Annotated in this window: 55 protein-coding genes and 1 pseudogene (2 of these 56 cut by a window edge); 19 read left to right on the top strand and 37 right to left on the bottom strand. The window is 61.2% G+C overall.

Features of this window, described 5'->3' with window-relative positions:
• The 7 genes from Tal182_RS30685 to Tal182_RS30655 all read right to left on the bottom strand — a co-directional run.
• A protein-coding gene (locus tag Tal182_RS30685) for an aldehyde dehydrogenase family protein (protein ID WP_085861973.1) crosses the window boundary here: on the bottom strand, nucleotides 1–292 show its 5' portion. The gene continues 1136 nt to the left of window position 1, outside the view; 292 of the gene's 1428 nt are visible here — the first part of the coding sequence; its start codon is at nucleotides 290–292; its stop codon lies beyond the left edge, outside the window.
• A gap of 144 nt (nucleotides 293–436) precedes the next feature.
• Nucleotides 437–1405: a threonine/serine dehydratase gene (locus Tal182_RS30680; protein WP_085861972.1), complete on the bottom strand. Its 969-nt coding sequence runs from the start codon at nucleotides 1403–1405 to the stop codon at nucleotides 437–439.
• A complete protein-coding gene (locus tag Tal182_RS30675) occupies nucleotides 1402–2397 on the bottom strand; it encodes an ornithine cyclodeaminase family protein (RefSeq protein WP_085861971.1) in 996 nt (331 codons plus the stop codon). Before Tal182_RS30675 ends, Tal182_RS30680 begins: the two co-directional genes overlap by 4 nt.
• A gap of 198 nt (nucleotides 2398–2595) precedes the next feature.
• Complete coding sequence (locus tag Tal182_RS30670; RefSeq protein WP_206426551.1) at nucleotides 2596–4077, bottom strand: NAD(P)/FAD-dependent oxidoreductase; 1482 nt, start codon at nucleotides 4075–4077, stop codon at nucleotides 2596–2598.
• A complete protein-coding gene (locus Tal182_RS30665; protein WP_094299134.1) occupies nucleotides 4074–4376 on the bottom strand; it encodes a (2Fe-2S)-binding protein in 303 nt (100 codons plus the stop codon). The genes Tal182_RS30670 and Tal182_RS30665 overlap by 4 nt, the downstream gene beginning before the upstream one ends.
• A complete protein-coding gene (locus Tal182_RS30660) occupies nucleotides 4357–5484 on the bottom strand; it encodes an FAD-dependent oxidoreductase (RefSeq protein WP_085861970.1) in 1128 nt (375 codons plus the stop codon). The genes Tal182_RS30665 and Tal182_RS30660 overlap by 20 nt, the downstream gene beginning before the upstream one ends.
• Nucleotides 5485–5541: 57 nt before the next feature.
• Nucleotides 5542–6864: an FAD-binding oxidoreductase gene (locus Tal182_RS30655; RefSeq protein WP_085861969.1), complete on the bottom strand. Its 1323-nt coding sequence runs from the start codon at nucleotides 6862–6864 to the stop codon at nucleotides 5542–5544.
• 499 nt (nucleotides 6865–7363) lie between these two features.
• On the opposite strand from Tal182_RS30655, the gene Tal182_RS30645 reads away from it, so the two are divergent.
• Entirely contained in the window at nucleotides 7364–8065 is a 702-nt protein-coding gene (locus Tal182_RS30645; protein ID WP_085861968.1) for an aspartate/glutamate racemase family protein, read from the top strand.
• 251 nt (nucleotides 8066–8316) lie between these two features.
• Here the strand turns inward: Tal182_RS30645 and Tal182_RS30640 are convergent, their stop codons facing one another.
• From Tal182_RS30640 to ltnD, 10 genes are all read right to left on the bottom strand, one after another.
• Entirely contained in the window at nucleotides 8317–9972 is a 1656-nt protein-coding gene (locus Tal182_RS30640; protein WP_085861967.1) for an ABC transporter ATP-binding protein, read from the bottom strand.
• Nucleotides 9972–10826 (bottom strand): ABC transporter permease, encoded by an 855-nt coding sequence (locus tag Tal182_RS30635; protein ID WP_064812793.1) that lies wholly within the window; start codon nucleotides 10824–10826, stop codon nucleotides 9972–9974. The genes Tal182_RS30640 and Tal182_RS30635 overlap by 1 nt, the downstream gene beginning before the upstream one ends.
• Nucleotides 10823–11773: an ABC transporter permease gene (locus Tal182_RS30630; protein ID WP_085861966.1), complete on the bottom strand. Its 951-nt coding sequence runs from the start codon at nucleotides 11771–11773 to the stop codon at nucleotides 10823–10825. Before Tal182_RS30630 ends, Tal182_RS30635 begins: the two co-directional genes overlap by 4 nt.
• An 81-nt stretch (nucleotides 11774–11854) precedes the next feature.
• Nucleotides 11855–13468 (bottom strand): ABC transporter substrate-binding protein, encoded by a 1614-nt coding sequence (locus tag Tal182_RS30625; protein WP_085861965.1) that lies wholly within the window; start codon nucleotides 13466–13468, stop codon nucleotides 11855–11857.
• A 53-nt stretch (nucleotides 13469–13521) separates the two neighbouring features.
• Complete coding sequence (locus tag Tal182_RS30620; protein WP_237350524.1) at nucleotides 13522–13875, bottom strand: hypothetical protein; 354 nt, start codon at nucleotides 13873–13875, stop codon at nucleotides 13522–13524.
• 217 nt (nucleotides 13876–14092) lie between these two features.
• Complete coding sequence (locus Tal182_RS30615) at nucleotides 14093–15469, bottom strand: aspartate aminotransferase family protein (RefSeq protein WP_085861964.1); 1377 nt, start codon at nucleotides 15467–15469, stop codon at nucleotides 14093–14095.
• A gap of 13 nt (nucleotides 15470–15482) precedes the next feature.
• Nucleotides 15483–16319, bottom strand: a complete 837-nt coding sequence (locus Tal182_RS30610) for a GNAT family N-acetyltransferase (RefSeq protein ID WP_085862133.1) — start codon at nucleotides 16317–16319, stop codon at nucleotides 15483–15485.
• Between the two features lie 158 nt (nucleotides 16320–16477).
• On the bottom strand, nucleotides 16478–17755 hold the full coding sequence (gene otnK, locus Tal182_RS30605; RefSeq protein WP_085861963.1) for a 3-oxo-tetronate kinase: 1278 nt from the start codon (nucleotides 17753–17755) through the stop codon (nucleotides 16478–16480).
• A gap of 3 nt (nucleotides 17756–17758) precedes the next feature.
• On the bottom strand, nucleotides 17759–18535 hold the full coding sequence (gene otnI, locus Tal182_RS30600; protein ID WP_085861962.1) for a 2-oxo-tetronate isomerase: 777 nt from the start codon (nucleotides 18533–18535) through the stop codon (nucleotides 17759–17761).
• Between the two features lie 11 nt (nucleotides 18536–18546).
• Entirely contained in the window at nucleotides 18547–19491 is a 945-nt protein-coding gene (gene ltnD / locus Tal182_RS30595; protein WP_085861961.1) for an L-threonate dehydrogenase, read from the bottom strand.
• A gap of 233 nt (nucleotides 19492–19724) precedes the next feature.
• Between ltnD and Tal182_RS30590 the strand changes: the two genes are divergently transcribed.
• The 4 genes from Tal182_RS30590 (at nucleotide 19725) to Tal182_RS30575 (ending at nucleotide 23510) form a co-directional block, all read left to right on the top strand.
• A complete protein-coding gene (locus tag Tal182_RS30590; protein WP_064807691.1) occupies nucleotides 19725–20723 on the top strand; it encodes a LacI family DNA-binding transcriptional regulator in 999 nt (332 codons plus the stop codon).
• Between the two features lie 16 nt (nucleotides 20724–20739).
• A complete protein-coding gene (locus Tal182_RS30585; protein WP_085861960.1) occupies nucleotides 20740–21408 on the top strand; it encodes an aldolase in 669 nt (222 codons plus the stop codon).
• 145 nt (nucleotides 21409–21553) lie between these two features.
• Nucleotides 21554–22222: a haloacid dehalogenase type II gene (locus Tal182_RS30580; protein ID WP_085861959.1), complete on the top strand. Its 669-nt coding sequence runs from the start codon at nucleotides 21554–21556 to the stop codon at nucleotides 22220–22222.
• A 13-nt stretch (nucleotides 22223–22235) separates the two neighbouring features.
• Nucleotides 22236–23510: an FAD-binding oxidoreductase gene (locus Tal182_RS30575; RefSeq protein ID WP_085861958.1), complete on the top strand. Its 1275-nt coding sequence runs from the start codon at nucleotides 22236–22238 to the stop codon at nucleotides 23508–23510.
• A 144-nt stretch (nucleotides 23511–23654) separates the two neighbouring features.
• On the opposite strand, the gene Tal182_RS30570 is transcribed toward Tal182_RS30575, so the two are convergent.
• From Tal182_RS30570 to argE, 6 genes are all read right to left on the bottom strand, one after another.
• Nucleotides 23655–25112, bottom strand: coding sequence for an NAD-dependent succinate-semialdehyde dehydrogenase (locus Tal182_RS30570; RefSeq protein WP_085862131.1), 1458 nt, complete (start codon nucleotides 25110–25112; stop codon nucleotides 23655–23657).
• A 74-nt stretch (nucleotides 25113–25186) separates the two neighbouring features.
• Nucleotides 25187–26230: a tartrate dehydrogenase gene (locus Tal182_RS30565; protein ID WP_085861957.1), complete on the bottom strand. Its 1044-nt coding sequence runs from the start codon at nucleotides 26228–26230 to the stop codon at nucleotides 25187–25189.
• A 10-nt stretch (nucleotides 26231–26240) separates the two neighbouring features.
• Nucleotides 26241–27704 carry an aldehyde dehydrogenase family protein gene (locus Tal182_RS30560; RefSeq protein WP_085861956.1) on the bottom strand — a complete coding sequence of 488 codons (1464 nt, stop codon included), beginning with the start codon at nucleotides 27702–27704 and terminating at the stop codon, nucleotides 26241–26243.
• A gap of 149 nt (nucleotides 27705–27853) precedes the next feature.
• Nucleotides 27854–28207 carry a cupin domain-containing protein gene (locus tag Tal182_RS30555; RefSeq protein WP_085861955.1) on the bottom strand — a complete coding sequence of 118 codons (354 nt, stop codon included), beginning with the start codon at nucleotides 28205–28207 and terminating at the stop codon, nucleotides 27854–27856.
• A gap of 37 nt (nucleotides 28208–28244) precedes the next feature.
• A complete protein-coding gene (locus Tal182_RS30550; RefSeq protein ID WP_085861954.1) occupies nucleotides 28245–29168 on the bottom strand; it encodes a glyoxylate/hydroxypyruvate reductase A in 924 nt (307 codons plus the stop codon).
• A gap of 18 nt (nucleotides 29169–29186) precedes the next feature.
• Nucleotides 29187–30311, bottom strand: a complete 1125-nt coding sequence (argE, locus tag Tal182_RS30545; RefSeq protein WP_085861953.1) for an acetylornithine deacetylase — start codon at nucleotides 30309–30311, stop codon at nucleotides 29187–29189.
• A 262-nt stretch (nucleotides 30312–30573) separates the two neighbouring features.
• Here argE and Tal182_RS30540 point away from each other — a divergent pair, with 262 nt between their 5' ends.
• Entirely contained in the window at nucleotides 30574–31476 is a 903-nt protein-coding gene (locus Tal182_RS30540) for a GNAT family N-acetyltransferase (protein ID WP_064812759.1), read from the top strand.
• Nucleotides 31477–31482: 6 nt separating this feature from the next.
• Here the strand turns inward: Tal182_RS30540 and Tal182_RS30535 are convergent, their stop codons facing one another.
• Both Tal182_RS30535 and Tal182_RS30530 read right to left on the bottom strand, forming a co-directional pair.
• Nucleotides 31483–31683: a hypothetical protein gene (locus Tal182_RS30535; RefSeq protein ID WP_085861952.1), complete on the bottom strand. Its 201-nt coding sequence runs from the start codon at nucleotides 31681–31683 to the stop codon at nucleotides 31483–31485.
• Nucleotides 31684–31844: 161 nt separating this feature from the next.
• Nucleotides 31845–32156: a hypothetical protein gene (locus Tal182_RS30530; protein ID WP_085862129.1), complete on the bottom strand. Its 312-nt coding sequence runs from the start codon at nucleotides 32154–32156 to the stop codon at nucleotides 31845–31847.
• A 315-nt stretch (nucleotides 32157–32471) separates the two neighbouring features.
• Here Tal182_RS30530 and Tal182_RS30525 point away from each other — a divergent pair, with 315 nt between their 5' ends.
• Together Tal182_RS30525 and Tal182_RS30520 are read left to right on the top strand one after the other, a co-directional pair.
• Complete coding sequence (locus tag Tal182_RS30525) at nucleotides 32472–33377, top strand: LysR family transcriptional regulator (RefSeq protein ID WP_085861951.1); 906 nt, start codon at nucleotides 32472–32474, stop codon at nucleotides 33375–33377.
• Between the two features lie 52 nt (nucleotides 33378–33429).
• Nucleotides 33430–34560, top strand: coding sequence for an HPP family protein (locus tag Tal182_RS30520; RefSeq protein ID WP_085861950.1), 1131 nt, complete (start codon nucleotides 33430–33432; stop codon nucleotides 34558–34560).
• Nucleotides 34561–34705: 145 nt separating this feature from the next.
• Here Tal182_RS30520 and Tal182_RS30515 read toward each other — a convergent pair whose 3' ends face one another.
• The 3 genes from Tal182_RS30515 to Tal182_RS30505 all read right to left on the bottom strand — a co-directional run bounded on the left by Tal182_RS30515 (nucleotide 34706) and on the right by Tal182_RS30505 (nucleotide 37108).
• The gene (locus tag Tal182_RS30515) at nucleotides 34706–34957 is read right to left on the bottom strand and encodes a hypothetical protein (RefSeq protein WP_085861949.1); all 252 of its coding nucleotides are present in this window, start codon (nucleotides 34955–34957) and stop codon (nucleotides 34706–34708) included.
• A gap of 57 nt (nucleotides 34958–35014) precedes the next feature.
• Nucleotides 35015–36643, bottom strand: coding sequence for a chaperonin GroEL (groL, locus tag Tal182_RS30510; protein WP_085861948.1), 1629 nt, complete (start codon nucleotides 36641–36643; stop codon nucleotides 35015–35017).
• Between the two features lie 150 nt (nucleotides 36644–36793).
• Nucleotides 36794–37108, bottom strand: a complete 315-nt coding sequence (locus Tal182_RS30505; RefSeq protein WP_064812751.1) for a co-chaperone GroES — start codon at nucleotides 37106–37108, stop codon at nucleotides 36794–36796.
• 353 nt (nucleotides 37109–37461) lie between these two features.
• Between Tal182_RS30505 and Tal182_RS30500 the strand changes: the two genes are divergently transcribed.
• The 7 genes and pseudogenes from Tal182_RS30500 to Tal182_RS30470 all read left to right on the top strand — a co-directional run.
• The gene (locus Tal182_RS30500; RefSeq protein WP_064807666.1) at nucleotides 37462–37752 is read left to right on the top strand and encodes a hypothetical protein; all 291 of its coding nucleotides are present in this window, start codon (nucleotides 37462–37464) and stop codon (nucleotides 37750–37752) included.
• Between the two features lie 107 nt (nucleotides 37753–37859).
• A complete protein-coding gene (locus Tal182_RS30495) occupies nucleotides 37860–38216 on the top strand; it encodes a hypothetical protein (RefSeq protein WP_064807664.1) in 357 nt (118 codons plus the stop codon).
• Between the two features lie 59 nt (nucleotides 38217–38275).
• A complete protein-coding gene (locus tag Tal182_RS30490) occupies nucleotides 38276–38608 on the top strand; it encodes a four-helix bundle copper-binding protein (protein ID WP_085861947.1) in 333 nt (110 codons plus the stop codon).
• A gap of 68 nt (nucleotides 38609–38676) precedes the next feature.
• A complete protein-coding gene (locus Tal182_RS30485) occupies nucleotides 38677–39003 on the top strand; it encodes a DUF2934 domain-containing protein (protein WP_085862128.1) in 327 nt (108 codons plus the stop codon).
• Between the two features lie 5 nt (nucleotides 39004–39008).
• Nucleotides 39009–39428, top strand: a complete 420-nt coding sequence (locus tag Tal182_RS30480) for an HD domain-containing protein (RefSeq protein ID WP_085861946.1) — start codon at nucleotides 39009–39011, stop codon at nucleotides 39426–39428.
• Between the two features lie 228 nt (nucleotides 39429–39656).
• A complete protein-coding gene (locus tag Tal182_RS30475; protein ID WP_085861945.1) occupies nucleotides 39657–41993 on the top strand; it encodes a PAS-domain containing protein in 2337 nt (778 codons plus the stop codon).
• An 87-nt stretch (nucleotides 41994–42080) separates the two neighbouring features.
• A pseudogene (locus tag Tal182_RS30470) lies at nucleotides 42081–42581 on the top strand (HIT family protein); the annotation flags it as partial.
• A 70-nt stretch (nucleotides 42582–42651) separates the two neighbouring features.
• On the opposite strand, the gene Tal182_RS30465 reads toward Tal182_RS30470, so the two are convergent.
• The 7 genes from Tal182_RS30465 to Tal182_RS30435 all read right to left on the bottom strand — a co-directional run bounded on the left by Tal182_RS30465 (nucleotide 42652) and on the right by Tal182_RS30435 (nucleotide 50729).
• Complete coding sequence (locus Tal182_RS30465; protein WP_085861944.1) at nucleotides 42652–44502, bottom strand: DUF2264 domain-containing protein; 1851 nt, start codon at nucleotides 44500–44502, stop codon at nucleotides 42652–42654.
• Between the two features lie 74 nt (nucleotides 44503–44576).
• Nucleotides 44577–45851, bottom strand: a complete 1275-nt coding sequence (locus tag Tal182_RS30460; protein ID WP_064807653.1) for a sugar ABC transporter substrate-binding protein — start codon at nucleotides 45849–45851, stop codon at nucleotides 44577–44579.
• Between the two features lie 40 nt (nucleotides 45852–45891).
• Complete coding sequence (locus Tal182_RS30455; RefSeq protein ID WP_085861943.1) at nucleotides 45892–46617, bottom strand: YesL family protein; 726 nt, start codon at nucleotides 46615–46617, stop codon at nucleotides 45892–45894.
• A 20-nt stretch (nucleotides 46618–46637) separates the two neighbouring features.
• Nucleotides 46638–47747 (bottom strand): sn-glycerol-3-phosphate ABC transporter ATP-binding protein UgpC, encoded by a 1110-nt coding sequence (ugpC, locus tag Tal182_RS30450; protein WP_064812727.1) that lies wholly within the window; start codon nucleotides 47745–47747, stop codon nucleotides 46638–46640.
• Between the two features lie 15 nt (nucleotides 47748–47762).
• Nucleotides 47763–48935 (bottom strand): glycoside hydrolase family 88 protein, encoded by a 1173-nt coding sequence (locus Tal182_RS30445; protein ID WP_085861942.1) that lies wholly within the window; start codon nucleotides 48933–48935, stop codon nucleotides 47763–47765.
• Nucleotides 48936–48939: 4 nt separating this feature from the next.
• Complete coding sequence (locus tag Tal182_RS30440) at nucleotides 48940–49776, bottom strand: carbohydrate ABC transporter permease (protein ID WP_020919612.1); 837 nt, start codon at nucleotides 49774–49776, stop codon at nucleotides 48940–48942.
• Nucleotides 49773–50729, bottom strand: coding sequence for a sugar ABC transporter permease (locus Tal182_RS30435; protein WP_085861941.1), 957 nt, complete (start codon nucleotides 50727–50729; stop codon nucleotides 49773–49775). Before Tal182_RS30435 ends, Tal182_RS30440 begins: the two co-directional genes overlap by 4 nt.
• 221 nt (nucleotides 50730–50950) lie before the next feature.
• Here Tal182_RS30435 and Tal182_RS30430 point away from each other — a divergent pair, with 221 nt between their 5' ends.
• Together Tal182_RS30430 and Tal182_RS30425 are read left to right on the top strand one after the other, a co-directional pair.
• Nucleotides 50951–52744, top strand: a complete 1794-nt coding sequence (locus Tal182_RS30430) for a heparinase II/III family protein (protein WP_085861940.1) — start codon at nucleotides 50951–50953, stop codon at nucleotides 52742–52744.
• A gap of 52 nt (nucleotides 52745–52796) precedes the next feature.
• Nucleotides 52797–53645 (top strand): carbohydrate-binding protein, encoded by an 849-nt coding sequence (locus Tal182_RS30425; protein ID WP_085861939.1) that lies wholly within the window; start codon nucleotides 52797–52799, stop codon nucleotides 53643–53645.
• Here Tal182_RS30425 and Tal182_RS30420 read toward each other — a convergent pair.
• On the bottom strand, nucleotides 53640–54650 hold the full coding sequence (locus Tal182_RS30420) for a helix-turn-helix domain-containing protein (RefSeq protein WP_085861938.1): 1011 nt from the start codon (nucleotides 54648–54650) through the stop codon (nucleotides 53640–53642). The two genes, Tal182_RS30425 and Tal182_RS30420, sit on opposite strands and share 6 nt — an antisense overlap.
• A complete protein-coding gene (locus Tal182_RS30415; protein ID WP_064813205.1) occupies nucleotides 54647–55213 on the bottom strand; it encodes an isochorismatase family protein in 567 nt (188 codons plus the stop codon). The genes Tal182_RS30420 and Tal182_RS30415 overlap by 4 nt, the downstream gene beginning before the upstream one ends.
• Before the next feature lie 194 nt (nucleotides 55214–55407).
• Here Tal182_RS30415 and Tal182_RS30410 point away from each other — a divergent pair, with 194 nt between their 5' ends.
• Both Tal182_RS30410 and Tal182_RS30405 read left to right on the top strand, forming a co-directional pair.
• Complete coding sequence (locus Tal182_RS30410; protein WP_064807633.1) at nucleotides 55408–56076, top strand: response regulator; 669 nt, start codon at nucleotides 55408–55410, stop codon at nucleotides 56074–56076.
• Nucleotides 56066–56494, top strand: the 5' portion of a protein-coding gene (locus Tal182_RS30405) for a sensor histidine kinase (protein ID WP_085861937.1). It continues 972 nt past the right edge of the window; the window shows 429 of its 1401 coding nt (coding positions 1–429); the start codon lies at nucleotides 56066–56068; its stop codon lies off the right edge, out of view. The genes Tal182_RS30410 and Tal182_RS30405 overlap by 11 nt, the downstream gene beginning before the upstream one ends.

Below are 56494 nucleotides of genomic sequence, written 5' to 3'. Positions count from 1 at the left end.
TGGCGAGGGGAGCGCCCATTTCCCGCGAGATGACATCGCCGAGCTCGTCATTGCGGCGCTTGAGGATATCCACTATGCGCTTCAGCAGATCGATGCGCTCGGTCTTGGAGGTCTGAGAGAAGGAGGCGAACGCCCCCCGCGCTGCCGTGACCGCCCTCTGCACGTCGGCGGCGCTGCCGAGCGCTATCGTGCCCGCCGGCTGCTCCGTCGAGGGATCGATGACTTCGAGTGTTTTCGAGACGCAGGGTTCGACCCACTCACCGTCGATATAGAACCTGTGGGCATGCATCATTGATGGCTCCAATCTGTTGCTTGGTCTGCCGACGAACGCAGTCCGCGATACGAACGGCGGACAGCTTGTATTTGCCAAAGGATGATCGCAGACCTTCAACGGCGACCGGGTGGTGCATTGACCGAAGCTGAATGGATCACAGCGCTAATTGTAAATCTCGGCCAGGTCGTGTAGATCCCAGTTCCCGCCGGACAGCACCGTACAGACTTTCTCTTCTGGCTTCACGTGTATGCTGCCTGCCAACAAGGCTCCGATTCCAATGGAGGCGGCCGGCTCAGCGATCAATTTTGCATCTTTGGCAAGGGCACGCATCCCGGCAATGATGTGTTCGTCGTCAACAATAACAATCTCGTCCACATATCTTTCGATAATGGGATAGGGGTTTTGCCCCGGGACGCTTATCCTCAAGCCATCGGCAATTGTGTTCTTCAAGGGAAGCGTTGTCCGCTCCTTGTTGATCCGGCTATGGAAATACTTAGGTGTCAACGCAGGTTCCGCGCCTATGACCCGCACGGATGGGTTCGTTTCCTTGATGGCGGTCGCGATTCCCGAGATCAGCCCGCCGCCCCCTACGGGAACGATGACGGTATCCACATCCTCCAGATCCTGTAATATTTCACAACCGATCGTTCCCTGACCGGCCATTACTATGGGGTCCTCAAAAGCGTGAACAGCCGCGTATCTGTTTTCTTCGGCGATTTCATACACCCTTTTCCATCTGGCGGCGGTGTCGCCGTCGAAAAGAATAACTTCCGCTCCGAGGGCCTTGGTGTTTTCGATTTTGATCTTGGGCGTGGTGACCGGAAGGACCAAAATCGCTTTCACACCCAGCATCCTGGCGGCATAAGCGAGCCCTTGGGCATGGTTGCCCGACGAGGTCGCGATGATCCCGTTGGCGATCTCTTCTCGGGAGAGCGAGAGAGCCTTGTTCAGAGCGCCGCGGATCTTGAACGCGCCAGTAATCTGCAGGGTTTCGGGCTTGAGATAGAGCTGACAACCAAGCACTTTCTCGATCTTGTCCGCACGCAATAGGGGGGTATGTCTGACGTGCGGTTTCAGCCGCTCTTGAGCTTCACGGATGTCGTGAATGGTGGGGAAATTGCGCATGGTCATTGCTCGAAAAACTGAAAGAAGGTGCCGACGTTATTGGCTATGGCGTTATGATAAATTTTGCTGGCCGTCGTATTGTCCTGTATGGCCATGCCCGTGGAGTCGAAGATCGTGATTTCGTCATCACTTTCTCGTCCAGGTTTCCTTCCCAGCAATATCTCGCCGATTTCACCATGAATGTCGTCTTTGGTGATGATATTCTTGTTCAGGGGATGCCAGGTTTCGCCCTTCTCGGTGCACTGCGCCATCGAGTCGACGACTAGCTTTGCGTTCCTGAATATCTCTGGATCCAATTCCTGCTTGCCCTGTTGATCCGTGCCGATCGCAACAATGTGCGTGCCGGGCCTGACCCAACCCGCTTCTACGAGCGAGCCTTTTCCGCGGGTCGTGGTAACAAGGATATCGGCCTGCTCGACGGCCTCCTTTTTGGAATTCGCCATCATGACAGGAATGCCAAGCTCGCTTTCAATATCCGTCTTGTATTTGAAGAGCGTGTCGGGGTTGCTGTCCCAGGCGTGGATCTCCTCGATCTTCATGATCTCGTTGATCGAACGGATTTGCATTCTCGCTTGATTGCCAGTGCCGATCGATGCGACCGTCGTGGCGTTCTTCCTCGCCAGCGCTTTGACGGAGACGGCTCCAGAGGCTCCCGTTCTGAGACCAAGAATCAAACTTCCATCCATAACGCAAATCAACGCACCGCTTCTGGCGTCGAACAGGAAAATCGTCGCCATGCCATTGGGCACTCCGTGTGCAGTCGGGTTATCAATGAACCCGCCGGAAGAGGCTTTCATGGAGATTATTTCATTGGCTTTGTAGTAGCCAAGCTTAAAGTCGATTTCCCCCCGAGGCGACGGGAGATCTATCCCCATATAGTCAGGTTGCTCCACCTGATCACTGCTAAAGGCCTTGTACGCCTCTTCCACGGCAGCGATGACTTCGGTGACGCTGATCAGCCGACTGACCTCGTCCTTTTTAAGCAGCAGCGTTTTCATGCACCAGCTCTCTATTTCTTGATTCAACCACCGCTTCGACTATTCCGCCCAATTCCGCCATCATCATAATCGCCGAGTTTTGGCTTTATTAGCCATATGCGCGGAGCCCCAGGCAGATTATTTTATATTGCGCTCAGCTTTTGGCAGAGAGTGCGGCCCGCGCCTTGGTGGCGCCCATGGATTGTGTCCTGTGCGCCATCAGCGCCGCGTTTCTAAGAATCCGGCGACAGCGACGATGGCTGCATCCGTGTGCGGCCAAGCGGCTAGCTCGCCCAGCGTCACTGGTTTGATGGGCGGGCGCAGCCGATAGTAACCAGCCTCGCTGGGCGAGCCGCCACGGCATTTTGCCAGCAGTTCGACCGCAGTCAGGCCGCACAGCCGGCCTTGACATGGGCCCATTCCACATCGTGTGAACGCCTTCATCTGGTTCGGGCCCGGCACGCCGAGCGCTGCAACCTCGCGCAGCTTCCCAGCCGTAATTTCCTCGCAGCGGCAGACGATGGTGCTGTCGTGCTCCGGGATCCGGAATTTCTCGCCAGAACGAAAGCGACGCTCGATGAGCGTCCTGCCTCTCATGGCTCGAGCTAGCTCTCGAGTGAGCCGTGCCCGACGCTCTCCGTAAGCATTTCGGTCAATGAGGTTTAAGTCAAATGAGGCATTGAGGCCAGCCAACTTCCCTTGGAGTGCGGAGGCAACCGCGCCGACGATGCCGGCACCATCGCCGGCGATCGAAACACCTGGAACGGAACTTGCGCCACAGGCATCGACGCTCGGGCGGAAAACGGCCGAATGCTCATCCCAATAGTAATCGCATCCCGCCGCTAGCGTGAGATTGAGGTTTGGCGCGATTCCTTGGTGCAGGAGGAGAAGGTCGCCTTCAATCTCGAGAGAATTCTTGCCCCTGCTCGCGCGCAGAGCGCTGAATTTTTCCTGCCCAACGGCCTCGATTGCGGTCACCCCGCGAACGACTCGCGCCCGCCGGTGAACGTCGAAGAGAAGTTTCAGGCCTTTAAGGGCATGGGGTGAGGTGACAAAGGCGGGCAGATGAACGAGAGCCGTACGCCAGTTCTCGCGTGGCGTGGCGTCGACAACTGCGATGACATCTACGCCTGCCCGGAGAAGCTGGCTTGCCACTAAGTGCAGCAGCGGCCCGGTTCCGGCGAGGATGGTGCGCCCGGACGGCACGAGACCTGACGACTTCATCAAGATCTGCGCCGCTCCCGCCGTCATGACACCCGGCATGGTCCACCCTGGGAACGGGAACGGGCGTTCGAGCGCGCCTGTTGCGAGGATCACCCGATGGGCGGCGATCGGTCGAGCAATCCCGCCGAGGGTAATCCCGACCTCGAGCGGATGCGCGCCGTCCAATTCTTCGTCAGCAGGCCCGACACTCCACACAGTCGCACGGGGGGCGTAGCTCAAGTTTCCTTGCCGAAATCGCTCGATGAGCTTCCGCCCGGCAGCGTAGTCCGGCCCCATGCGGGCGAGGTCGGCATCTGATGCATGCTCGACCGACCGATAAATCTGCCCGCCAGGGGATTCATTTTCATCGGCGAGCAAAACCGCGAGACCGTGGATCGAGGCTTCGATGGCTGCCGAGAGGCCGGCAGGGCCCGCGCCAACGACGACGACGTCATAGGCAGGCGCGAGATCGGTGGCAGACTGAATGTTTCTAATCACCCTTCCTGCCTCGGCATGGCCGCGCCCTCCTGTGTTTCGATCCGCATCCCCTCCGCAACGTTGGTCAGGCAACCCTGCTGGTTCGGCCGGCCATCGATTTTGACGAGGCACTCGAAGCAGACACCCATCATGCAGTAAGGACCACGGGCGGCGCCGGAGACCGGGCTGCGACGCGTGCTGCCATATCCCGCGGCCAACAGTGCGGCGGCAACGCTATCGCCTTGTCTGGCCATGGTCGGCATACCGTTGAATGTGAATGAAATTGAACTCTCCTTTCGGTCAGGCAGCCGCCGGAACATGGAACCTCCGGGAATGAAATGCGGAAAGATCGTCAGAAAGCGCGCCGGCTGAAATCTGCCGCGACAGGACCAGCGCATGATTGGCCGCCAGAGTCACGCCGGAATGGCAGGCACATGCGAACGCACCAGGAAACCTCTCTGACTGCTCGTAAATGGGGTAGCCGTCCGGCGTCACTACTCGGAATGCGGCCCAGATCCGCACTGCACTGGCGTCCTTTAGAAGTGGGAATGTGCGCACGGCGCGCTCAGCCAGGACCGCAGTAATCGGCCCGCGCGGCCGCTGGTGATCGATTGTGGTTTCCTTGCTTTCGCCGATCAGCACAGATCCCTCGTCTGTCTGCCGCAGATGGCCGGTGGCATGGCTTAGGAAGGGCTTCAGCCGCTCGGTCACAATGATCTGGCCGCGGCTGGGCGAGAGCGGAACGTTCAGCCCGACCATCGGAGCGAGCGCGGTGTTGCCGATCCCTGCAGCAAGGACGATCTTGCCGGCACCGAGTCGCCACCCGTCTCCTGCCAATTCGAACGTACCTGCGCGATGACTGATCGCAATCGTCTGCCGATGCGGCAGATAATGAACGCCACGCTGCTTAAGCGCCTTATGAAAGCCTGCGAACAGCCGCAGCGGATTAACGTGTCCATCGAGCGGGCTGAAAATCGCCCCTGCCACGGTCTCGCCGACCAGCGGCAAGCGGCGACGCGTCTCCGCCTGATCGAGTATCTCATATTCGAGCGGTGGGGTTCCTTCCGCCTCCATTCCGGGCTGGCCGGCCAGCTTCGCCATGGATGTGATCCCGCGTTCCAGCTCCGTAGACGTGAGCCGAATTGAGAAGCCGCCCGATTGGACGAATCCAGTGTCGACGCCGGTTTCGGCCTTGAGCTCGGCCGCCAACTGGTGCCAGTTTGCAGTCGAGATTCGCGACCACCGCGAATAGGCGGCGTTGCCGAGGCCCTTGCTTGAACTCCATACGAGACCGAAATTCGCCCGTGCCGCCCTGTTTGCCACATCGCCTTCATCGATGACGGCAATCCTTTGTCCGCACGTGGACAGACCCCAGGCAATCGATACGCCCACGAGGCCGCCGCCTATGATGATTACGTCGTAATCCATTTCGCTAGCTTCCTTCCATGCGTGTATCAACGGCCTCTTGCTGGCCGGCACTCACGTTCAGATGGCACCTACCTTAACTTTCGAACCGTCCACCAGGCGCAACAGGCGGAAGGGGGTGGGGTCGACACAGGGTGTATCGTTGGCAACGAGGTCGGCGGCCAGGCGGCCGATGCCCGGGCCGAGGCCGAAGCCGTGCCCGGAGCCGCCCGCGGCCAGGTAAAGGCCCTTCACACGATCGGCCGGCGAGATGACCGGCACCGCGTCCGGCGTGAAATCCACGTAGGCTCCCCAGCTGTCGGCGATTTCGACGCCCGCCAACGCAGGAAACTGCTCGATGACCCGTTTCAAAATGGCCGCGATCGTGCGGCGGCTCGGCGGCGGGTCGAGAACGCGCATCCGCTCGAAGGCCGACGGTTTACTCGTGTTCAAGCTTCCGAATGCCTCCGGACCCTGGAGGAAGGATTTGCCGATGCCGAACTGCACCGCTTTCAGACGCTTCATGAACATCGGCATGAACCAGCGGGCGTAGCGAATGCCTTGTGGAGTGATATCCAGCATTGCCCTACCGCTGATCGCAAGCGTGTAACTGCCATCCAACCGGCGGGTCAGCGCGCAGTCCGGCGTATAGATCGCCTCACCCAGATCCTTCGTGGGCCGCGTACGAAGCGCTGTCTGGCGCACGCTCGCCTGTGGAAACACAACGCCGTGCTGGCGGCAAAACATCGACGTCCAGGCACCGCCAGCACAAAGGACGGCTTGTGTCCGGATGGTTCCCTTTTCGGTGATGACCCCCGCCACAGCTCCATTGACCAGATCGAGACCTTGCGCAGCGCACTCCTGGTGGATCGTCGCGCCAAATTTGCGAGCGCCGTACGCGATCGTCGGCGCGGCGATGGCGGGCTCGCCCTTGCCATCATCGATCGAATGCACGCCGCCGACCCATCGGCGTCCATTTGCCGGGATCGTGGCAGCCGCTTCCTTTGCGCTGAGCATCTTCGTATTGACATTGAACTTCCGGGCGGTCTCACGCCATGCTTCCCATTCCGCCAGTTGCCGCGGATTATCCGTAGCGTAAAGCAGACCGCATCGGCGGAAGCCCACGTCCTCACCGATTTTAGCCGCAAACTCATCCCAAGCTTGCAAAGCGATGCCCGAGAGCGGTAACTCGCGTGCATCCCGGTTCTGCCGCCGGCACCAACCCCAGTTGCGGCTCGACTGCTCGCAGCCGACATAGCCCTTTTCGACCAGAGCTACGGACAGTCCCCGCTCCGCGAGAAAGAAAGCTGCCGTTGCACCAATAATGCCGCCGCCAATGACGACAACATCAGCCTTTGCGGGAAGCTCTTGATCGTTCGGTATGCGCTTGACAATTGGAGACATGGGGGCTGACCTGAACTGATTTTGGCGGCCGATCTATACGGCACTGTTTCCTGCTCCTCCGGCGGGAGCAATTGAGGCAATGACGGCTATCGCATCGACTTCGACGAGATAGCCCTAGTGAAGTTCCGGTACCGGAACGACGTGCGAGTCGGGCGGGAAGCGCCCAAGCCTAGCCGTTCGGACGGATGCATTTCGATGACGCCTTCTGCCGGACGCAGGAAATTCCCGACGGACAGGGCAGGTCATGTGAAGCTACCGAGCGGAGGCGAGCAGCATGTATCGAATGCAAATGCAGGGGCGGCAGGAAATTCCGTTTTCGGCGGCGCGACAGTCACAGCTAGGACGGTCGACCGGGTAAGCTACAGAGCATCGTCTGACGACAGCGGTTTTTGAATTGGTTTCCCGTCGAGCACGACAGATGCCCTGATCAGGTCCATGTCACCCCCGCTGCTACAGCCTCACGATAAAGAGCGTGCACAATAAAAAACCGAGACATTCTATGACTACAGGCACTTATGAGTCCCCTGCGCTTGCCATGATCCACACGGTCCACGGGATCATCCCCGCGTTCAACGAACTCGTTAGCCGCCATCTGCCCGGTTGGCGCCCGTTTAATATGTTGGATGAGAGCTTGCTGGGGAACACGATCCGCGAAGGCGCGCTGTCGCGTCAGACCATGCGGCGGCTTGCGACTCACATTTGGTCGGCGGTGGATGCGGGGGCTTCCGCAGTCCTCGTCACTTGTTCGTCGCTCGGCCCTGCAGTGGATGCGGCAATGCCACTCTGCCCCGTACCTCTCTTCCGTATAGATGATGGGGTGGCAATTGAGGCCTTGCAATGCGGAGATCGAATTGGCGTCCTCGCAACGCTGTTTACAACATTGAGCCCGACGACCCATTTGATCGAACGCCATGCTCAGCGAATGGGTCGCGAAATTCTCCTTACAAGTCATCTCTGCGAAGGGGCGTTTGAGAAACTGCGGGACGGAGACAGAGCGGCGCATGATGCGCTGATACGTGAAGGCCTTGCTGCTCTGTTGGGCAACGTTGACGTGGTTGTTCTAGCTCAAGCATCGATGGCAAATGCGCTGAGCGAGATGAAAGGCACGCCGGTGCCAATACTAGCTAGTCCCGAACTTGGAGTGCTGCGCATGTCCTCAGCGCTGAAGAGCGCGACGTCGGGGAAAGCCCTGAGAGGCTAGGTAACCCATCGATATTCCGGCAGCTCAACGGATGGTTGAGGGTTCGCGTCGTTCAGGGGCGACGCGGCAGAAATGATAGGCGCACTGCTCATCCAAGGATCAACTGGCGGCCAGCAAAATCGGCGAACATCAGGAAATCGTGGAGCGACCTGATGAACAATGGATGTGGCATCGACAAATATTTGCGCCACGTACGCTGAAACTCGCCGACCGTCAAGTCGCACCTGCCGCTGAGAGCCTCCTTCCCGCAATTATCCGCCTCCGACGGCGCGGATCAGCTTCGGATCCTGCTTGAGCCCGTCGAGCCAGGCCGGGTCGAGCTTCGGGACGGAGGAGAACAGTAGCTGTGAGTAGGGGTGGCTCGCGCTGCTGCTCATGGCCGAGGGAGGGAGCTGCTCGATCTTTTCGCCCGCATACATCACCGCGACTTCGTCGCAGATCGCCTCGACCACGGAGAGGTCGTGGCTGATAAAAATGTAGGAGAGAGAAAGCTCCCGCTGCAGCTCCTTGAGAAGGTCGATGACGGCTGCGGCAACTACGGTATCAAGTGCCGACGTAACCTCGTCACACAGGATCAGTTTTGGCTCGGCAGCGAGCGCGCGAGCGAAGTTGACGCGCTGCTTCTGACCCCCGGACAGTTCTGACGGGCGCCGGTGCTTCAAGGCCCGGGGCAGCCGAACCATATCCAGGAGTTCGTCGATCCGCTTCTCACGCTTCTCACCTGTCATGCCGTGATAAAAGGCCAACGGTCGCCCGAGAATATCGCTGATCGATTTGGCGGGATTGAGTGCGGTGTCGGCGTATTGGAAAACGATCTGCAGCTCTCGCAACTGTTCTCGCGTACGGGCGCCGGCGGCTGGCGCCAGCGTCTGTCCATTGAAGGTGATCTTGCCCGCGGTTGCGGGAATGATGCCGGCAATCGTTCGAGCCAGGGTGGATTTGCCGCAGCCGGACTCACCGATAATTCCCAGATTGCAACCGCTCTCAACCTCGACGCTGACGGATTTCAGGGCTTTGACGAGGGGTGTGCCATCGGCCTGGATGGGTCCATAGCCTGCGATAAGGTCTTGCACCTGAAGAATCGCTTTGCTCTGCTGCTTGTCAGGGGATTTGGCCCGCGCTTCCGGCTTGAAAGCGCCTAACAACTCCTTGGTATAAGGATGCTGCGGTCTGCTGAGGATTTGCTCGGTGCTTCCGATCTCCTGGACTTCGCCTCCTTTGAGGACAACGATGCGATCGGCAATTTGGGCCACTACGGCAAGATCGTGCGAGACGTACACGCCGCCGATGCGACCCTTGTGCATTACGGATTTAAAGGCGCGCAGCACTTCGATCTGTGTGGTCACATCAAGCGCCGTCGTAGGCTCGTCGAAGATGACAAGTTTTGGATCACCGATCAGGGCCATCGCGGCCGAGAGGCGCTGCAACTGACCGCCGGAAACCTGATGCGGATAACGGGAACCGATCGTTTCCGGATCGGGAAGCGAGAGCGCCTTGAATAGGCTTACCGCGCGGGTGCGGGCCTCTTCGGCGGGCATCAGGTCATGGATGCGAGCGATCTCGATGACCTGTTCCATGATCGTCTGTGACGGGTTGAAGGCCGCGGCGGCACTTTGTGGTACATATGAGACGACGGTTCCCCGGATCTTGGCCCGTTTTCGCTCCGGAAGGCTTGCCATGTCCTGACCGGCGAGCACGACGGAGCCGCCGCTGATCCGACAGCCGGCGCGGGCATGGCCCATCAGGGTTAGAGCGATGGTCGTCTTGCCTGACCCACTTTCACCGATCAGAGCGACGATCTCCCCTTCAGCGACTTCGAAACTGACGCCACGGATGATTTCGACGACGCGGCCGGAGTCGGTCTTGGCTTCGACCTTGAGGTCACGGATTTCGACGAGGTTGGCCATCATTCGCTCCGATCGCGTATTTTTTGAGGAAGGTTGTCGATCAGCAGATTGACGCTGATCGTCAGCGTGGCGATAGCGATCGAGGGGAAAATCACCGCGGGTGCGCCGAGCGGGAGGCCGCCGATATTCTCGCGCACCAGGGCTCCCCAATCCGCGTAGGGCGGCTGCACGCCAAGCCCGAGGAACGAAAGACCCGATAGGAGCAGCACGATGAAGACGAAGCGCAGGCCCAGGTCGGCAAGAACCGGCCCGACAATATTGGGCAGGATTTCGGACGCGACCAAGTAAGCTATACCTTCGCCGCGAGCGCGGGCCACGGTGATGAAGTCCATCGTATTGATGTTGACTGCGAGAGCCCGGGCGAAGCGATAGGAGCCGGGCGTGTAGATCACCGCAAGTGTCAGCACCAGAACGGGAATGGACGATCCGACCGCCGCCACGACCACGAGGCCGAAAAGTTTGCTTGGAATGGAATTCAGGGCATCGAGAAAGCGACTGAGAAAGGTGTCGACCCATCCCCCAGATACCGCCGCGATCATGCCGAGCACGACGCCCGAGAAGCAGGCGATGCTAACCGCGACTAACGAAATGCCGACCGTATAGCGTGCTCCCATCAGGATGCGCGAAAGCATGTCACGTCCCAGATAGTCTGAACCGAGCCAGAACTGCTGGCTCATGGGGCCGAAATAGTCAAAATCGAGTATCTCACCCACCGGATGGGGGATGATCCAGGGAGCAATGACGGCGATGATTGCCCAGAAAGCAATGACGGCGAAGCCGACCACACCGACCAGGTTGATGCGATAGGCGAATTTCCGACGCTTTAGCGCATGTGTTTCGATCGTGGTCATCATCGTAGCCTCGGGTTGGCAAGAATAGCGATGATATCGGCCGTCGTGATCAGGATCAGATAGCCGACGCAGAATATCATCGCGCAGGATTGGATGAGCGGGAGATCGCGGGTGGCGACGGCGTCGACCATCAGCTTGGCGATGCCGGGATAGTTGAAGATCGTCTCGACGATGATTACTCCGCCCAGAAGGTATGAAAGCGAGAGGGCAATTGCGTTGACGATCGGACCGAGGGCGTTTGGCAGCGCATGTTTCAACACGATGCGGCTTCGTGAGGCACCCTTCAATAGTGCCATTTCGGCATAGGGTGTATTCAGTGTTTCCACCACCGCAGCCCGCGTCATGCGGATCATCTGCGCGGACACCCCGAAGGTGAGGGTGATCACCGGCATCGCGTAGACGCGCACTATGTCGGTGATAGTGTGGACTTCGTTGGTGAGTGAAATCGCGGGCAGCCATTGCAGATAGACTGCAAAGAACATGACAGCCAACGTCGCTATCATGAATTCCGGTACCGATATGACGCCGATCGTAAATACGGTGACCGCTCGATCATAAAGCGAGCCCCTTACCATGGCGGCGGTGATGCCGAGCGTCAATGCAATCGGTACTGCGAACAAGGCCGTGACGCCCGCAAGCTTCATCGAGTTCGCGAACCGGCCGCCGATCAGGTCGGCGACCGGCATGTTGTTGGCGTAGGACGTGCCCAGGTCACCCGATAGCAGTCCGCCCATCCAATAGATAAAACGCAGAAATGCCGGGTCGTCGAGATGCATGGCCGTGCGCAATCCGGCGACGGCCTCCGGCGTTGCAGCCTGGCCGAGAAGGATCGAAGCAGTATCCCCCGGCAGGAGCGTCGTCGCTGTAAAGACCGCGAACGAGACGATGACCAAGGTGATCAGGGCGATGAGCAATCTGCTCAGCACCAGGGATAAGACCTCTTTGTTCACACTCGCTTCCTTCCAGTTATCGGAACCAAAGTGCAGAGGGGCCACAGCAACGTGGCGGCAGCCCCGAGACTACTTTGTCGATCACGATTCAAACCAAACATGCTCGGCCATGCGATAACCCATCATACCTCCGAGCGGGTTCGTTTCCATGCCCTTGAGCTTGTCCGTGATGGCGTCGATCCCGGTCAGGTAGGCCGGAATGATGGTGCCGGCCTCATTGGCAATCATCACCTGCATCTCATTGTAAATCGCTTTACGCTTCTCCTGATCGAGCGAGCCGCGCGCCTCGATCAGCATCTTGTCGAATTTATCCGATTTGTAATGGCTCTCATTCCAGGGTGCGCCGGACGCATATAGCAACGAGAACAGGATGTCGGGCGTCGGCCTATAATTGATATTGCCGAAATGGATCGGGGCCTTGAGCCAATACTTGTCCCAATAGCCGTCGGAGGGCACGCGCTGGACGTCGAGCTTCATGCCGATTTCGGCGCCGGCGGCCTGAATAATCATCGCCATGTCGATTGCGGAGTTCGCGGCCTCGGACGCGATCACCGGGATCGACTGACCGAGAACGCCCGCCTTGTTGAAATAGAACTTTGCCTTTTCAGGGTCGTACGGCTTCGGCTGGAGATCGTCGTTGCGATAGGGGTTGCCCGGGAAAATCGGCTGGTCGTTGCCGATTTCACCGCGCCCGCGCAGGGCTGCCCTCAGGATCTGCTCACGATTAACCAGGTGCTTCATGCCCGCGACGAAATCGCTGTTTTGACCAGGGGTCGTATCGAGGCGCATGTTGAGGTTGGTGTAGCTGTTGGCGCTCGATTTCGACAGAACGAAGCCGGGCCTGCCTTCGACGAGCCGTTCCGAGCGGGGATTGATAGCGGCCGCGACATGGATGTCTCCCGACAGCAAGGCATTCACGCGCGAGCTGTCGTCGCTGATCGCGAAAAACTCAAAGGAGTCGACAAATGGTCCTTTCGACTTCCAGTAATGGTCGTTCCGCCGCATAAGCGAGCGCACACCGGGTTCGAAGTTTTCGAGAACGAAAGGCCCTGTGCCGTTCCCCTTCGAGAAGTCGGCGGTCCCTTCCGCGACGATCATGAAGTGCTGCAGCGCCAGGATGGTCGGCAGGTCGGCGTTGGCGTCTGCGAGTGTTATTTCGAGAGTGAGATCGTCGAGCGCCTTGAACCCCGTCATTTGCTTTGCGATGGCATTGACCTTCGAGCCGACGTTGGGATCCAGGTGGCGCTTGAGCGAGTAGATCACATCTGCGGACGTAAGTTGTTTCCCGTCGTGAAAGGTGACGCCCTTGCGCAGCTTCACGGTCCACACCTTGCCATCGGTGCTCTCGATGCTTTCCGCCAGCTCCATCTCGACCGCGCCGGACCTGTCGAGGTTGGAAAGGCGGCTATAGACCGCGGAACACCGTGAATAATCCGTTGAATTCGATGCTTTGGCCGGGTCGAGCGTGTCTGCGGTCGAAGACGTGAAGCCTGCCGCCTTGAGATGTCCTCCGGTGATCGGAGACGCGGCGATCGCTTTAGTGGCGCGACCAACGATGACGCCGCCAGCAGACATGGCGACGCCGCCAGCGAGAAGCATCTGCAGCAGTTCACGGCGGGTGGCGCCGCGTCTGATGGCGCATTCGACCACTGCGTCGTCGGCGCGGGTCCAGTTCGTAGTCCTTAAGTCGGTCATGGCATTCCCCTTTTCTTTCTGTGACGGCCGCCTGCCGGCGAGCCGATCCGGTTTTAAAAGTCAGGCGCGCGAAGCGGCCACGGCCTCCGCGGGGCGGCCATCGACGTGAAATGATCGGGTGCGGTGAATTCCGCCGGCTCGATCGTGCCGTCGCAGCCCTTGTGGGCATGCCGCCGCTCCCGCAGCGGCCCGCCGGCGGGCAGGCCAAGCTCCGTCCCGCTCGCGAGATAGGCGCGCACGAGATCGTCGGGAAAGAGGTCAACATCGTCTGAATAGCGGTGGGCCTCGCGATAGAGGCTGAGCGTCGCCCGCTCGCTATTGATCTCGTGTCCCGTTTCGGCTGAATCGATGAGCAAGCCGACCTCGTCGAAGCCCATGTAGCTGATTTCCGGAAGACTTTTGCTCACGCGAATTCCCCAGTGTTCGGCTCCGATGGAGCGCGGCTTCTCAAAGAAGAATATTCCGTTCCCGGCAGGATCGTTGTCCCGCTCTTGTATGAAGGCCGGATTTGTTGTGATCCGTGCCTTTCGTCTGTTTCAGTTTGTCACTTGCGCTGCGCCGGATTCTCCGAAAAGGCGCCCTGGCGCGGCACAAAACACCGAATCTAACCGTTTCGCGCTATTCTCAGACCCGCAGCGCCCCGCGCACATCCGGGTCCTCAAGCGTCTGGTCCAGCGTGAGGCGCGTGCGCTCGACGATCGCATCGATTTCCGTTTCGGTGCAGCACAGCGGCGGCGCATAACCGAGCACGCCGTTGCCGAAGGCGCGGATGACGAGGCCGTTTTCCCAGGCGCGATCGAAGATCCGGCGGGCGGGTTCGGCGGATGCCGGCAGCGGCGTCTTGTTGATCTTGTCGACCACGAGCTCGACGGCGGCGAGCATTCCGCGGCCGCGGACATCACCCACGAGCGGGTGATCTCTCAGCGATTCCAACCCCTGCATCAGCCGCGTCCCGGCCTTGACGCCGTTGTCGAGCAGGCCGGTTTCGTAAAGCTTCAGGACTTCAAGGCCGACGGCGGCGCTGACGGGATGGGCCGAATAGGTGTAGCCGTGACCGATCGCGGCGGCACCGGCACCCTCGGCGATCGTTTCATAGACGTGGTGGGCCATGAAGACGGCGCCCATCGGGACGTAGCCGGAGGTGAGACCCTTGGCGGTGGTCATGAAATCCGGCACGATTCCCTCTTCGCTGCAGGCAAAAAGCGGCCCTGTGCGGCCAAAGCCGGTGATCACCTCATCGGCCACGAAGAGAATGTCGTGCTCGCGGCAAAATTCGCGCATCGCCTTCACCCAGCCTTTCGGCGGTACGAGCACGCCGCCCGAACCCTGGATCGGTTCGACGTAGAAGGCGGCGACGCGCTCCGGCCCGATCGCCTCTACCTTGGTTTTCAGCGCTGCCAGCGAGGCCTCGATAATCGCCTGCGGATCCTCGCCGACCGGGTTGCGGTAGGCGTAATGAGACGGAATTTTATGCTGCCAGTCGAACGGAAGGCCGAAGCCGGCATGGAATGCGGGCAAAGCGGTCAGGCCCGCACCCGCCGTCGAGGAGCCGTGATAGCCCTGTTCGACCGAAATGAACTGATCGCGCTCGGGCCGTCCCCGAGCATTCCAGTAGTAGCGGATGAACCGGATCGTGCTGTCCACCGCGTCGGAGCCGCCGAGCGTGAAATAGACATGGTTGAGATCACCAGGCGCCCTGTCGGCGAGTTCTGAGGCAAGCCGGATCGCCGGCTCGGAGCCGAGGCCGAAATAGGCCGTTGCATAGGGAAGCTCCCGCATCTGCCGGGCTGCTGCCTCGACTATGCTTTCGTGGCCATAACCGGCATTGACGCACCAGAGGCCGGCGAAGCCGTCGATCAGCTGTCTGCCGGAGGCGTCGGTGACCGTTGCGCCCTCGGCCGAGGCCAGCACGCGCACGCCGTGCTTCTCGTGACTGCGGTAGGAGGCCACAGGATGGATGAGATGGGCGCGGTCGAGTTCGATGAGCGAGTTGCTGTACATTGAGATCTCCGGATCAGCCGAGTGCCTGGCTGGCAAGGGCAAAGGTGGTGGCGGTCCGGGCGGCGACGTTGCCGGCCGATGGCTTTCTCATGGCGATGCCACCACCGACATGGGCGAGCCCCTGTGTGGCGAGCCATGGAGAGAGTCCGGCTTCGGCAGTCGTGTCCACCCTGAGGAACCTTCCTGGACGACCGGCGATGTGATGTTCGATGAGTTTCCTGGCGTCATCGATATCCGCGGCGACCACGGGTCCGATCACCTCGCCGCGACCGAAGGGTCGCAGGCAGGCGAAGCCCGAAACGCTGCGGTCGCGGCGAATGACGGAGAATTCGCCCACCGTTGCGAGGTAGGAGAGCAGCCCTTCGCGGTCGGCGCCGAAGGCAAGGCGGTCGAGCGTCATGATGGCCGGGAGATCGCCGGCGGTGGCGGCGCTCGTGCCGGCCGGTGCGTCGATTTCTCCCGCGAGGCCTTGGTGCTGCAGCACGGTCCCGGTTTCATGAAAGCCGAGCTTCTGGTAGAGCGGCAGGCCCGCCGTTGTCGCGACCAGCCGCAGCGGCCGGTCGCCTGCGATTCGCAACGCGGCATCCATCAGTCGGCGGCCGAGGCCACGGCCGCGCATGATTTCATCGACGATGACCATGTTGATGGTCGCACAATCTTGTTTGTAGGCTGTGACGAGGACCGTGCCGACGACCCTGTCGTCCTCGATTGCGACCATGCCTTCGCTCAACGCGAGGGCCATCTGCCAGTCCTCTGGCCGATGCGGCCAGCCAGCCTGTCTGGAGAGCGCAACGGCTGCTTCCAGATGGTCTGGGCCGAACGCGGCGATTTCGATCTGACGTGTTTGCATCGGGCCGTCCTTCATGTCGTGCCCGCAAGTCTGCCGGAGCCCCGGCGGGCAGATCGTCTGAAGGCCGCGGTTCAGGCAGTATCTTATTGCTTTACGCCGACGGGCCGCCGCATCTTATGCCGGAGCTATTTCATCGGGATGCTCTATGCCTGGCTAGGTCACCGCATCATCGCCAGCGCTGACGCAAAGAAGTCGTCGCCACCGAAGTTTCCTGATTTCAATGCCAGAAGCATGTCGCCTTGTGCATTGCCGACCGTGCGCAGCACCGGCACGCCGGGAGCAATCTCGGGGCCGATCAGAAACGCCGGGATGGCGAGCCTGTCGACGGCGGCCCCCGAGGTTTCACCGCCGGCGACCACCAGACGCCGCACGCCTCTTTCAACCAGTTCGGCTGCGATAATCGACGTTGCTGTCTCGATCGCGTGGCCCGAGGTCTCCCGCCCATATTGCGATTGCAGGCGGGATACGGTTTCGGGCGCCGCGCTCGCGGCGACCACGACCGGGCCGGCGGAGATGCGGTCTCCGGCCCAGGAAATCGCGGCGGCGATCTCATCCGGGCCTGATATCAGGCGCTCTGGATCAAGCCGCAGCACAGGCATCGACCGTTCGGCGACCTCGAGCTGGCGTAGCGTTGCTTTCGAACAGCTGCCGGCAATAATCGCCGAAAATCCGTCGACAGGGCGAATGATGTCTTCAGCTGTTGCGCCGCCGGATATGCGGCCGGAACGGACGAGCGCCCGGGCAAGGCCGAGGCCAAGGCCGGACGCACCGGTCGATATCGGCGTTTCGAGCGCGATCTCGCCGAGCGTTTCCAGATCCTTTTCGAAAATTGCGTCGGCAACAGCCATGGTCACGCCTGTCGTGCGCAACGCATCGAGACTCGCCCTGGCGGCGGCAGGGCCGGCCGCGATGGCTGCCAGATCGATCAAGCCGACGGCGCCGCGCGTTTGCCGGGCGAGAACCCGCACGAGATTGGCGTCGTGCATCGGGTTGAGGGGGTGATCCTTGAGCGGGCTTTCGTTCAATGGTTGGCCGCCGACGAACAGATGGCCGAGGTAGACAGTCCGCCCTGTTTCTGGAAAGGCTGGTGTAACCAGCACGCTGCCGCCGCCCGCAGCATCGCGCAAGGCCTCGGTGACGGGACCGATATTGCCGGCGTCGGTGGAATCGAACGTCGAGCAGATTTTGTAAAGCACGTGGCCCGCGCCCCGATGGCGCAGCCATCGCTCGGCTTCCGTGGCAGCCGTCACGGCCTCAGAGGCAGGGACCGAGCGGATTTTCAGGGAAACGACGACGGCATCCACGTCGGGCAGCGCGAGCGAGGGATCGGGGATGCCGACCGTCTGCACCGTGCGCAGGCCATTCTTTGTCAGCGTGTTGGCGAGATCCGACGCGCCCGTGTAGTCGTCAGCAATCGATCCGAGTGAAATGGCCATTAACTAGCTCCGTGCAAAAGGGGCGAACCAGCCTAGACCGTCCAGCGTGCGGCCCCGCGGAATGTATTCGCAGCCGATAAAACCGTCGTAACCCAGCCGGTCGATTTCGCTGAACAGATAGGGATAATTCAGCTCCTCCGCATCCGGCTCATTGCGGGACGGCACACTGGCGATCTGGATATGGCCGGTGACCGGCAGCAGGCGCCGCAATGCCATGGCGACATCGCCATGGATGATCTGACGGTGATAGATGTCGAATTGAAGCTTCACGTTCGGCAGGCCGCATTCGGCGATCAAACGCTCGGCCATGGCGAAGTCGTTAAGGAAGTATCCCGGCATATTGCGCCCGTTGATCGGCTCAAGCAGAAGGTCTATGCCCTTTTCCCCGAGCCGGCCGGCGGTGTAGGCGACGGAGCGCCGGTAGGAGGCAGAGGCGTCTCGATCATGAGGATCGGCGATGCCTGCCATCAGGTGCAACCGTCTGACGCCGGTCGCCGCCGCATAATCCAAAGCCCGCTCGACACAAGTCTTCAGCTCATCGAACCGTCCGGGAAGGGCCGCGATGCCGCGTTCGCCGGCACCCCAGTCGCCTGGCGGCAGGTTGAACAAAGCCTGCTGCAGATTGTTGCGGGCGAGCCGTTCGGCGAGGGCCTCCGGCGCGGCTTCATAGGGAAAGAGATATTCGACGGCGGAAAACCCCGCATCGGCTGCAGCATCGAAGCGGTCGAGGAAGGCCCATTCGTTGAACATCATCGTCAGGTTGGCGGCGAACACAGGCATGTCGGCTTCCTTTACAGGCTCTGCGGCTCCTTGACGCGGCCGGGCAATTCTGCGCCGGAAAGCAGGGCATAGAGGCGTGCGAGTGAGGAATCGTCGTCACGGCCCATGCCGGCTCCGGCCGCCGCCAGGTACATTTGCAGGGCGGCTGCCGCGAGCGGCGCCGGATATCGTTCGTAGCGCGCCATATCCTGGACGATACCGAGGTCTTTGACGAAGATCTCGATGCTGCTGAGCGGCGTATAATCCCCGGCAAGTACATGCGGCACGCGGTTTTCGAACATCCAGGAATTGCCGGCCGAGGCGGTGATGACTTCATAAACCTTGTCGAGGTCGAGACCCTGCTTGGCCGCAAAGCTTATGGCCTCACATGCGGCTGCGATATGCACGCCGGCGAGAAGCTGGTTGATCATCTTGAAGGCGGCGCCGGTTCCGGCCGCGCCGCCGAGCTCGTAGACCTTGCCGGCCATGGCGTCGAGACCTGGGCGCGCCCTGTCGAAGGCTTGGCTGGAGCCGGATGCCATGATCGTCAGTTCGCCAAGCGCCGCCTTGGCTGCGCCGCCCGATATCGGCGCATCGAGATAGTGCAGACCGAGGGCCTCTACTCTTTGTGCGAGATTGCGTGCGACGGCGGGATCCATGGTTGCCGATGAGATGAACACGGCGCCTGCCTTCATCGTGCTTGCAACGCCTTCAGGGCCGAACAGCACGGCCTCGGTTTGCGCGCCGTTGACCACCACGCAGACAACAATGTCGGCCTCCCTGGCGGCGTCGGCAGGAGTCGCCGCGCCACGTCCGCCGTCGGCGACGAAGCGGTCCACTGCCGCCGGCGTTATGTCATATCCGATGACGTCAAGACCTGCGCGCTTCATCGACCGGGCCATTCCCAGTCCCATAGAGCCTAGACCGATGACGGCCGCAATGACGGTGGGGCGCGAGTTTTCGGCAAGCGGTGTCATTGGAGTTTCTCCAGTCTTGAAAGATCCATGCCCTGGCACCTGCGGCCAGCTGTTTTGGCAGCGCTGCCATTTTCCTACTCCTTTTTGGCAGCGCTGCCAACTGTGAATTGGCAGCGCTGCCAAAAAAATCTTGCTTCTGGCCGGAAGTGATGAAAAATGGATGTCGCACTGAGGCGCCCCCAAGGATTGCTTCGCGCGTCCAAAGATTCCAGAGGCCGGGTTCGAAAGTGACCATGGAATTCAAACATCAGTCGACGGTGACCCTTGCAGAGGTCGCGCAAGCGGCCGGCGTCGGCGAGAGCACGGTGTCGCGCGTGCTGCGCAACCACGGTTCTTTTTCCGGCAGAACGCGGGAGCGGGTGATGGCTGCCGTCGAGCGGCTGGGCTATGTCCCGAACCGGATCGCCGGAACGCTTGCCTCAACCGGTTCGCGTCTTGTCGCCTTCGTCATTCCCTCGCTGTCCAACATCGTATTTTCCGACGTGCTGCGTGGAGCGAGCGCCGTTCTGGAAGAAAACCGCTATCAGGCGGTGTTTTCGGTGACGGACTATGATCCGGGCAAGGAGGAGGCGCTCGCAACCGCAATGCTTGCCTGGCGGCCGGCGGCAGTGATGCTGGCGGGGTATGAGCACACCGACGGCACGACGAAGATGTTGCGCGCCAGCGGATGTCGTGTTGTGGAACTGCTCGATTTGGACGGCGATGCCCTTGATATCGCCGTCGGCTTCTCGAACCGCGCTGCCGGGCGGGAGAGTGCTGCCTTCCTGCTCAGGCGGGGCTATCGACGGATTGGCTATGTCGGTCACGACCTGGACCGCGACACCCGCGCCGGCAAGCGTTTTTCGAGTTTTTGTGACACTCTCGACGCCAACGGAACTCCGCTCATCGCTCGCGAAATTGTGGCGGGCGCTTCGTCGGTGGAAAACGGTAAGCAGGGGCTGGAGCGACTGCTGGCACGAGCAACCGACCTCGACGCGGTCTATTTTTCCAACGACGACATGGCGCTCGGCGGTTATTTTCACTGTCTCGCCCAAGGGATCGCCATCCCCTCGCAGCTCGCCATTTTCGGCTATAACGGCCTCGATATCGGCCGGGCAATACCGCAACCCTTATCGACCATCCGGACGCCGCGCGTGACGACGGGGCAGATCGCCGCTGAGCTGGTCATCGCCAACGCACCGCCGCAGGCCATCGATCTCGGTTTTGAACTGATCGAAGGGGCAACTGCGTAATATTGGAGGAACCGCCATGTCCGATGCGCGCCTGCGTGAGGAAATCTGCCGATACGGTCGCTCGTTGTTCGAGCGCGGACTGACGCCCGGTTCGTCCGGCAATATATCGTTGCGGCTGGAGGACGGCGGCTGGCTGGTGACGCCGACCAACGCCTCGCTCGGTTTTCTCGACCCGGCCCGGATCTCGAGGCTCGACGCGGAAGGCCGGTTGCTGTCCGGCGACAAGCCGACCAAGGAAATCCCGCTTCACACCGCCCTCTATGATACACGCGGCAGGGCTCGCGCCATCGTTCATCTTCACTCCACCCATGCGGTGGCGCTCACCATGCTGCCGGAGATCGATCCGCGCGCGGCCCTGCCGCCGATGACACCATATTACCTCATGCGCGCCGGCGAGACCGCTTTGGTGCCGTATTATCGCCCCGGGGATCCCGCGGTGGCCGATGCAATCCGGGGGCTGGCCGGCAAATATTCATCGGTGCTTCTCGCCAATCATGGACCTGTTGTCGCCGGTGACAGCCTGGAGGCGGCGGTCTTCGCGACCGAGGAACTGGAGGAAACGGCGAAGCTCTATCTGCTGTTGCGCAACCTCAATCCCCGGTTCCTCAGCCCGGCTCAGGTGGCCGATCTCGTCAATACCTTCGGCCTCGATCTTCCGTCGCATCATGACCACGATCACGATTGAACCCGAGAGCACGCAACCTTCTGCCAAACGCCGCTTTCTATACGATAGATTCTGCTTCCGATGCCGCCCAATTCAGGTAAGCCGCGGATAAAGCGGTGCCTATGATTGTGAAACATCCCGGTTCCAATCATTCAAGGATAGGCAGATGACGACGTTCCGCCCGAAATACATCACCTTCGACTGCTACGGCACGCTCACCAACTTCCAGATGGCGGAAGCGGCACGCGATCTCTACGGCGACCAACTCGACGAACCGCGCATGGCGGAGTTCGTCAAGAATTTCGCCGCCTATCGTCTCGACGAGATCATGGGCGCCTGGAAGCCCTACGCGGAGGTGGTGCACAACTCGCTCGAGCGGACATGCAAGCGCAACGGCGTGACGTTTCGCGATGAAGCCGCTCAGATGGTCTACGCACGTGTTCCGACCTGGGGGCCGCATCGCGACGTACCCGAGGGTCTTGCCAGGGTTGCCCAGGAAATTCCGCTGGTGATCCTGTCCAATGCCATGGACGCGCAGATCATGTCGAATGTCGAAAAGCTCGGCGCGCCCTTCCACGCGGTCTACACCGCGCAACAGGCAAATGCCTATAAGCCGCGTTTCCAGGCCTTCGAATATATGTTCGATATGCTCGGCTGCGGACCGCAGGACGTGCTGCATTGCTCGTCCTCCTTCCGCTACGATCTGATGTCGGCCCACGATCTCGGCATCAAGAACAAGGTCTGGGTCAATCGCGGTCACGAGCCGGCCAATCCCTATTACGGCTATGTCGAAATCCCCGATATATCGGGTTTGCCTGGCGTCGTTGGCCTCTGACGGAGACAAGCGGATGCGGTTCCAGTCCTACTGGCACGACACAGCGCGTGCTTTTGCCGATGCGGCTCAAGGTCCTGTCGAAGGACATTATGACGTCGCCGTCATTGGCGCGGGTTTCACCGGGCTTGCGGCAGCGCGTCAGCTTGCGAAAGCCGGCGTCAAGGTCGTCGTGCTGGAGGCCGAACGCGTGGGCTGGGGGGCGTCGGGACGCAATGGTGGTCACCTCAACAACGGACTAGCCCACAGCTTCCTGTCCGCTAAGTCAGCGCTCGGCGCGGAGAGGGCTATCGCGCTTTACCGGGCATTCGATGAGTCCATCGACACGATCGAGGCGATCATTGCCGAGGAGGGGATCGACTGCAATTTCCGTCGCGCCGGAAAGCTGAAGCTTGCCTCCAAGCCGCAGCATTTCGATGCCATTGTCCGCAACTTCGAGGCTGTGCATAGGGAGGTCGATCCGGAGACGGCGCTTCTTTCGGCGGATGACTTGAAGAGTGAGGTCGGCTCGCCCTTCCATGGCGCCATGCTCTCGAAGAAGAGCGCGATGATGCATATGGGCCGCTATGTCGCCGGGCTCGCCGCCGCGGCCGTCCGCCACGGCGCCGTCATTTTCGAAAAGGCTGCCGTGACCGGCCACAGGCAAGGCAACGGCCGCCACAGCCTCGAGACCGGGCGGGGCACCGTCACCGCCGACCATGTGCTCGTCGCGACAGGCGCGTACACGCCGTCGCTCTTCGGCTATTTCCGCCGCCGGATCGTTTCCGTCGGCAGCTTTCTGCTCGCCACCCGACCGCTGAACGACGCCGAAATCGCAGCGACGATGCCGGGGAACCGGACCTGTGTCACCTCGCTGAACATCGGCAATTATTTCCGGCTGTCGCCGGACAACCGGCTGATCTTCGGCGGCCGCGCACGCTTTTCCGCCACCTCGGATCAGCGATCGGATGCAAAGAGCGGCGATATTCTGCGCGCCGGTCTGGCTGAAATCTTCCCGCAACTTGCCGGCGTCGAGATCGACTACTGCTGGGGCGGGCTCGTCGATATGACGAAAGACCGCTATCCCCGCGCGGGCTATGTCGACGGCGTTTGGTACGCCATGGGCTATTCCGGCCACGGCGCCCAGCTCTCCACCCATCTCGGCATGATGATCGCCGATGCCATCATGGGCAAGGTGGATCGCAATCCGGTAAAAGGGCTCGAATGGCCCGCCGTTCCCGGCCATTTCGGCAAGCCGTGGTTCCTGCCGGTCGTCGGGCTCTATTACAAGACACTCGATCGCTTCATGTAAGCCGCGGCGTGACGAGCGCGGTTCAGCCGTTCTCTGGCGTGTGTCGCAAAACATTGCAGCGGTGCGAGACAGGATCCGAAGCTTGCGATATTATTTAGGAAGGGCGCCGGAATGACTTTCCGGCGCCCTTTGTTTTCTTGTCGATCAGGAGAGCCCGCCGATGTGGAAGCTCTTCATTTCCAGATATTCGTCAATGCCGCATTGGGCGCCCTCACGCCCGAGGCCGGATTGCTTGACGCCGCCGAACGGAGCGACCTCGGTGGAAATGGCGCCGGTGTTCAGGCCGATCATGCCGAATTCGAGCGCCTCACCGACCCGCCAGGACCGCTTCAGGCTCTCGGTGTAGAAATAGGCCGCAAGGCCGAAGGGGGTGGAATTTGCGATGCGGATCGCCTCCTCCTCGGTGTCGAACCGGAACAGCGGGGCAACAGGTCCGAATGTCTCTTCGCTGGCAAGCTGCATGTCGGTGGTCGCGCCGCCAAGCACCATCGGAGCGGCATATTGATCGCCTGCCGGCACGGAATCCGCAGTGGCGAGGATCTTTGCTCCCTTGTTTACCGCATCCTCCACGTGCCGGTTGATCTTCTCGATCGCAGCTTTGTTGATCATCGGTCCGATATCCGTGCCGGCCTCGGTGCCTGCCCCGACCTTCATGGCCGAGACCCGCGCGCCGAGTTTGGCGGCAAAGGCATCGTAGACGCCAGACTGGACGAGAAGACGGTTGGCGCAGACGCAAGTCTGTCCGCCGTTGCGGAATTTCGATGCGATGGCGCCTTCGACGGCAAGGTCGAGATCGGCATCGTCGAAAACGATGAAAGGCGCGTTGCCGCCGAGTTCGAGGCTGAGCCGCTTGACGCTGTCGGCGGCACCACGCATCAACAGCGAACCGACGCGGGTCGAGCCGGTGAAAGAGATCTTGCGGACGGTCTGGTTCGCCATCAATTCGTCGCCGATTGCAGTCGGCATGCCGGTGACGATGTTGATCACGCCCTTGGGAATGCCGGCGCGTTCCGCCAGAACGGCGAGCGCCAGCGCCGAAAACGGGGTCAGGTCGGATGGCTTGATGACAACCGTGCAACCCGCCGCAAGCGCCGGCCCCACCTTGCGGGTGATCATCGCATTGGGAAAATTCCAGGGCGTGATGATCGCCGATACGCCGACGGGCTCCTTCAAAACGACGATCCGCCGATCCGCTGTCGGCGAGGGAATGGTCGTGCCGCCGATGCGGCGTGCTTCCTCGGAAAACCATTTGATGAATGAGGCGCCGTAGCGGATTTCGCCCCGGGCTTCCGTCAGCGGCTTGCCCTGTTCCGTCGTCAGGATCAGCGCCAGGTCCTCGATATTGTCGAGCATCAGATCGTGCCAGGCCTCGAGCAGGGCGGCGCGCTGGGCATGGGTCTTGGCCCGCCATGGACCAAAAGCTTTTTCTGCCGCCACGATCGCGGCCCGCGTGTCGGCTCCGTCCATGTCGGGCACGCTGCCCAGCACGTGCTGCGTCGCCGGATCGATGACCTCGATCGTGCGCCCGGCTGCGCCCCCGCGCCATTCTCCGTCGATGAGCCCCTGCTGGCGCAGCAGGCTTCCATCCCTCAATCCGTTCATCTTGTCCTCTTTCATCAAAGCGTCCTCTCCACAATTCCGGGCGCAAAACCGCGGCGCAATTTGTGCGACGTGCTCTAATCGAGTGCCGAAAGCACCGATGCCGTGATCGCCTCCGTCTTGTCCTTGCCGGGAGTGGCGCCGATGCCGCGCGCGGTCGTCGTTTCGATCGCGGCCATTATCCTTCCGGCGGCAACCGCTTCTCCGAGATGCTCCAGCATCATTGCGCCCGACCAGATGGCGGCGATCGGATTGGCAATTCCCAGATGAGCGATATCGGGCGCGGAGCCGTGGACCGGTTCGAACATGGACGGCGCCGAGCGGTCAGGATTGATGTTGGCGGATGCCGCAAAGCCGAGCCCGCCCTGGATGGCGGCGCCAAGGTCGGTCAGGATGTCGCCGAACAGGTTGGAGGCGACCACGACATCGAGGCTTTCGGGCGCCATCACCATGCGGGCGGCCATGGCGTCGATATGATAGCTGGTCACCTCGACATCGGGATATTCCGCCGAGAGCTTGCGGGTAATCTCGTCCCAGAAGACCATCGAATATTTCTGCGCGTTGGACTTCGTCACCGAGGCGAGTTTGCCGCGCCGCGCCCGTGCTTGCTCGAAACCGAAACGCAGGATGCGTTCGACCCCCTTGCGGGTGAATATCGCGGTTTCGATCGCCACTTCGTTGTCCGTGCCCTGATGGACGCGGCCGCCGGCGCCGGAATATTCGCCCTCGGTGTTTTCACGAATGCAGAGAATGTCGAAATCGTCAGACCGCAGCGGTCCCTGCACGCCTGGAAGCAGACGGTGCGGGCGGATATTGGCATATTGCACGAAAGCCTTGCGGATCGGCAGCAGGAGGCCGTGCAGCGATACGGAATCCGGCACTTTTCGGGGCCATCCGACGGCGCCGAGCAGAATGGCATCGAAAGACCGCAGCGTTTCGATCCCGTCGGCAGGCATCATGCTGCCATTTTCGAGATAGTAGTCGCAGGACCAGGGAAGGCGGGTTGCCTCAAGAGAAAGTCCGCCTGATCCGGCTGTTTTTTCGAGCACGGACCAGGCAGCGTCGGTCACGTCGCGGCCGATGCCGTCTCCGGGCAGAAGGGCGATTTTGTAGGTCTTCATCGCAGCTCCTTTAAAGGCTGATGAGCACGCTCTTGCTCTTGCGGTTGGCATGATAGGCTTCGCGGCCGAGATCCTTGCCGATGCCGGATTGCTTGTAGCCGCCGGTCGGCAGGATATGGTCGCGCGATCGGCCGTAACGGTTAACCCAGACGGTGCCGGCCTGCAGGCGACGGGTGAGGCGGATCGCGCGCGAGAGATCGCGGGTGAAGAGGCCCGCGGCCAGGCCATAGGATGGGTGATCGGCGAGGCTTAGCGCCTCCTCCTCATCCTCGAAGGTCTGGATGGTCAGGACCGGTCCGAAGATTTCCTCGAGAACCGCGGGCGATGTTGCCGTCACGCCCGAAATCAGCGTCGGCGCGTAAAAATAGCCCTCACGATCGAGCCGGCCGCCACCCGTAAGACATTCGGCCCCGCCGTCGATGGCGGCGCGGATGATGCCATCCATGCGGGCGATTTGGCGTTCGGAGATAACGGGCGAATAATCGGTCGTTTCCTCCCAGGTCGGCCCCGGTCGGACTGCCGCCAGTCTGGCGACGAGGGCCGCTACGAGCGCGTCCGCCACCTTCGCCTCGACGATGAGGCGGGATCCGCATATGCAGGCCTGGCCGGCGTTGGACAAAATGCTGGTGGCGATGGCGCCTGCCGCAAGGTCGAGATCGGCATCCGCGAAGACCAGCTGAGGGCTCTTGCCACCGAGCTCCAACGTCATGGGCTTCACGCCGGTGCGGGCAATATTGGCCATGATGGCTGCACCGGCCGTGGTCGAGCCGGTGAAGCTCACTTTGGAAATCCCGGGATGCCCGGTGATGGCGGTTCCGGTGATCGGACCGTCGCCAAGGACGACATTGACGAGGCCGGCGGGCAGGCCGGCCCGCACCGAAAGCTCGGCGAGATAGAGTGTCGAGAACGGCGTCATCTCCGATGGCTTCAGCACCACGGCATTGCCCGCCGCCAGCGCCGGGGCAAGCTTCCAGCCTGCCATCGACAGGGGAAAATTCCAGGGCGTGATGGCGCCGACGACGCCATAGGGTTCCGTCACGATCATGCCGAAATTCGCGTCGTTGGTCGGGACGAGATCGCCGCCTTCCTTGTCGGCGAATTCGGCAAAGAAGCGAATCTGCTCGGCGGTGACGGCGATATCGCCGACGACGAGATGGCCGACGGGGCGGGTCGAGGAAAGCGCTTCGAGCTTGGCGAGGGTCTCCGCCTCGGCTTCGATCAGGTCCGCCCAGCGCTGCAGCGCCTTGGTGCGATCGCGCGGCCGCACACCACCCCAATTGCTTCTATCTAACGCCCCCCTTGCCGTCTCCACGGCCTGATCGACAAGAGCTGCATCGGCAAGCGGACAGCCGGCATAGGGCTTGCCGTCGGACGGCCGATGCATATCGATGACGGCTTCGGCCGGAACCAGCCGGCCGCCGATGAAATGTCCCATGGGCAGGGAAATCGAGTTTGGATCGAAGCTGAGTGTCATTGCGTGTCCTCGGCATGAGCTTGTTTAAGCCTAGCTTGGGAAACCGAGCAGCATGCATCGACCGGAATTGCTGCAGCGGATGAAAATTGCGTTTTCCGCGCCGCCGCCAGTCAAATCTACGGCCGGTGATCGCGCCGGGCCGCTCGCCGTCACGTCACGGTCACGTAGATCTTGCGAACCGTCTCGATCGTCTTCCAGACGCCGACGAAGCCGGGCTTCATAACGAAACTGTCGCCGGCCCCGTAGACCACCGGTTCTCCGCCGTCCGGTGTGAGCTCGACCAGCCCGGACAGAATATGGCAGAACTCGAACGTCTCACCCTTGATCGAACGCGTCTCACCGGGCGTTGCCTCCCATACGCCGGTATGGACCGTCTCTGCGCGAGCGACGTCCTGCGCCCAGGTCTTGAAGATGGGATTACCCGCGATCAGACGCTCGGGCAGGGGGCCGGACTCGCGCGGCGGATGGGATGGGTTGGTATCGATCGTCTTGAGCAGGGACATGGTTTTCCTTTCGAGGTGCAGATGGTGGGAGAGAGGATCAGTAGCCGCGGCTGCGATCGACCAGTCCGATCGGGTCGAGGCCCGCCCGGTGCCGTTTGATGTTGCCGATCACCACGGCCGCAGCGGTTTCGGCTTGGGTGACGCTGGCAATATGCGGCGTCAGCAGGATTTTCGGATGATTCCAGAAGGCGTGGCCCGATGGCAGCGGCTCGGGATCGGTGACATCGACGACAGCGCCGGAGAGATGGCCGGCGTCGAGCGCACCGACGAGCGCCTGATGATCGAGTTGAGCGCCGCGACCGACATGAACGAGTGCGGCCCCAGCGGGAAGCCTGGCAAAGAGCTCGGCATTCAGGAAGCCGCGCGTCTCCTCGGTCAGCGGCAGCATGCAGACGAGAATATCGGTGGTGGCAAGCAGGGTACCGAGTCCCTCGCCGCCACTGAGGCACCGGACGCCGTCGATCGCACGCGGAGTGCGGCTCCAGCCGGACAGCGTAAAACCGAAGGGGCGCAAACTCTCAAGCACCGCGCTTCCCAGCATGCCAAGCCCGAGCACGCCGATGCGGCGTTTTGCGGCCTGAACGGGTGCGAGCGGCTGCCAGATCCCGCGGCGCTGCTGGCCGAGATAGGCCGGCAGATCGCGATGGAGAGCGAGCACAGCGAGCGTCACATATTCCTGCATCATTCTGACGATGCCGTCTTCGACCATGCGCACCACCTTGACCTGCGCAGGCACGGCATCGATGCGAAACTGATCGATGCCGGCGCCGATCGAAAACAGGATTTCAAGATTATCGTAACGGGCGAGATCATCCGGCACGGTCCAGGTGATGAGGTAACGCACAGCCTCCGGTTCGACCGATGCCGGATCCATGGCGAAGGCTATGTCGGGCAGTTCGCGCGCGAAGGCCTCGGCGAATATGGCGCCGCGCTTCGCATCGGAATTGAAGAGAAAGGTCATGGCAACGCTCCTTGATCGTCAGGCGGTGCAACGTCGGGCGAGTGCCTCGATCATGCCCTGGCAGGCCAGGAGTTCGCTCGCGAGGATGAATTCGTCCGGTCGGTGAGCACGGGCGATATCGCCTGGGCCGCAGATGATCGCATCGATGCCGGCGCGCTGGAAAAGGCCGGCCTCGGTGCCGTAGCTGACGGCGGCGAGCGGCTCGATACCTGTGAGTTCTTCAAGCAAGTGCGCAAGTGGCGCATCGGCGGTAAGCGACAGCGCCGGATAGGCGCTAAGTTCGCGCCATTCCGACTGAAAGCCACGTTGCGGCAGCGCGTCGGCCATCGTTCGCAGCGGCGCCAGCAGCGTGGCCGGGTCGATTCCGGAAATCGCCCTGGCCTCGAACTCGGCCTCGCAGCTCTCGGGAATAATGTTGACCGCCTGGCCGCCCTTTAGCGTGCCGACCTGGAGCGAGGAATAGGGCGGTTCGAACCCAGGATCGAACGGACCCTGCGCCAGCCGTTCGGCTTCGGCGCTGGCGCAAGCCAAGACCTCGGTCATGGCATGGATTGCATTTAGTCCCTGGTCGGGGCGCGAGGAATGGCCGGATCGGCCTCTGACCGTCAGCCGGGCGGCCGCCTTGCCCTTGTGGGCGCGGATCGCCCGCATGCCGCTCGGCTCGCCGATAATCGCGCCGAGCGGAGGTTCACAGAGCTCAGGCAGGCGGGCGATCATGTGCGGGACCCCGCGGCAGCCTGCCTCCTCATCGTAGGAAAAAGCGAAGTGGATGGGTCGGCGGAGTTGTGCCGCCGCGAGTGCCGGGACGGCGGCAAGCACGACGGCGAGAAAGCCCTTCATGTCCGTGGTTCCGCGACCGTAGAGGCGGTCCGTTTCGGCGCGGAGACGGAACGGATCGCTGCTCCACCCGCCTTCCGTGGCAGGAACGACGTCCATATGGCCGGAGAGGATGTAGCCCGGCGTCTCCCTTGGACCGATCGTTACAAAGAGGTTCGACCGGTCGCCCTCGGGGCCGGCAATCTCCGTGGCGACAATACCGTGCCTTTGCAGGTAATGCCTGATCCACCCAACGATCTCACCGTTCGGCGTGCCGACGACCGAGGGAAAGCCGACCAACCTTTCGAGGATTTCAATTGCCTGCATGAGCTTCCTCGCATCGCGGGATATAGAATTGCACCGGCCCACTCGCGGTCAACGGCACGGGCGGCGGTCGGGATCTGGTCAATGACTGTAGGGACCCGCCCAGGCTTTATTTGCCGAAACTGCATCGGATTTGGACGATTGTTGTGTTTGCACGGGCTTCGCCAGTGAATTGTATCGCGCGATCCGTCCTAATCTCGACGAAGGAACTTCCGGGCGCAGCTTTCCCTATGGGGTGGCCGGACAACACCGCAGGAGGGCGGGAGTGAGTGCACTGACATCCGAATCCAGGTTGGTCGATAGTTTCGAGACGCGCATAACCGGGATCGACAGTGTCGACCTCGACAAACTGCATACGCTTTCGATGTCCGTCGCTTGGCCGCATCGCCGTGAAGACTGGCAATTCCTGCGCGAATTCGGCCAGGGCATTGCGGCCATCGATGAAATCGGGCGCATCCTCGGCTCCGCGATGTGGTTTCCCTATGATGACCGGTTCGCCACAATCGGTATGGTCATCACCTCGCCGCGCCTGCAGGCCAATGGCGCCGGGCAGTGGTTGATGGGCCACGCGCTCGACCAGGTCGCCGGACGAAATCTTGGGCTGAACGCGACGCGGGCGGCGCGACGCCTTTATCTGTCCTTGAATTTTGTTCGTGAGGCGCCTGTCTTTCAATGCCAGGGCGAAGCGATAGCGCCACCGGATGTGGAGTTGCCGGCCGGTGCTGCAATACGGCCCGTGGAAGCTGAAGATCTGGAGGCGATCGCGGAACTGGATCGCGTGGCCTTCGGCACGGACCGCACGCCACTTCTGGCTCGGCTCATGACAAATTCGAAGGGTGTCCTGCTGGTCCGCGGCGGCCGGATCGAGGCCTTCTCGCTTTGCCGAAGGTTCGGGCGCGGACATGTCGTCGGCCCGGTGGTGGCGGTCAGTGACGCAGACGCAATTGCGGTCGTCCATCCGCATGCGCTTGAGCATGCGGGGTCATTCCTGCGCCTCGATACGCGCGAGAAAGTCGGGATATTTGCCGATTTTCTCTCCCGCTGTGGCCTTGCTGTCTTTGACTTCGTGACAACCATGTCGCTGGGCGACCCTTGGCTTCCAAGTCCGGGAGGTCAGGTCGGGCATCGGCCGAAAACCTATGCGCTCGTCAGCCAGGCGCTCGGCTGACGGGAATTAGGCGCCGGGATAAATGGGCATGGCGGCCGAAGCCTTGATACGTTCGGCTTCGGGTCGGAAGGAACGATATTGCCACAGGCCTTCCGCCGTTTCCCGCCGGTATACGGTCTCGAGCCAGAACACCGTGTCATCGATCGGCAGGACAGGATGCCAGGCATACCACTCCGACCAGATCCTCTCTCGCCGATCGATATTCATCGCCCCTCTCCCCATTCTTGAAGCGATCCGCTTCGAAAAATATTCAGCAGGAGAGAACTATATTACGAAATTATTCTGTCGCGAAGATCGTTTTTGGCGCCGCGCGAAGTTGCTCAGCCAATTGTCTCACCGCCGCTTGCGCGGACAAGACGGCCGGATACTCAGCCAATCGAACGTAGCGCGAGATAGGCGGCCAGGCTAACGGCAGAAAGGGCGATGGTCAGCCTGGGTCGGGCGTCGTCGAACATTGCCGCCAGCATAAGGCAGAGCATCAGCACGACGGATTTGGCCCAGAGATTTTGGTCGGAGATGGTGAAGGCGACTGCCGCCAGAAAGACGGCGCTTGCGACGACCGTCACTGGAGCGGATTTCTCGGCGAGATCGCCGCCGGAAAAATACGGCAGAAGAAAACGCCGCATGCTGAGGCCTGAAGCGACGCTCAGAAGAAGGCAGGTCAAGACTAGGTGCAGCATATGGTCGGCGCCGGTCGCTCTACAGATCAGCATAGAGACGCAATCCCCATGCCAGCCGCAAAACGCCCGGTCGCCGGGACGATGCAGCGGTTTGCGTGGCTATTTCGGTGGCGTCTCGATCTTTTTTTCGGCAATCACTTGGCTGTCTGGCCTGCGGATGGCGCCGACATTTTTAATGAGAAGGTCGAGCCCGGGAGCCTTCACGCACGGCCCTGATTCCGGTTTTTCGCCTATGTCTAAACCCGCTTGAGCTCGGGTGATGATTTTTATATAGAGAACAATGACTCGCTTTAATTCCGGAAAAGAGATTTTTCATTGGACCTTTCGTCAATCGAGATATTCCTCGCCGTTGCCAGCGATCGTAGCGTTACCAAGGCCGCAAAGGCAGTCGGGCGGGTGCCGTCGAACGTGACGACGCGCATCCAGCAACTGGAGGAGGACCTTGGCACTTGCCTGTTCAGCCGTGACGGCAAGAAGATGACGCTGACACGGGAGGGCGAAACCTTTCTCGTCTATGCCAACCGACTTGTGGCGCTGGCGCTCGAAGCGCGTCAGGCCGTGCGGCCTCTCGCTCCATCGGGAACATTGCGGGTCGGCACGATGGAGAGCACGGCGGCAAGCCGGCTGCCGGCGGCGTTGACGCAATTCAACCAGATGTGGCCCGATGTGTCGCTGCATCTGACGATGGGCGCGTCTCGCGATCTCGCCCGCGACGTTCTGGCCGATGCGCTGGATTGCGCGCTGATTGCCCGCCCACCAAAGACGATGCGCGAGGAGGATCTGGATTTCGATGCCGTACTCAAGGCGCTGGAGATGGAGACGGTCTTCGTCGAAGAATTGTTGATCGTGCTGCCATCCGGCCATCCCGCCATCAAATCCGCGGCCGACCTGCGTGTCGGATCCCTGGCAGCTTTGGAACCTGGCTGCACCTATCGCCGGATTGCCGAAAACTGGGCGCGAAAATCGAGGGACCTGCCGACGAGCGAGCTCGGCTCCTACCATGCGATCCTGGCGAGCGTTGCGACCGGGAATACGGCGGGCGTGATGCCAAGGTCCGTTCTCGATCTCATGCACTGGCCGACTGCCGTTCAGACCCATCAGCTCGGGCCGGTCGAAACGCTGCTGGTTTACCGCAAGGACGATTGCCCCAGCGCCTTCAGTGCCTTCCATGAGGTGCTTGGCGCAACCAAAGGCAGAGATGTCAGGCTAGCGGCGAACTAGCTCCTGCCTCTCCTCCTTCACCCCTCAGATTATCCTCATCATTGGTCTTCGCATGCAGTTTCCCGTTTCACCGAAAGTGGGGCCGAGCCGTATCGGCCGCTTTCGCCTGTTTTCGCCGATCCTGGCCGGCGCGACGTTAAGAGAACGATTGATCGCCTGTTTCGGCGCGTTGCTGGGCATCGGTCTCACCGGTGTCATCAGCGGCTATCTGTTCGGCCAGGGGCCGCATCTTCCGCTGATCGTCGCGCCGATGGGGGCATCGGCGGTGCTGCTTTTCGCGGTGCCGGCAAGTCCGCTGGCGCAGCCGTGGGCGATCATCGGCGGCAACACAATTTCCGCCCTGATGGGCATCATTGCCGCCTATTTCATTCGTGATCCGATCATCGCCACGGGCGTCGGCGTTTCGCTGGCCATCGGCGCAATGTCGTTCACGCGATGCCTTCACCCGCCGGGAGGGGCTGCGGCACTGACCGCGGTGCTCGGCGGTCCTGTCGTCGCCGGTTGGGGGTTCCTCTTTCCCTTCGTGCCGGTCGCTTTGAACTCCTGCATTCTCGTCGGGCTCGGGCTGCTGTTCCACAAGCTTTCCAGACGGAACTATCCACACGTCGTTCCGAAGCCGGCGGAGAACACCCACCAGACGATCGATCCGCCATCCGCCGCGCGGGTGGGCTTTCGCGAGGAGGATGTCGATGCCGCCCTCGAGGCGCTCGACGAAACCTTTGATATCGATCGGGCAGACCTCGGAAGATTGCTGCAGCAGGTCGAACTGCAGGCAGCCATCCGATCAAACGACAAGATCAGCTGCGCCGATATCATGTCGCGTGACGTGATCGCCATCGGCGAGACCTCCGAGCCGGACGCCGCGCGACATCTTCTTTTGAAGCATAATATCCGCACCCTGCCGGTGAAGGATCCGGAAGGCCGCCTGGTCGGCACTGTCGGCTTGCGTGAATTGTTTGGGGGCGGCGATACAATTGCCCACGCGATCTCCAAACCGGCAGTGGCGAGAGCTTCAGATGCTGCCCTGTCGCTGCTGCCTGTTCTGACGGACGGGCGCACCCATGCCGTCATCATTGTCGACGACGACCACCGGATCCTCGGCCTGATATCGCAGACCGACCTTTTGAGCGCCGTGGCGCGGCTGCTGCCGAACGACGGCGACACGATCGCTGCCGTGGCGTGAAACGTGCGGAGTGGCTCGGATTGCCGCTGGCCCATCACGGCCGCCGAGGGCGACATGCCTTCGTCGTCAGCCCTTCCGATATGATCTCGGCTATGATCTGAAACGGATGCGGGACGCGCTCGTCATCGATTTCGTGCCGGCGCCGTCACTGAGCAATCGGTGGGCCTCCGTCCGTGTCAAACAGGCCGCGGGCCGCCTGGACCATCGACTGCAGATGATTGGGATCGCGCACGCCCTGTCGGTAGAGCTCGATGATGATGCTCGCCATTCGTTCGGCTTCGTCGCTGTCTCTTGCCACTGCGTAATCGGCGCTGAGCTTGTCGAAGACGTGTTGGCAGGTTTCGAGATCGCGGGAGTCCAGCGGCACCTGCGATCGGTTTAGGATCGTTTGAACCATCTTCATTCCCTCGGAAAAGGCCCGCCCGGGGTGCCCAGGCGAGCCTACGACCCTGTCTTAAAAGTCCATACCGGCGCCGGCCGGCATGGCCGGAGGAGCATCCTTCTTCGGCTTCTCGGCGATCATCGCTTCCGTCGTCACCAGCAGACCGGCGATGGAGGATGCGTCCTGCAGCGCGGTGCGAACGACCTTGGCCGGATCGATGACGCCCTGCGCGTAGAGATCGCCGAATTCGCCGGTCTGAGCGTTCCAGCCATAGGAAAATTCGCTCTTCTCGCGCAGCTTGCCGACGACGACCGAGCCTTCGGCGCCGGCGTTTTCGGCGATCTGGCGAGCCGGGGCCTCGAGCGCACGGCGGACGATTTCGACGCCGACCCGCTGGTCGTCATTGGCGGTCTTGATATTGTCGAGCGCCTTGACCGCGCGCAGCAGCGCCACGCCGCCACCGGGCAGGATGCCTTCCTCGACCGCCGCCCTTGTTGCATGCAGCGCGTCGTCGACGCGATCCTTCTTCTCCTTCACCTCGACCTCCGTCGAGCCGCCGACGCGGATGACGGCTACACCGCCGGCGAGCTTGGCAAGACGTTCCTGCAGCTTCTCGCGATCGTAGTCGGAGGTGGTCTCTTCGATCTGGGCCTTGATCTGGGCGATGCGGCCCGAAATCTCCTCCTTCGAACCGACGCCGTCGATGATGGTGGTGTTTTCCTTCTCGACCGTGATCTTCTTTGCCCGGCCGAGCATATTGAGCGTCACATTCTCAAGCTTGATGCCAAGATCTTCGGAGATGACGGTGCCGGCGGTGAGGATGGCGATGTCTTCCAACATGGCCTTGCGGCGGTCGCCGAAGCCAGGGGCCTTGACGGCAGCGATCTTGAGGCCGCCGCGCAGCTTGTTGACGACGAGTGTTGCCAGCGCTTCGCCTTCGACGTCTTCAGCGATAATGAGGAGCGGCTTGCCGGACTGAACGACGGCTTCGAGGATCGGCAGCATCGACTGCAGGTTCGACAGCTTCTTCTCGTGAATGAGGATATAGGGATCCTCGAATTCGACCCGCATCTTGTCGGCATTGGTAACGAAATAGGGGCTCAAATAGCCGCGGTCGAACTGCATGCCTTCGACGACTTCGAGTTCGGTTTCGGCGGTCTTGGCTTCTTCAACGGTGATGACACCGTCATTGCCGACCTTTTGCACGGCCTCCGCCAGGAAGCGGCCGATTTCGGCATCGCCGTTGGCGGAGATCGTTCCGACTTGGGCAATTTCGGCATTATTGGATATCTTGCGGGCGTTGGCCTTCAGTTCTTCGATGATAGCGCTGACGGCGAGGTCGATGCCGCGCTTCAGGTCCATCGGGTTCATGCCTGACGTCACGGCCTTGGCGCCCTCCTTGACGATCGCCTGGGCAAGAACGGTTGCGGTCGTGGTGCCGTCGCCGGCGATGTCGCTGGTCTTCGAAGCGACTTCGCGGACCATCTGCGCGCCCATGTTCTCGAACTTGTCTTCGAGCTCGACTTCCTTGGCGACCGAGACGCCGTCCTTGGTGATGCGTGGCGCGCCGAACGACTTGTCGATGACGACGTTACGGCCTTTTGGTCCGAGGGTCACTTTCACGGCATTCGCCAGGATATCGACGCCACGCAGCATTTTTTCGCGGGCTTCGACGCTGAATTTGACTTCTTTAGCAGCCATGTCCTCACTCCTTCATCGGCAGCTAGCGCATGTCGCCAAGTGTACAGCGGTTTTGCGAGAACGACATGCGTTGAAATTAAGATCTGAAGCGCGAGAAGCGAATCTCAGAGATCGCAACGCGCTTTAGCGTTGACTTCCGACGTGATGGACTCAGGCGGCCTCTTTCCGCTCGCCCTGAGCTTCGATGATACCCATCACATCGCTTTCCTTCATGATCAGCAGGTCCTCGCCGCCGATCTTGATCTCCGTGCCGGACCACTTGCCGAACAGGATGCGATCGCCGACCTTGACGTCCAGCGCCTCGATCTGGCCGGCATCGTTGCGGGCGCCGGGACCGACGGCGATGACCTCGCCTTCCTGCGGCTTTTCCTTGGCGGTGTCGGGAATGATGATGCCGCCCTTGGTCTTTTCCTCGGAAGCGACGCGGCGGACGAGAATGCGGTCATGAAGCGGTCGGAACGACATGTCTTCCTCCATAGACAAACAATGACGACGGTGTTGGCGCTCGCCGGACCGGATTGACCAGGTCCGGACGAGCGCAAAGTCGCGTGCCTTGCGCGAATGATCTGGTTCGAGCGTTTTTCGATTTCAAGAGGAGCAGGAGAAAAATTAGCACTCTCTATCGACGACTGCTAATAGCTCTCCCGGGAACAGAAGGCCGGCTCCGGCGTTCGGCATAATGACGATGGTCGTTCCCTCGTCTCGAAGGCGAGTTCAAACTGCACATGGCTTGAATCCGGATGTCGGCGTTCCTAGCTCTCAGGCGATCGAGGCTCGATGAGCTCGATCACCGTCCCACGTCTTTAGGAGTGAGTGACATGGAAGAGAAGACCAATATAATCAAAGACCTCAGTATCGAGGAACGCGAGGAGATCTTCGTCGATATCGCTCGCACGCTCGAGGATACGGCGCGTGAGGCTCTTGTCGAAGGCAATACGCACTTCGCCGTGCTCTCCAACAACATGGCCGAAGCAATTCGCGTCAATGCCGACGAACTCGCCCGCGACGATCCCGAGAATGCCGAGCGCGTTTTGCTCCAGGCAACCGCGATGATCACGCAGTTCGAGGCCGTGCACCCCTATCGCATGGTGAGCATGGCCGTTCACTGATTGCCGGCAGCACGGCCTGGCTCGACCGCCCGCTCGAATCAGTCGCCAGTATGCGGAACTCTCGCGGCCGGCGGAGGTTATTGGATCACAGCATCGAAAGGTGATCCATGACCACTTCCCCAACCAACATGTCACCCGAGAGTGGAACCGACGACGCGCGGTCCTTCGACACGCCGCAAGCCGAGGCCGATCGCCAGGCGGCATCGGAGGCCGCCCGGCGCAACGTCCGTTCGACGCTGGATCGCGATGGGGGCAATGAGACCCCAAGCCTGAAACTGGCGAAGGAGTATCTGAGCCTGGGTGGGCGCCGCCGGTCCAAGATCGATGACAACATTACCAATGTTCGCCAATGGGATGAGGATCCCCCGGCGGCCGAACGCTTCTGGAAAGAGCGGGTGGAAACGCTTTCAAAGGATGAGCGCAAGCAGGTGGAGGATTTTCTTCCCACCATCAACACGCCCTGAAAGACAACCGGCGGCTCGTTGTCGCACGATGTGTCCGAACGCTCCGAAGGAGGAAGAGCATGCATAAGATCAATCCGGCAATGCAGGAATGCATCGACAATTGCCTGCGCTGCTATAGCGTTTGTCTTCGCACGGCCATGAACCACTGCCTCGAGGCAGGTGGAAAACATACCGAACCCGCGCATTTCAGATTGATGATGGCTTGCGCCGAAATCTGCCGCACCTCGGCGCATTTCATGCTGATCGGCACGGGTCACCACAAACATACCTGCCGTGAATGTGCCGAGATCTGCACGGAATGCGCGGCCGACTGCGAAGGAGTGGGCGATATGCAGGAATGTGTGGATGCGTGCCGAAGCTGCGCGGAAAGCTGCCGGGCGATGGCGGCCTAGGGCGCGATCGTTCAGGCGGGCCGGAGCCAAGCGCGAGCTGGAAGGTCAGGTCGAAACTGGAGAAGATCATGGCCATAGACAAACACGAGCAGATACGGCGGCGCGCCTATGAAATCTGGGAAGCCGAAGGCCGCCCTGAAGGTTCGGACCTGCGCCATTGGATGCAAGCTTGCGACGAGCTGGCCGGCGAAGACGAGCACGAGACGCTGCAAGACATGCTCGATCAAGACGACAGAGATGATGCGGCCTTGCTTCAAGGGGCCGGGGAAAGCGGTGATCTCGATCCGCCGCGCGCCGGCCTTGCTCAAGTTGCTGGCGCGACGACGCCCGATATCGAGATAACAACGGGGGAGAAGCCTTCCCGGCGAAAAATCAGACGGACCGAAGGACCGTAACCACGATGCAGCATCTCGACCATGCCATGCAAATCGCCTTAGAGGCGCATGAGGGGCAGGTGGACAAGACCGGTCGACCATTCTTCGAGCATTGCCAGCGGATCGCGCTTCTCGTGTCGGGCGACGATGCGCGAACAGTCGCCTATCTTCACGATGTCGCCGAAAAAGGCAGCGGCTGGACGCTCGACAGGTTAAGGGAGGAAGGCTTCCCGTCGGCGATCATCTCCGCGGTGGATGCCTTGACGCGGCGGCCCGGGGAGCCTGATGACGAATTCGTCAGACGCGCCGCATCGAATCCGCTGGCCCTGCCAGTCAAACAGGCCGACCTTGAAGACAATCTCCGACAGGCCGAACAAGCCGGCAAGAAAACCGAAAAATACCAGCGCGGTCTGGATCTCCTGCACGACATCCGGAACGAACACTAGGTCTGTTCGGGCGGCGCCGGCGAAATCTCGAAGAATGTCCTGCCGCGCTTTCTCATGCATCACCTGATATTTTTCCGCATCGCCTGCAACCATTCTTCAACCATAGAACGCGGAGCGCCCTGATGCCGACCTGAGGTGAGGGGCCTGTTAACCGGTACGACTTATAGTCGCGTCCATGTGGATGAACGGGGAACGGTCGTGTCCGGCGAACTGCACACAATCTTGGCAATGGATGGCACGTTGGCAGACCTGCATGGTGTCGGCGACGCCCTTGAGCGACATGGTATCGTGCTGCGCGTTCACCTCGACCGAGCTGCGTTTCATGATTGCGCCGCCAAACGACCGCTGCCGGCGCTCGTTCTGCTGGACGCCCTGTCGCCGGAGGGAGGTGGTCTCGAAGACTGCCGGCGTCTCAAGGCAAACCCGATAACGTGTGATATTCCAGTCATCATCGTGGCCTCGCCGCAGGACGAGGAGAGCCGGATCGGAGGGCTTGCCGCCGGTGCGGTCGATTGCGTTTCCAACCTTGTCTCCGCCGCGGAGCTCGTCGCCCGCATTAAGCGACATATAGAGCTCGGCGCAGTCCACGCGCGCCTGCAGCGGCGCAACGAGCAACTCGATACGGCGCTTGCCAGCATGGGACAAGGCGTCTGCCTGTTCGACGAGGCAGGCCGGCTGCTGCTGTCAAACAACCGTTATGCCGAGGTCTACGGACTTGATCCCTCCGTCATCCGTCCGGGACAGTCGCTCGAAGACATCCTCAACCTGAGACAGGGGGTCGGCGCCGTTCCCGCCACCTCGACCTCGGAATATCTCGCCTGGGCCGAAGCGACCAACAGGGGCGATACGCCCCGAGACTGGATCAAGGAACTCAAGTCGGGCCAGATCATCCGCGGCTATCATCAGCGCACGTCGGACGGCGGCTGGGTATCGACCCATGAGGACATCACGCAGGCCTGGCAGGCTGAAAAGGCCCTTGCGAAGGCGCATGTTCAGGCAGAACGCGCCGAGCAGGAGGCGCGGGCGGCGCATGCACGTCTTCTGGCGGCTTTCGAAGTCGTCCCGGAAGGTCTCGTCTTGTTCGACGAGGAAGACCGCTTCGTCCTGTGGAACCAGAGATATGAGCAGCTTTACGCCGAAAGCGGCGATATGCTCGTGAAAGGCATGCGCTTCGAAGACCGCCTGCGTGCAGGCCTCGAACGCGGCCAATATCCGGAAGCGGTCGGGCGCGAAGAGGAATGGCTGGCGGAAAGGCTGGCCCATCATGCAAAGCCCACCAGCAAACACGAGCAGCGCCTACCGGGAAATCGCTGGATTCGGATCGAAGAACGCCAGATCTCCGAAGGCGGTAGCGTCGGCATACGTGTCGACATCACCGACCTCAAGATGCAGGAGGCGTCGTTCAGGCTGCTGTTCGAAGGTAACCCGATGCCGATGTGGGTTTACGATCATGAAACGTTGAGATTTCTCCACGTAAACCAAGCCGCCATCGATCACTACGGTTATCGTCTGGAGCAATTCCTGACGATGCGACTATCCGACATCGAGGCGCAGGAACCCAACCCGCCGCAGGCCGTCACTTTCGATGTCGAGGACCCTGCCTCGTCCCGCTTTTCCCGGCATTTCAAGGGAGATGGAACGGCCATCGAGGTCACCGTCTATTCCACCTGCTTGAACTACAAGAGCAAGGCGGCATCGCTGATGGCCGTGGTCGACGTCACCGAGGCCAAGCGCGCCGAAAAGGCATTGCTGCAGCACCGTGACACGCTTGAAGAGATGGTGCGCTCCCGCACGGTCGAACTGGCGCGGCAGACAGAAGAGCTCGAACGAATGCTCGAACAGGAAAAGCAGATCAACGAGTTGCAGCGGCAGTTCGTCTCGATGGCATCGCATGAGTTCCGCACCCCGCTTGCGGTGATCGACGGCGCGGCGCAACGGCTCATTCGGCGCAAAGAAGCAGCGACGCCGGAGTTTCTTTGCGAAAAAGCCGATCAGATCCGCAGCTCGGTTTCGCGCATGCTCGAACTGATGGAAAGTATCCTTGCTGCCGGGCGGTTGGACCACGGCAGGATCACCATCGTGCATAAGCCGTGCTCGATTGCCGAAATCATCGAAGTCTGTGGCGCCCGCCAGGAGAGCATCCGGCGCACCCACCGCTTTCTGCTTGACCTCGATCGGCTTCCTCCGGCCATTTATGGAGATCATCCTGCGCTCGACCAGGTCTTCAGCAATCTCTTCTCGAACGCCGTGAAATACGCACCGGATTCGCCGAACGTCCACGTCACCGGATGGCAGGAAGGGGACAGCGTTTGCATCACCGTCCGCGACGAAGGCATCGGCATCGACGCCGATGACCTCCCGAAGATGTTCCAGCGTTATTTCCGCGCCAGAAGTTCCACGGGCATTGCCGGCACCGGCATTGGCCTCAATCTCGTCAAGCAGATCATCGAACTTCACGGGGGATCGATAGAAGTGGCAAGCAGCCGCGGAAACGGCACGACGTTTACGCTGCGGATTCCGATCGGCGCGGAGCTGCCAGACCAGTTGCGTGTCGCTGCCGGATAGGCAGGCGGCATCTTCTCCGAGCGGCGGCTGCCTTCGCTGTTGGTCGCATTGTTGAGTGCGCTCGCCGCTGGGAGATGGAGGTTCAGAATGATCGATCGCCAACCCTTCGATCTCAAGGCCTATGTGCGTGACACTGCGGCGAGGCCATGCTTTATCTGCGGCTTGATCGAGAATGATCCGGCTTGTTTTCATCATCGTATTTTCGAAGACGATGAGACGATTATCTTCCTGAGCAAATATCCGACACTGCCCGGTTATTGCCTTGTCTGCCCGAGGGAGCATCGGGAGGATTTGGCGCAAGACATGTCGACAGATGAGTATCTTCGACTGCAGGAGAAGGTGCACGTTTTGTCTCGGGCGCTGAAACGCGTCTTCGACGCCGAACGAATTTACGTGCTTTCGCTCGGCAGCCAGCAGGCCAACAGCCACTTACATTTTCATGTCGTTCCTTTGCCTGGAGGCGTGCCTCTTGAGAAGCAGCAATACCATGCGTTGATGGCGGAACATGGCGTTCTGCAGATGCCCGATAATGAGATGGCGGAGCTGGCGCGGCTGATTGCTGAAGCCTATCGTGTCGAGCTGAGCAGTCATGATTGGCGACGGGTGGTCTGCCATCAACGCGTACGGAAAGTAGCCGCACAGCGCCCGCCTCACCAAGCTATGTCAGAAGAGCGAATGCCGGCACCCGAACGCCGTTTTCGCGGAAGTGCCGCTCCACTTCATCAAGATCCGGGCCGGCCGGCGGGTGCTCCAGTGCCTGTGCCCAATTCTCCTGAACAGGCAGAGCCAGTGCCGCGGTGACCAGCACGGTGGTTCCGGGGCCGATTTCGCCGCGCAGCTGCGGCAGCAGGGTCTTGGCGTGAATGAGGTTGGTGTTCGGGATCGGGCTCATCGCATGGCCGGTTCTCGGATGAAGCGAGAGGTCGACAATGGCGCTGACGTCTGTCTGGCCGTACCAGACGGCGCGGCCTTCTGCCTGTTCGGATCGGTCGGCGTTGAAATCAGCGCGTTCGATCGCAAAGCCGCCCTCGATGGTGCTGAGCGAACGCGGCGTGGCGGTGCGGTGAATGCGGATATGCCAGGGATTGGCGGGAAGTAGCCAGGTTTCGATGTTGACGTCGTTCCACGGACGCCAGCGCGAATAGAGCCGGTCGCCTGCGATCAGCGCCTCCTCCATGGTTTCGCGCATACGGAAATGAACGCCGTCGTCGGAAAGACCGAGCATGCAGTCGAAGCTTGCGGCCGAAAAATTCCGGTCGTCGGCCTCGATGTTGAAGGCGTAGCGGGTGGAATAGGCGAATTTCGAATATTTCTCGTTTGCACCGCGCATCTTGTCGTGCTGCTGGCCGGAAGAGAGCACGACCACATTTCCCGGCGTGTGCATGGCGACCATGCCGGCCGACTTCAACGCCACCGGCTTGGGGAAATCCGGCTGCTGCGCCTCTTCGACGGTCCAGAACGGATGATCCCGGGGAAGGGCGAGCGGCAGGAAGAATTTCAGCGCCCAATAGGGCGAGCCAGGCGAATTGTAGCTCTCGCTCATCAGCAGGTTCGGATAGCCGTAGCCGATGGAGAGCACGCCGTCGCGATCGGCGATCGGCATCGCCGACCACCAGCGGATATGGCGCATATAATAGCCCTTGAGCTCCGCCCAAGGCAGCGCTTCCACCCCGGCGAAGGCGAGCGCGCCCCAGAAGCCGCCGGCCGCGAAGCGGTAGGTCTGGCTGCGGCCGAAGGCGAGTGCTGCGCCATCAGGGCCGAACCAGTGGCGGATATCCCCGGCGAAGATCTCGGCGCGATTGCGGAACCGGTTCTTTCGCGCCTCGTCGCCGCGCGCCAGTACCGTGTAGATCAGGCCATAGAAATGCATGGCGAAGGGAATGTAGTGGTCAACCCGCCGCACCGGCCCGTCGCGATACCAGCCTTCGCCGATGTCGAAAGCTTCCAGTTCATCGAGATAGGCGGCGGTTTTCGCCATGTCGAACGCGACACCGACGCGCTCCAGTCCGAGATCGATCAGGACGCGGAAGAATTTCCAGTTGTTGTCGATGAATTCCAGTTCGCGCGCGGCAAGAAGATAGGCGGCGACGGTTCTTTTCTCGCCATCGCTCAGCGGTTCCCAGATGTGTTCGGGCACCAGCGCCAGCGCAAAGCCGACGGCGGCGAGCTCGACCAGCCGCTGATTGCGGTCGGCCAGATCGCCCCAATATTCGGGATGCGCAGGATTGGTCCCGTTCGCCAGTCCGCGCCGATAGAGATTCCAATGCGGGAAGTGGCCGCCGCCTGCAGCGAGCGGAACGATGCCCCAGAGCGGGCGTGCAAATCCTTCGAGATCCGCTGCCGCCCGGTCGAAAATCGCGCCGGTAGCGCTAAGGCGCACACGGGCGCCGCCTTCGGAGAAATAGGGCAGCAGCGGTCTGAAGAGATCGATGACGGCCTTGGCCAGATCGTCGCGTGTCTTCAGCGGGTTGCCGGAAAGCGGATTGGCCTTGGTGGGATCGTAGATCATCGTCAGTCCGAATTTTTAAAACAGAACCGGCCGCAGGCGAAATGCTCACCCGCGGCCGCGATGTCGTATGGCGCTTACTTGATGGCCTTCACGCCTTCAGTCATTTCTTTCAAGCCGTCGTCGACGGAGGTGTTATCGGTCATGATCGCGTCATGGGCGCGGTTCAGGACGACCTCAATTTTAGCGGCGTTCGGATTGACCGCCATCTCCAGGTAGGTCTTCGACGGTATCAGCGCTTCCTTGCTGGCCGCGTCCTCAGGGAAACCAGGCGTCGCCGCGATCTTTGCACTGACGTCAGCGGTCTTGAGCGCCGGGAAGGTGCCTGTCGAGGCGATAACGGCCGCCCCTTCCGAGCCGGTGACGAACTTGATGAAGTCGAGGGCAGCTTCTTTGTGAGTGGAATTGGCGTTGACCGCCAGACCTGAGATCTGCGCAGCCGTCGTGCCGGCGGCCACGCCATCCGGATGCGGGAACTTCACGATGCCCCAGTTCTTGCTCTTCGATTCACCGGATTTCACCTTGGTGATCTGGGTGCCGACGAACCAGGTTCCCATCGGCAGCATGCCGATCGTGCCGTTGAAGAAGAGCGCCGAGTAATGCGTGTTCGACGTCTTCAGGAAGGCGTAGGAGGGAATGGCGCCGTCCTTTTGCAGGGTGAGCGCTCGCTCGTACCACGGCTTCAGGAAAGCATAATCGCCATCGACGAGCGTGTGTTTTCCGTCGAGGATGCCGGGCAACTGGACGGTGGAGCGCCAGGTATGAAGCAGCGCGCCATAGGTCTTGTTAGTGCCCATGCCGCCGGCAAGCTTCTCGGCCGTTGCATCGAACTGCGCCCAGGTCATGTCATTGGTGGGATAGGGAACGCCGGCCTTATCGAAGATGTCCTTGTTGTAATAGACGATCCAGAAGTCCGATCGGAACGGAATGGAATAGATCTTGCCGTCTATCGTCAGTTCCTCGATCAGGCCGCCATAGGGCGCCGGATCGATCTTCTGATCCTTCATGAAGCCGCTGAGATCGGCGATGTTGCCGGCGCGCACCAGGTTGGTGTAGCCGGGCACGTCCTTGACGGTGACGATGTCGATGTCCTTCGAGCCGCCGGTCAACTGCGTCGAAATCATCTGCTGGTAGTCCTGCGAGCCGAGGTCCATCGGCTCGAACTTCACATTGGGGTGCTTGGCCTGATAGGCCTCGATCAGCGGCTTGTAATAGGCTGTCTTGTCCCAGTCCCACAAAGCCCATTTCAGCGTTACGGCGTCTTGTGCAAGTGCGGCGCCGGCCGTTGTTGCGGCCAAGGTGAAACCCGCTACGGCGAGTTTCACCGTCCTCCCGAATTTATCCAAATACATTTCTGTTCTCCTTCCCTGGATCGTCTCTGGATCGACTGTTTTATGATGCGTTTGGTGCATGCGGTTTACGGTGCGGCTGCGATGTCTCCGGCTGGTCCAGAACCATCACCGCCGCCCGATGGACGCCGAATGCGACGGCGAACATTCCGAGTGAAAAATTGAAGATCGCCGGCATGAACACGGAAACCGGATAGAAGAGGATATGCGCCAGCCACAGGGCAGCGTTGAAGGCCAGCGCCACGATCGCCGGAAGCGGACGGACGACGGAAGCGAGCGCGGCGAGACGAAGGAGCCGCAGAGCCGGCAGGTCGCGCATCACCATCAGCACGATGAGATGGCAGGCAGTGACCGCAAGGAAGGTGGTGGCGACAAGTGCCACGGCGAGCGGGGCGGCAAGAATCAAGTTGTCCCGCGCTCCGACGCCATAGGTGAGGATCACATAGATGCAGATGGCAAAGGCCGCGGCCAGCGCCAGACCCCAGGCGGTGGCGCGCCAGAAATAATGCAGGAACGCTTCCGTGAAATCCCTGAGGAGATAGGTGTTGCGATCCTCCACCAAAGCCACCGAAACCCGCGCCATGGCGGCGAGTGCCGCCGGCAGCGTCGCGACGAGGAGCGAGGCCAGGAGGAACAGGATGTTGAGCTTGACCATCTCCCACCATTCGCGGACGAGGGTCTCGATGAACAGGGCAAGGCCGGTCTTCGCAGGCGCATCCTTCGGAATGCCCGGCCCCTCCTTCGTCCACATGTCCCGCAACCACTGCATCGCCGTCTCCCGCTGGCGCCTCAGTAAAGAATCGAGCGTTCGGTTTCCTTGTCGAACAGCTGGGCATTGCTCATATCCGCCACCAGCGTCGCCGCGTCGCCAATCGCAGGCCGGAAGCGCGGCGATACGCGAGCGATGAGATTGCGCCCGCCGGCGACCATGTTCAGATGCACTTCCGAGCCCATCGGTTCGGCCAATTCCACCACCGCCTTGAGCGGTGCCAGGTTCTCGGGCGGAATGTCGGCCGGCGGCAGTTCGTGGAAGTTCTCCGGACGGATACCGAGCACCAGCTCGCGGCCCTCGTAAGGGGCGATCCTGCCCTTGTCGAAATGATCGGGCAGCGGCAGTTCCCGTCCGTCGAAGACGGCGATGAAGCCGGCGCCCCGGCGCTGAATGGTCGAGGGCAGCATGTTCATCTGCGGCGCGCCGATGAAGCCGGCGACGAACATGTTGACGGGACGGTCGTAAAGGTTCTGCGGCGTATCGACCTGCTGGATGTGCCCGTCCTTCATGACGACGATCCGGTCCGCCATGGTCATGGCTTCCACCTGGTCGTGAGTGACATAGATGAAGGTGGCGTCGAGGCGCTTATGCAGCTTGGTGATTTCCGAGCGCATCGTCCCGCGCAGCTTGGCGTCGAGGTTGGAAAGCGGCTCGTCGAGCAGGAAAACGGCGGGATTGCGCACCATGGCGCGGCCGAGCGCCACGCGCTGGCGCTGCCCGCCCGAAAGCGCTTTTGGCTTGCGGTTCAGGAGATGGGTGATGTCAAGGATCTTGGCGGCATCCTGGACCTGCTTGTCGATGAAATCGCGCGAAACCTTCCGCAGCTGCAGGCCGAAAGCCATGTTCTTGTAGACGGTCATATGCGGGTAGAGCGCATAGTTCTGGAAGACCATGGCGATGTCGCGGTCTTTGGAAGGGACATCGTTCATGACGTCGCCGCCGATCCGGAGTTCGCCGCCGGAGATTTCCTCGAGGCCGGCGATCATTCTCAGCGTCGTCGATTTGCCGCAGCCGGAGGGGCCGACCAGGATGATGAATTCCTTATCGGCGATCTCAAGATCGATGTCATGGACGACGGTGAGCGCGCCGTAGGATTTGTTCAGCTCTTTAAGGGAAATGCTGGCCATCGGATTCTCCTCACCTCACCAATAGGAAGACCAGCGGCGCGACAGGCGCGTCAAAGCTTCCATGTAATAATAATCTCCCCAGGAGACGCATTCATCGACGCCCTCGCCGCGGCAGGTGTTGAAGGGCGATTTCTTCGAATAGGTGGCGTGCAGCACCAGGCCGTTTGAAACCGCGGCGTCCTTGACCGCATAGTGATCGGCAAGGCTCTTCATCATGCGCCGCGCCAGCGTGCGGTAGCGCTCGGCGGTTTCAGGTTCGACGAGCTCGGCCATTTCAAGCAGGCCACAGGCCGTGATCGAGGCTGATGAACTGTCGCGCGGCTCGCCATCGCCATCCGAAAAGACGAGATCCCAATAGGGCACCATGTCGGCCGGCAGCCGGTTGAGGTAGAAGGCGAGCAGCCGGTCGAAGGTCTGGCGATATTCCTCGATCCGCTCGTAGCGGTAGGAGACCGCCATGCCGGCGATGCCCCAGGCCTGCCCGCGCGCCCAGGCGCTGTCGTCCCGGTAGCCCTGCTTGGTGGCGCCGCGCACCGGCGCGCCGGTGACCGGGTCCATGTAGAAAGTGTGATAGGTGGAATCGTCGGGACGCACCGAGTTGGCGAGCGTGGTGCGAGCATGGGTGAGCGCGATCTCACGATATTTCGGATCGCCCGTCTCGCTGCTGGCCCAGTAGAGAAGCGGCAGGTTCAACAGGCAATCGATGATGTAGCGGTATTCCTCCGGCCTGCCCTTGCGGCCCCAGGCCTGGATGAACTGGCCGATCGGCTGGAAGCGCTCGATCAGCTGGTCGGCGGCCAGGATCGCGGCCTTGCGGCCGTCCTCGTCCCCGACGAGCTTCCAGGCGGCGATGCAGGAGGGCGAATAGAGAAAGCCCATGTCGTGATGATCGGTCTCGATGCGGTTGACGATCCGATGCAGGAAGGACTGGACCTGGATCTGCGCGGCATGCCGGAACACAGGATCGCCGCTATGCTCGAAGGCGAGCCACAGCTCGCCCGGCCAGAAGCCGGCGGTCCATTGGTCGTTGGCGACGGCGGGATAGAAATTATTGACGCTCGAATGGTTCTGCGCGGCGTAGGTGAATGTGGGAAGATTGCGCCGGACCTGCTCGACGGCAAGATCGAGCGCGGTTTTCACTTCCTTGTCGGTGATCGGCTGCGGGGCGACTGTTGAAACGGCATTCATGGCTTTAACCCTTCAGTCCCGTCGAGGCGATGCCTTCGACAAAGAAGCGCTGCAGAGCGAGGAAGACGACGAGAACGGGCACGAGTGCGACGACGGAGGCCGCCATGATCAGCCCGTATTCGGCTGAATATTGCGAGATGAACATGCGCAGGCCGATCTGGACTGTCTTCAGCTCCGTCTTGGTCAGATAGATCATCGGGCCGAGGAAATCGTTCCAGGTGCTGACGAAGGTGAAGATCGTCAGTGTCGAGAGCGCAGGCTTGGAGAGCGGCAGCATGATGCGCGCCCAGATCTGATATTCGTTCATGCCGTCGATGCGCGCCGCCTCGCAAAGCTCGGTCGGGATCGACATGTAGAATTGCCGCATCAGGAAGACGCCGAAGGCGGTGAAGGCCTGCAGGCAGATCAGCGCCAGATGCGTGTTGTTGAGGCCGAACTCGCGCATCAGCAGGAATTGCGGCACCATATAGACCTGCCAGGGCATGGCGATGGTGGCGATATAGCCGAGGAACAGCGTGTTCTTATAGGGGAAATTCAGCTTGGCGAAGGCGTAGGCCGCAAAGCTTGAAGTCAGAAGCTGCAGCAGCGTGACGATGATTGTCAGCTTCGAGGTGTTGTAGATGAAGAGCGCAAGCGGGATCTTCGTCCAGATATCCACGTAGTTCTGCCATTGCGGCTGTGACGGTATCCACTCGATCGGGAAGGCGAAGACGTCGCGGCTGAGCTTCAGGGATGCCGAAAGCATCCAGGCGAAGGGCATCAGCATGACAATCGTCACCGTGACAATGATGGCATAGAGCAAGACCGTTTTGGCGGTCACCTTGCGTCCCGCGATCCTCATGCCTCGTCCTCCCGCTGGCGGCGGAACTGGAAGACGGTGACGGCGAGCACGAGGAAGAACAGAACGAGCGCCACCATGCTGGAATAGCCGAGATCCCAGGAAATGAAAGCCTCGTTGTAGATGTGGTAGACGAGAACCAGCGTCGAGGTGCCGGGGCCGCCCTGGGTGATCATGTAGATCTGGTCGAACACCTTGAAGGACTGGATCGTCAGCATGACGGTGACGAAGAAGGTCGTCGGCCCGAGCTGCGGCACGGTGACATGGATGAATTTCTGCCAGGAATTGGCGCCGTCGAGATCGGCTGCCTCATAGAGTTCGGCATTGATCCCCTGCAGCCCGGCCAGATAGATGACCATGTAATAGCCCATGTTCTTCCAGATGCCGAAGAGGATCACAGTGACCATCGCCCAATGGCGGTCGGCCGCCCATCTCGGCATGTTTTTCGGATCGAGGCCGAGCGTATAGAGGATCATGTTCACCGGCCCCATCTCGGGGTTGAAGATCATGTTCCACACGACCGCGACGGCGACCAGCGAGGCGACGTAGGGAAAGAACATCGCGGTGCGGAAGAAATCGCGGCCTACGATCTTCTGGTTGAGGAGAACGGCGAGGCCGAGCGCACAGAGCAATGTCGCCGGCACCGAGGCGACCGTGTAGATGATCGTATTCCAGAAGGCTGCGATGAATGCCCTGTCCTCGAAGAGCCGCCAGAAATTGTCGAGCCCCGCGAAGGTGATCGCGTTCGAGCCGTCCCAATGCATGAAAGCAAGCGCGAAAGCGAAGAGGATCGGCCCGAGCGTGAAGACGGCGAAGCCGAGGAAATTCGGCGCGATGAAAGAGTAAGCGACGAGCGCGCTGCGGATCTTGCGCTGCCGTTTGGACAGGACCGCCACCTTCCGGTCAGAAGTTGCCGGGGCGCCATCCGTTGCGATGATCGAATTCGATATGGACACCGATGCTTTCCTCCTGCGCGGATCTTCTGCGGCTGACGGCTTGTGGATTCCTCTGCCGGCCGCCGCCATTCTCCCCCGACCAACGGCATAACACATATCTGGCACTGGTCAAACAAGTTCTGAATAGATCATACAAATTTTATAGCGGACGCTAGAAACATATGATAAGTGAGCATGGAAGGCCACACGCTCGTGGCGGCATTTTCAGCGTAGTGAGGAACATGTTCAGCGAGATTTCAGGAGGTCTGCCGGACAGCTTGGGCGACTTCACGCCCGGAGCGGTTTCTTCCGATCGCGGGAGATGGAGTGCGGTGCCGCAGGCGATGCGCGATGCGGTTATTCGCGATGCCGAAGCCACACTTGCGCGGGTCTGGCCTCTGATCACGGCTTCAGATTACCGCGAATACACGACGAGCGGCAATCGCTCGCGTTTTGAGGAGCTTTATTTCACCCGGCGGCGGATGCTCAATGATGTGGTGCTCGGCGAACTCGTCGAAGGCAATGGGCGGTTCCTGCCGAAGATCATTGACGGCATCTTCCTGATCGTGGAGGAGAGCGGCTGGCAGCTTCCGGCGCACAATGGCTATGAACGTGGTGGCCCGCGCCTGTCGCTTCCCGATAATTCGCAGCCCGTTGTCGACCTCTTCGCCGCCGAAACGGCAGCCCTGCTCGCAACGATCGTCGCCCTGCTGGGCAAGGCGCTCGACGGCGTCAGCCCTGAGATCACCGCACGGGTGGCGCGCGAGATCGAGGGCCGCATTCTCTTGCCTTATCTCGGGCGGCACTTTTGGTGGATGGGCCGTGGCAATGAGAGGATGAACAACTGGACAGCCTGGATTACCCAGAACGTCCTGCTGGCGACCTTCTCGCTGAACACTGATCAGGCGACGCGCCGGGCGGTTGTCGAGAAGGCGCTCGGTAGCCTCGACGCTTTCCTCAAGGACTATGCCGAGGATGGAGCCTGTGAGGAGGGCGTGCTCTATTATCGTCACGCCGCCCTCTGCCTTCATGGCGCCTTGACGGTTCTGGACGCCGCGGCGCCGGGCCTTTTTGCCGGGATCTGGCAGCAGCCGAAGATCCGCAACATGGCCGAATATATCGCCAACATGCATGTGGCCGGCCGCTACTATTTCAACTTCGCGGACTCCTCGGCCGTCGTCGAGCCCTGCAGCGCACGGGAATATTTGTTCGGCAAAGCGGTTGGTTCGCAGATGCTGGCGGACTTCGCCGCAGCCGACAGGGCTGCCGTCGAACACCCGCATTTGCCCGAGGAATGGAACCTCTGGTATCGCGTGCAGGAACTGCTGGCCGGCCCGCAGATCCCGATCATCGAGCCGCATGCGCTGTCGCGCCGGGACATTTTTTATCCCGGCATCGGCCTGCTTGTCGCTCGCGACGATCGGTTCTCGCTTGCGGTCAAGGGCGGCAACAATGGCGAGGGCCATAATCACAACGACGTCGGCAGCGTGACCCTCTACAAGGACGGGCGCCCATTCCTGATCGATGTCGGCGTCGAGACCTACACGGCGAAGACCTTTTCGCCGCGGCGCTACGAGATCTGGACGATGCAGTCGGCCTATCACAACCTGCCGACATTCGACGGCGTCATGCAGTCCGCCGGCGAAGCTTTCGGCGCGCAGGACGTCGAAACGGAATTCGGTGAGAACCTGGCGCGCATATCTCTCGACATCGCTGGCGCCTATCCGGTGGAAGCGCAACTGCGCAGCTATCGGCGTGCCGTCTCCTTGGTCCGCGGACGCCATGTCGAGATCGTCGATAGCTATGACGGCGACAAAGCGGCGGTTCTGTCGCTGATGACATGCCTGCCGCCGACGATCACCCGGGACAGGATCGATCTTGCCGATCTCGGCAGTATTTTCGTCGACGGCGCCGGGCCGATCGAAATCGACGAGATCGAGGTGAATGATCTCAGGCTGAGATCGGCTTGGCCGGAGAAGCTCTATCGCCTGCGCATTCCGCTTGCCGGGAAGCTCCTGAAATTACTGATAAATTAAATAGTTAGAGCCTGATGCTGTCAGAAATCTTCAGGCTCTGAGGAGGACGAACATGGAATTGACGCTGAAGATCGTGGATGCCGATGGGTCCGTATTGGCAAGCGCCACTGGGCAGGATGAGACGTTCCTGGTCTATCGTCAAAGCTATCGCGAGGGCGAGCAGGTGATTGTGGAAGTCTCCAGGCCCGGACATGTCTTTCTCGCGCTGGACAGTGCGATCCAGCCAAGCCTGGTCTATATGAAGCAATGTTCCTACGCGCTTGCGGTGCCTTTCGGCGACAAGCGCAAATCCTATTCCCCGAATGCGTTCAGCGGCGATATCCACCGGCTGTCCGTGCGCTGTGCGCGCCCCGAGGAGATCGCCCATCGGCGCAATCTTGCGCTCAACCCCTGGGACGATCACGCCAACCGGGCGCTATTTCCGCATGCGCGCGCCAATGTCGAAACCCGAGGCGAAGCGGTCTTTGCCGCCAGAAACGCCATCGACGGCGAAAAGGCCAATGACGATCATGGCTTCTGGCCCTATACGAGCTGGGGCATCAATCGCGATCCGCAAGCGGCGCTGACGGTGGAGTTCGGCAGGCCGGTCCGCGTCGACGAAATTGTCTTCTACCTTCGCGCGGACTTCCCGCATGATTCCTGGTGGGAAGAGGTGAGCGTCACCTTCTCGAGCGGCAAGACCTCTCGTTTCCCGCTGGTCAAATCCGGTGCCGCCCAGGGCTTTTCCATCGAGCCCTGCATCATCGAATGGATCGAGCTGCATGGCCTCATCAAGGCTGAGGACATCTCACCCTTTCCGGCGCTGACGCAGATCGAGATCTGGGGTACGGATGTAGCCGGCGCTGCAACCCCCGGCGTCGAAAATGAGGTCGGGCGCGCGCCCCTTCCTCTTACTCTATGAGCCCACGGCCGGCTTCGTCCGGGCCGCGCTCGGCGGGCTGTCATGCAGGCGGTTCCAGGCGCGGCGCAGTTGCCGGGCCGAGCCGAAGCCGGCGCGCATTGCCACGGCCTCCATATCCAGCCTTGAGCCGGCGAGCATCTCGCGGGCGAGCGCCACGCGCATGCGGTTGACGAAATCCGTGACGCTCATGCCGGTGTGTTCGTTGAACAGCCGTGAGAGGTTTCGCGGGCTGGCGCCGCTGAGGCGCGCGAGCGAGGCGACCGACCAGTCGCGGGAAGGATCGGCGGCGACTGCATCCTGGGCGCGATGGATGGCCGGGTGGATATGGTTGCGGCCTTCGAGCCAGGGCGAAAGCTGCGGATCCGAGCCGCCGCGCCTGAGATAGACGACGAGATATCGCGCCACCGCAAGCGCGCAGGCATGTCCCGCCGCTTCGGCAACGATATGCAGCATGAGGTCGATGCCGGCGGTGATGCCGGCGCTGGTGAGGCGCTCCCCATCCTCGACGTAGAGCCGATTGTCCCGGATGCGCGCGGTGGGCGCGAGCCTTGCCAGGTCCTCCATGCAGCCGTGATGGGTGGTGCATTCGCGGCCATCGAGCATTCCGGCCTCGGCCGCGAGCAAGGCGCCCGAGCAGATCGAGGCCAGCCGAACCCCCGGGCGAATGGCCCGCTTCAGCCAGGCGACGATCGCGGCCTGGGCGGCGCGCTCCTCTTCGTCCCACGGACGGTTGTTCTCCATCGGCGCGTCGGCGCTGCCGGCGATGACGACGAGCGCCTGATCGGGCAAGCGCTCCGGCAAGGCGGCGACACCCGTAACGGCAAGGCCGATCGAGCTGCCGACCGTTGCCGATGGGCCGATATAGGTGGCGCTGAAGCGCACCGTCTTCTGTTCGAGGTTCGCCTTGCGCAGCACTTCGATCGGGCCGGCGACATCGAGCAGCAGCACGCGCGGCGGCACGACGACGTAGACGGGGATATCGAAGGGCCGCGCTGTATCAGTCATGCCGCGAGTTGCTCTCCGCTTCCCGCCAGCGCCTGTTCGACGGTTGCGATCCGGGCGAAACGGCCCGACAAAACCAGTTCCGTGCGGCCGCGGATTTCTCCGGCGCTCCATGTGCGTCCCGATACGTCCGTCATCGGGAAGGTCAGGGTCGCTTCGCCGACATAGTCGACTTGATAGCCGAGATCGGAGGCGTGACGGGTCGTGGTCTCGCAGCACTGTTCGGTACGGATGCCGGAGACGATGATGCGGCGAACGCCATTCCTGGTCAGCCACACGTCGAGGCCCGAACCGACGAGTGCACTATGGCGGTTCTTCCTGAAGATCGCTTCGGGAGCGATCCTGAGAGGGGCGAGCGTTCTGACGAAGCCCGAGCTTTCCGAAAACGGCCCGTTTCCGTCAACATGAAAGATCTGGATGACGGGTATTCCGCGGGCTTCTGCGCCGTCGATAAGAGCCTGCTGGCGTTCGATATAGGCGGGTGCGAGGCCTTCATCCCAATAATCGCGCTGCCGGAAGGACTCCTGGGCGTCTATGACGAGAAGAATGGTTTCATGGCCGGACATTTTCTGCTCCGTGGTGGTTGATCATGAAGCCATATTCTGCCGCCTAAAGCCAAAGGAAAATGCCCGCGTCGGACAAATGGCGGACAATTCGCGCCAATGATTGCCGAGGGCGGCGTCGCGCCGGGAGCGGCAGGCGAGATACAACGCCTTAGGCACGCTTCCGCCATGCCCTCTGCCCGTGCTAAGGGGGACGGATGAGACTGCTTGTGGTGGAGGACAACAAGGATCTGGCGGCCTGGCTGGGCAAAGCCCTGCGGCAGGCGCAGTACACTATCGATATTGCCTATGATGGCGAGGACGCCGAGCATCTGCTCAAGGTGGCGGAATATTCGGCGATGATTCTCGACCTTTCGCTGCCCAAGCTTGACGGATTGACGCTTTTGAAGCGGCTGAGGCAGTCAGGAAACAAGTTGCCGGTCATCATCCTGACCGCGAATGCAAGTCTGGACGGCCGCGTGGCCGGACTCGATAGCGGCGCCGACGACTATCTCGCCAAGCCTTTCGAAATCGCCGAACTCGAGGCGAGAATCCGTGCCGTGGTGCGCCGCGGGCAGGACCGGGCATCCTCCGAGATCACCGTCGGGAACCTGCGTTTTTCCGGGGGCACGCGGCAATTTTTCGTGGCAGACGAACCACTGCAATTGACGCCGCGGGAATATGCCGTTCTCGAACAGCTCGTCATGAAGCTCGGCACCACTGTCTCGAAAGCCGCCCTGTCCGAAAGCGTCTTCGGTTTCGACGACGAGGCCGATCCGAGCGCCATTGAAATTTACGTCCACAGGCTCCGCAAGAAGCTCGAAAACAGTTCGGTTCAGATCGCGACGCTACGCGGGCTCGGCTATCTCCTCAGACATGTCCAATAGCGTCGTGACAAAGGCGGGCGGAACGATCACGCGGCTCAGCCAGAGCCTGAGGGTGCAACTGCTCTGCTGGGTGCTGCTGACGCTCTTCGGCGCCATCGCCTTCAATCTCTACGACAGCTTCTGGTCGGCCGACGCGACGGCAAAGCTGGTGACGGACCGAACGCTTCTTGCATCCGCCCGGGTCATCGCCGAGGCGGTGCGCGTCGATGAGGGCGGCAATGTTCAGGTGGACGTTCCGCCGGCCGCGCTCGAGATGTTCGATACGGGCTTTGGCGACCGTGTGTCCTACCAGGTCATCACCGCCTGGGGCAATCTGGTGAGCGGCTTTCCCGATCTGCCGCGGCCGACCGTCCAGCGCGTCGGCGAGGATCTCGCCTTCCATGGCGCCGACGTGCGCGTCTTGATGCTCGATCATCCG

The organism is Rhizobium sp. TAL182, assembly GCF_002117725.1.
In the GTDB taxonomy this organism is placed as follows: Bacteria; Pseudomonadota; Alphaproteobacteria; order Rhizobiales; family Rhizobiaceae; genus Rhizobium; species Rhizobium esperanzae.
The sequence above is the reverse complement of the archived record's forward strand: the minus strand, read 5'-3'. Positions and strand labels throughout refer to the sequence as shown.

Excerpts from the sequence above, each read along its gene's own strand:
- Tal182_RS30680 (WP_085861972.1), bottom strand. The coding sequence starts at position 1,405 with ATGACCATGCGCAATTTCCCCACCATTCACGACATCCGTGAAGCTCAA.
- Tal182_RS30675 (WP_085861971.1), bottom strand. The coding sequence starts at position 2,397 with ATGAAAACGCTGCTGCTTAAAAAGGACGAGGTCAGTCGGCTGATCAGC.
- Tal182_RS30665 (WP_094299134.1), bottom strand. The coding sequence starts at position 4,376 with ATGTTCCGGCGGCTGCCTGACCGAAAGGAGAGTTCAATTTCATTCACA.
- Tal182_RS30660 (WP_085861970.1), bottom strand. The coding sequence starts at position 5,484 with ATGGATTACGACGTAATCATCATAGGCGGCGGCCTCGTGGGCGTATCG.
- Tal182_RS30655 (WP_085861969.1), bottom strand. The coding sequence starts at position 6,864 with ATGTCTCCAATTGTCAAGCGCATACCGAACGATCAAGAGCTTCCCGCA.
- Tal182_RS30645 (WP_085861968.1), top strand. The coding sequence starts at position 7,364 with ATGACTACAGGCACTTATGAGTCCCCTGCGCTTGCCATGATCCACACG.
- Tal182_RS30640 (WP_085861967.1), bottom strand. The coding sequence starts at position 9,972 with ATGGCCAACCTCGTCGAAATCCGTGACCTCAAGGTCGAAGCCAAGACC.
- Tal182_RS30635 (WP_064812793.1), bottom strand. The coding sequence starts at position 10,826 with ATGATGACCACGATCGAAACACATGCGCTAAAGCGTCGGAAATTCGCC.
- Tal182_RS30625 (WP_085861965.1), bottom strand. The coding sequence starts at position 13,468 with ATGACCGACTTAAGGACTACGAACTGGACCCGCGCCGACGACGCAGTG.
- Tal182_RS30615 (WP_085861964.1), bottom strand. The coding sequence starts at position 15,469 with ATGTACAGCAACTCGCTCATCGAACTCGACCGCGCCCATCTCATCCAT.
- Tal182_RS30610 (WP_085862133.1), bottom strand. The coding sequence starts at position 16,319 with ATGCAAACACGTCAGATCGAAATCGCCGCGTTCGGCCCAGACCATCTG.
- otnK (WP_085861963.1), bottom strand. The coding sequence starts at position 17,755 with ATGGCCATTTCACTCGGATCGATTGCTGACGACTACACGGGCGCGTCG.
- otnI (WP_085861962.1), bottom strand. The coding sequence starts at position 18,535 with ATGCCTGTGTTCGCCGCCAACCTGACGATGATGTTCAACGAATGGGCC.
- ltnD (WP_085861961.1), bottom strand. The coding sequence starts at position 19,491 with ATGACACCGCTTGCCGAAAACTCGCGCCCCACCGTCATTGCGGCCGTC.
- Tal182_RS30590 (WP_064807691.1), top strand. The coding sequence starts at position 19,725 with ATGGAATTCAAACATCAGTCGACGGTGACCCTTGCAGAGGTCGCGCAA.
- Tal182_RS30585 (WP_085861960.1), top strand. The coding sequence starts at position 20,740 with ATGTCCGATGCGCGCCTGCGTGAGGAAATCTGCCGATACGGTCGCTCG.
- Tal182_RS30580 (WP_085861959.1), top strand. The coding sequence starts at position 21,554 with ATGACGACGTTCCGCCCGAAATACATCACCTTCGACTGCTACGGCACG.
- Tal182_RS30575 (WP_085861958.1), top strand. The coding sequence starts at position 22,236 with ATGCGGTTCCAGTCCTACTGGCACGACACAGCGCGTGCTTTTGCCGAT.
- Tal182_RS30570 (WP_085862131.1), bottom strand. The coding sequence starts at position 25,112 with ATGAACGGATTGAGGGATGGAAGCCTGCTGCGCCAGCAGGGGCTCATC.
- Tal182_RS30565 (WP_085861957.1), bottom strand. The coding sequence starts at position 26,230 with ATGAAGACCTACAAAATCGCCCTTCTGCCCGGAGACGGCATCGGCCGC.
- Tal182_RS30560 (WP_085861956.1), bottom strand. The coding sequence starts at position 27,704 with ATGACACTCAGCTTCGATCCAAACTCGATTTCCCTGCCCATGGGACAT.
- Tal182_RS30555 (WP_085861955.1), bottom strand. The coding sequence starts at position 28,207 with ATGTCCCTGCTCAAGACGATCGATACCAACCCATCCCATCCGCCGCGC.
- Tal182_RS30550 (WP_085861954.1), bottom strand. The coding sequence starts at position 29,168 with ATGACCTTTCTCTTCAATTCCGATGCGAAGCGCGGCGCCATATTCGCC.
- argE (WP_085861953.1), bottom strand. The coding sequence starts at position 30,311 with ATGCAGGCAATTGAAATCCTCGAAAGGTTGGTCGGCTTTCCCTCGGTC.
- Tal182_RS30535 (WP_085861952.1), bottom strand. The coding sequence starts at position 31,683 with ATGAATATCGATCGGCGAGAGAGGATCTGGTCGGAGTGGTATGCCTGG.
- Tal182_RS30530 (WP_085862129.1), bottom strand. The coding sequence starts at position 32,156 with ATGCTGCACCTAGTCTTGACCTGCCTTCTTCTGAGCGTCGCTTCAGGC.
- Tal182_RS30520 (WP_085861950.1), top strand. The coding sequence starts at position 33,430 with ATGCAGTTTCCCGTTTCACCGAAAGTGGGGCCGAGCCGTATCGGCCGC.
- Tal182_RS30515 (WP_085861949.1), bottom strand. The coding sequence starts at position 34,957 with ATGGTTCAAACGATCCTAAACCGATCGCAGGTGCCGCTGGACTCCCGC.
- groL (WP_085861948.1), bottom strand. The coding sequence starts at position 36,643 with ATGGCTGCTAAAGAAGTCAAATTCAGCGTCGAAGCCCGCGAAAAAATG.
- Tal182_RS30505 (WP_064812751.1), bottom strand. The coding sequence starts at position 37,108 with ATGTCGTTCCGACCGCTTCATGACCGCATTCTCGTCCGCCGCGTCGCT.
- Tal182_RS30500 (WP_064807666.1), top strand. The coding sequence starts at position 37,462 with ATGGAAGAGAAGACCAATATAATCAAAGACCTCAGTATCGAGGAACGC.
- Tal182_RS30495 (WP_064807664.1), top strand. The coding sequence starts at position 37,860 with ATGACCACTTCCCCAACCAACATGTCACCCGAGAGTGGAACCGACGAC.
- Tal182_RS30490 (WP_085861947.1), top strand. The coding sequence starts at position 38,276 with ATGCATAAGATCAATCCGGCAATGCAGGAATGCATCGACAATTGCCTG.
- Tal182_RS30485 (WP_085862128.1), top strand. The coding sequence starts at position 38,677 with ATGGCCATAGACAAACACGAGCAGATACGGCGGCGCGCCTATGAAATC.
- Tal182_RS30480 (WP_085861946.1), top strand. The coding sequence starts at position 39,009 with ATGCAGCATCTCGACCATGCCATGCAAATCGCCTTAGAGGCGCATGAG.
- Tal182_RS30475 (WP_085861945.1), top strand. The coding sequence starts at position 39,657 with ATGGATGGCACGTTGGCAGACCTGCATGGTGTCGGCGACGCCCTTGAG.
- Tal182_RS30465 (WP_085861944.1), bottom strand. The coding sequence starts at position 44,502 with ATGATCTACGATCCCACCAAGGCCAATCCGCTTTCCGGCAACCCGCTG.
- Tal182_RS30460 (WP_064807653.1), bottom strand. The coding sequence starts at position 45,851 with ATGTATTTGGATAAATTCGGGAGGACGGTGAAACTCGCCGTAGCGGGT.
- Tal182_RS30455 (WP_085861943.1), bottom strand. The coding sequence starts at position 46,617 with ATGCAGTGGTTGCGGGACATGTGGACGAAGGAGGGGCCGGGCATTCCG.
- ugpC (WP_064812727.1), bottom strand. The coding sequence starts at position 47,747 with ATGGCCAGCATTTCCCTTAAAGAGCTGAACAAATCCTACGGCGCGCTC.
- Tal182_RS30445 (WP_085861942.1), bottom strand. The coding sequence starts at position 48,935 with ATGAATGCCGTTTCAACAGTCGCCCCGCAGCCGATCACCGACAAGGAA.
- Tal182_RS30440 (WP_020919612.1), bottom strand. The coding sequence starts at position 49,776 with ATGAGGATCGCGGGACGCAAGGTGACCGCCAAAACGGTCTTGCTCTAT.
- Tal182_RS30430 (WP_085861940.1), top strand. The coding sequence starts at position 50,951 with ATGTTCAGCGAGATTTCAGGAGGTCTGCCGGACAGCTTGGGCGACTTC.
- Tal182_RS30425 (WP_085861939.1), top strand. The coding sequence starts at position 52,797 with ATGGAATTGACGCTGAAGATCGTGGATGCCGATGGGTCCGTATTGGCA.
- Tal182_RS30420 (WP_085861938.1), bottom strand. The coding sequence starts at position 54,650 with ATGACTGATACAGCGCGGCCCTTCGATATCCCCGTCTACGTCGTCGTG.
- Tal182_RS30415 (WP_064813205.1), bottom strand. The coding sequence starts at position 55,213 with ATGTCCGGCCATGAAACCATTCTTCTCGTCATAGACGCCCAGGAGTCC.
- Tal182_RS30410 (WP_064807633.1), top strand. The coding sequence starts at position 55,408 with ATGAGACTGCTTGTGGTGGAGGACAACAAGGATCTGGCGGCCTGGCTG.